The organism is Clostridium sp. (assembly GCF_036646415.1).
Lineage (GTDB): Bacteria > Bacillota > Clostridia > Clostridiales > Clostridiaceae > Clostridium_J.
Genome location: NZ_JAVXMF010000022.1, coordinates 1 through 43,327 on the forward strand (window position 1 = coordinate 1; position 43,327 = coordinate 43,327).

Here is a 43,327-nt window from a genome sequence, read left to right on the forward strand (position 1 = left end):
TTTTTAATGGTTTCATTGTATAAATTTAGTTTAAGACTACTTTTTCAGTGCCCTCATTGCACCCATGCTGGGCGCACATAAAAAAGCATTAGTAAGCTCAATACTAATGCTTTTCCTACATGAATTAATTTCTATACTTATATTGTAAAACAGGTTAATAACAACACTTCAGTCCATATATTTATAGGTTAACTTTCAATTCTCCAAACAACGGTAACCGTAGCTTTCAATTCTAAATTTGCTGGCTCTAAATCAATCTTTGAGCTATCTGCCATGACAAACATCCCACTATTCTTGTAAAGTGGAAATTCACTCCCACTATAATCTATGTTAATCACCTTCCCCAATCTCACTCCTGCCGCTTCTGCCATAACCTTTGCCTTTTCCTTTGCATCGTTTATTGCATATCTCAAAAGAATATCATTAACTTCAGTGTCATCCTTAAGCATATAACGAATTGAGAACTCAGGTGTTGCATCGCAATTAGAAAGTGCATTAAGTACCCTTCCTAGTTTAATACTATTTTGTTCAAACTCAATTTTTAAGTGATTAGTAACTTCATACCCAACAAATACTCTCTTATAGTTATCATTCATATCTTTTACAGTTTCATACTTGGTGTTAACTCTAAAGTCAGCAGTCTTCATGTCTTCCTTCTCAAAACCTACTTCCTTTAAACAATTTCTCAACTGTTCTAGTGCCATACCTGCAGCCTTTATAGCTTCTTCATAAGTAGGTTTTACTGTTATAAGTACCATGTCAACTTGAATTGTGTCTGGTGGTACTGATATATTTCCCTGTCCATTAACCCTTATTAATCTATCATCCATACTATTTCCCCCTTATTCTCACTTAGGTTCTATTTCAAATAGATGTTGGTTATGTATAATCCAATTCCAACAATATACTAAAATATAGCCTTTGCTTATTTAATAGAACTCTATAGTATAAATCTATTAGCTGTACCTTTAAATAATGCCTAATATAAAAATACCCTATAGAATAGATTTTTAAAACTGTCTACTCTATAGGGTATATTTTAGCAAATACTAATGCTTTATATATATGAAGTCTTTACTATCTACATTATAAAATAAGATAAAAATAATACGCCTAATCCATACATAACAGGATGTACTTCCTTACGTTTTCCTTTGCAAAACATTAATATTACATAAGCTATAAATCCAAAGGCTATTCCTTCTCCTATGCTATAGGTTAAAGGCATTAATATCATTATTAAAAAGCTTGGAATTGCATATTCCACTAAATTCCAATCTATTTCAGCCAGGGAACTACATAGTAAAGATCCTACAATTACTAAAGCTGGGGCAGTTACCTGTGAAGTTATTACTGATAATAATGGTGAGAAGAATAATGATACTAAAAACAATCCTGCTACTACCACGCTTGAAAATCCTGTTTTAGCTCCAACAGATATTCCTGATAAAGACTCCATGCAAGATGTAGTGTTTGTTGTTCCAAATACTGCGCCTACACAAGTTGCAACGGAGTCTGCCAGTAGAGCCTTAGAACCATTTTTAACTGAACCATCTTCCCTTAATAATCCCACCTTAGATCCTACTGCAACTAAAGTTCCTGCTGTATCAAAGAAATCCATGAAAAGAAAGGTAAATATAACCATAATCATTTGTGGAGTAAATACATCCTTTAAGTGTTTAATAGCTACTCCTAAGGTTGGTGCAACTGATGGAGGCATTGAAATAACTGCTGTTGGTACATCTACAATTCCAAAGACCATTCCCACAGCAACTGTTGATACTATTCCTAAAAATATTGCTGTCTTTACTCCCCTTGCCATTAATATAGCAATGGCAGCTAGTCCAAATATTGAAAGTAATACTGTTTTATCTGTTAAATTACCCAATGCAACAAAGGTTGCCTCATCTGCCACAACGATTCCTGCATTTTTTAGTCCTATAAACGCTATAAATAAACCTATTCCTGCTGTTACTGCAAATTTCAAATTATTAGGTATGGCTTTTATAACCATCTCTCTTATTCCAGTAACTGAAATTAATACAAAAGCTATACCGGATACTAAAACCCCAGCTAAAGCAACTTCCCAAGGAATGTCCATACCTATGCATACTCCAAAGGCAAAAAAGGCATTAAGACCCATACCTGGAGCTAAAACCATTGGGAATTTAGCTAGTGCACCCATGATGAAGGTTCCTATTGATGATGCCAACGCTGTGGCAACAAACACGCTGCCCTGAGGCATTCCTACTTGTGATAAAACCTCTGGAATAACGAATAAAACGTATGCCATAGTTAAAAATGTGGTTAATCCACCTGCTATCTCTGTTTTAAAATTGGTATTATTATCTTCAAATTGAAAATAATTTGAAATGAATTTCATATGTATATCCTCCTATGTTGTCTTTGTAATTAATACTTATCGCATAGGAAAATAAAATAAATGAGAATAATTCCTTAATTATCGTAGTCAAATCATTTAAGGCGATTTGGTAGAAACTGTTGATCCATATTATCAACTCTATACGATAGTTCAATTACTTATTAAATTATGTTTAATCAAATTAAATATATAATAGTACACATTTAACATTTTGTCCATATTTATTTTTTCAACTGACTTTCTTGAAACAATGTAAATACTCTCTTTTTAAGTAAAGGATGTATCTTATTAGGCGCAATTTCATTAAGGGGTTTCAATACAAAATCCCTCTCCTCCATTCTTGGATGAGGTAATACAATCTCTTCATCCTCAGATATTAAATCATCATAAAAAATCACATCTAGATCAATTATTCTAGGACCCCATCTAATTACTCTTTCTCTTTTCATATCCGCCTCAATAGTTAATAATTTTCTTATTAAATCCTTTGGTGAAAGCAAGGTTGTTACCTTTAACACTCCATTTAAAAACTCTTCTTGATCTGTATATCCCCAAGGCTCTGTTACAATGAATGAAGATATCCTCTCTACATTTATTTCTTTGTAGTTACCAATTTTCTCAATTGCCTCATTAAGATTCTTCTCCTTATTTCCTATGTTACTTCCTATAGCAATAAAAGCTTCATGCCAACCTCTTTCTATTTCAACAGCTGCATAATCTAAATGTCTTCCTATAGGTGCCCAAGGCTTTTTAAGAGTTACCTTAACATTTTCAACTATTGGATAATTAACTAATGTAAACTCTGCAACTTTTTCCGCTGCCATTTCTATTAAATCATAGGACTTTTCTGTAAAGACCTTCTCTATTCCATGACAAAGCTCACCATAATGAACTGATTTATTTAAATCACCTGTTTTTCCTGCTTCTTCAAGGCTTAAAGTTAATTCTAGGTCTAAAATAAACTTTTGACCTAGTGTTTTTTCTTCTGTAAACACACCATGATTTGCAAATATTTCTACGTTCTTTAGATATATTTTATCCATATTACTCTCCTATTTTGCTTTTAATATTTTATCTGTCATTAAGCATACTCTCTTATTTTCTAAAACATCATGAACTCTTATAAATTCACAGCCCTTCATTATTCCAACAACAGTTGTTGCTAATGTTCCTTCAACTCTTGCATTAACAGGCAAATCTAAAGTAAGACCTATCATAGATTTTTTTGAAGTACCTAATAAAACTGGATATCCTAAATTTCTAATTTTTTCTAGATTATTCATTACAATTAAGTTTTCTTCGTAAGTTTTAGCGAAACCTATACCTGGATCTAAGACAATATTTTCTTCTTTAACCCCTGCATCTAGTGCTAAGTTTATACTTTCCACTAAATCCCCTAAAACATCTTCCATTAAATTATTGTAAGGAATATTTTCTCTGTTATGCATTAAAATACATGGAACACCATACTTTGCTGCAACCTTAGCCATAGCCTTGTCCTTCTTAAATCCCCATACATCATTTATAATATCTGCTCCTACCTTTATAGCTTCTTCAGCAGTTCTTGCCTTATATGTATCAATAGAAACTGGAATATGAAATTTCTCTTTTATAGCCTTAATTACAGGTATAACTCTATTAATTTCCTCATCTACCTCAACTGGTTCAGAACTAGGTCTAGTGGATTCTCCTCCAACATCAATTATATCTGCCCCAGCATTAATTAGCTCTTCTGCATGCTTTAGTGCTAATTCAACTCTATCAAATTTCCCACCGTCCGAAAATGAATCAGGAGTTACATTAAGTATTCCCATAACATAAGTTCTTTCACCCATAATAAACTCTTTGTTCCCTATTCTCATTACACACAACCTCCATTTAATAATTAATAATAAAATTCTTTTTCTCTTTGCTCCAGTAACAATCCTTTTCTGAGTTACAATTAAAACAGTTTCTAGAAAGTTTATCACTTTTACAAATTATTTTAGAAAGTTCATCCTGGGCTTCTCCCCTATGATTTTCTATAGCTCTTAAAATAATTTCTACATCTTTCTTTGAGTAATCTGTTTCAGCTAAAATTTCTTTAGATAAAATTACACTTCCCTTATGATGAGGTATTTTCTCTTTATATTCTAAAACTCTTCCTATATCATGTAATAAAGCAGTTCCATATATGATATCCTTTGAGTAATCTAACCCCTCTTCCAATACTTTTATGTAAGCTATTCTTGCAACATCAAGAAAGTGTTCCATATTATGTTTACAAAAAACTCTATCTTCCTCTAAATCCTTCAATATATTTAAATACTCTCTATAAGTTTTGTTATTTAGTATACCATTAACCTTCTCCAAGGATAACACTCCTCTACTGATTAATTAAGGTTAGAACTTCTCTTCTTAGTTCATAATCTTTTTCAAAAACCCCTCTATATGTAGTAGTTAATGTCTTTGTCCCTGGTTTTTTAACGCCTCTCATAGTCATACACATATGCTCTGCCTCTATAAGTACCATGACTCCTTCTGGATGCAAGTATCCCATCATTGAATCTGCAATCTCTGCAGTTAATTTTTCTTGAAGTTGTGGCTTCTTTGCATAAATCTCCACAGTTCTTGCAAGTTTTGAAAGACCAGCTACTCTTCCATTTGGTATATATGCAATGTGTACTTTACCATAGAAAGGTACTAGATGATGTTCACACATTGAGAAAAAGGTTATATCCTTTTCTAAAACTAAATCATTTCTGTCTACTTGAAAAGTCTTAGACAAATGCTCCTCTGCTGTTTTTCCTATACCTGAAAATATTTCCTCATACATTCTTGCAATTCTTTCTGGAGTTTCAAGAAGCCCTTCTCTATTTTGATCCTCGCCTATAGCCTCTAATATAAGCTTAACTCCTTCAATTATCTTCTCTTTATTTACCATTTTTATATTCCTCCACTTTATAAGCTAGCTATCTCTGCCACTTTAACTCTCTAAAGTTACAGAGGTTTTCTAAACTCTAAAATCACCTATAATTACTAACTTTATTATATCATTTAAAAAGTCCTACTCAATACTTTCATTACCCATTTTTACATACAAATTGTGCCACAATACTAATGAATATAGTGTCTATGATTAATTTAAAACTATATTATATATTTTACCACTAAAAATAAGGTAGACCATCATGAAATTGAAGGACTACCTATTTCAATTATTTGTACATTTTGTTGTATTTTCACCACTTTTATTATCTGTCTTTCTTTAGCTCACTTCTATTATAAATACAGAAACTTTAAAAGGATAATTTAAAATTCTGGCAAATTTCTAAAAATCTATTCATATATTCGGATATAAACTTATTTTTATGGTACACCAGACAAATATCACGAGTAGTGTTAATACCTTGAATATCAACTATGTTCAATTTGCCGGACTTTAACTCCTCTGTAATCATAAGATTAGATATTATAGCTAGACCTTGTCCAGCCATTACCGCATTCTTGATAGCCTCAGTATTTGTACAGCTCCACTTCATATTAACGGAAATTTCCTGTTCTTTTAACAATTGTTCAAAAATATTACGGTCACGACTTCCCTGTTCACGAGCAATAACGTCTTGACCCTCTAATTTTTCAATAGAAATTTCTTTTGCTGAAGCAAATGGGTGGTTTGATCCACAGACTAGCACCAGTTCATCTTGGTAAATTGGTATTTTTATTATATCCGAACTCAGTGTTTCTCCCTCTATAATTGCCAAATCCAAGGTGCTGTTTAGTAACATATTCTCAATAATAGTAGTATTGTTAACTATAGCCTTTGCAGAAGCACCAGGGTTCTCCTTCTCAAACTGCTCAATAATAGGGCATAAAAGACAGGTACCAACCGTTACAGTGCCACCAATGCGTAGGCAGACATTCTCACCTGCATTCTTTATGTCAATTTCCATTGCTTTAAACAAATCTACAATATGACGGGCGTATTTCAGAAGTCGCTCGCCATTTTCAGTGATATATAGCTTTTTAGACAGCCTCTCAAACACCTTAATACCGTAGTAACTTTCAATATCACGGATTGCTTGGCTAACGGAAGGCTGGGATATAAATAATTGTTCTGCTGCAAGCCTCATTTTTCCACAATTAGCAACAGTTATAAAAATCTCTAAATGTCGTATGGTCATTATAAATGTCCTCCTAATTTAAGACGTTATTAATAGGAATATAAAATCAAAGGTTTTCCTCTCCTATTTTTATCTTATATCTATCATTATAATTATATAAATTAAAATCTCAATACCATTGCTTTCAATTTAAATACCTATTGGGCAAGTAACTTCTACAGTTCTCTTTAAAGACATAGGCATCCCCCTTTAAATCTATGCTTATTGTAACAAACCATCTTATACGATAAAGTTTTATATAATTAATAATTATGTTTTTGCAACTTTTAATATTCCTATACATAAAAACAAAGCACCAGGAAGCCCTGATGCTTTACTCTCATATAAGTATTATCCTTCTATATGCTCTATTCCCTTTTGTTCAATCTTATAGTTTCCTCTATCAACTTGCTTGTTTATAAAGCCCTTTTTATGTAACCCTTCAAGACAAGATTTTAATGTTCTCATATCTCCCTTGCTAGTATCCCTTAGGTTAACTGCAAGTCTTATTTTTGTCATACTTTGTGGTGATGACTCTCTACATTCATAAAGGTAGTTTAATATATTATCTTTAATTTCTGTTTCATTATACTTCATTGAAATCCTCCTCATAAGTACATTCCTATATGTTATCCCATTATACTATATCCTATGGTAAATACAAAGGCAACATAGTACTAAATTTTTAATAACCTATAGAAAAAAGAACAGCTTTTAAAACTGTTCCTATCTGCTCCTCGTATACCCTGTTTTACAACACTCCATTTGACTGCACACCAAATTATTTGCAATACATAAAATGTTACACAACAATTGGTTATTAATACATAGTATATGATTTATTAATTGACTATTTGTACACTTTAAGTATTCTGAATTTGATTGATTGCTTTGACAATATAAAAGTATTAATATTAAAACTAAAAGCCTTATACCTCTTCTATCAGAATCACACCTATCCGCGATTACATTTTCTTCATTGCAGCAATGTTCTGAATCTGTTTCCCAATCACAATTACCAGTGAACCTTTCCCAATCACAATTTGACATGTGTACCTCATATATTATTACTATATTTTATATACTATGTAATTCATTATATATTGGTCACACTTAAATCCTTATGCAAATAAAAGTTTATTTTTGTACTATATAGTAATCCTCTCTAAGATATATTTCCTACTGTAAACTACTCCATGAATCATTATATTATTGAAATAATTTATGATTTATTATGTATACCAGTTATTTCTTTATAATTAACAACTTTAATCTTCATTTTCATTGACTACGAACATAAGTTCTAGTATGATTGTTAGAGAAGGTATTCATAAGATAAAATAAATTACTATTGGTGTCTTTTATTAATTGTGATAAGTTTCCTATCTTTATATTCATTCTATATATACTAAAAAACATCTAAAATAGAAGGTGATTAAATTGGAATTAAGTGAAAAATTAAGGATATTGAGTGGAGCTGCTAAATATGATGTGTCTTGTTCTTCCTCTGGTTCAAATCGAAAGGCTGTTAAAGGTTCCTTAGGTTCTGCTGCTTCTAGTGGTATCTGCCACTCCTTTACTCCAGATGGAAGATGTATATCCCTACTAAAGATTTTACTTACAAATTATTGTATATACGATTGTGCCTATTGTATTAATAGAAGATCAAATGATGTGGAAAGGGCTGCCTTTACCGTGGATGAAGTAGTAAACTTAACCATGAATTTTTATAGAAGAAATTATATAGAGGGATTATTCTTGAGCTCTGCTGTTATAAAAAATCCAAACCACACCATGGAAATGTTGACCTCTGTTGTTGAAAATCTTAGAACTAAGCACAATTTCCATGGTTATATTCATCTTAAAGCAATTCCTGGAGCTGATGATGCTTTAATCCAAAGAGCAGGTAATCTGGTAGATAGAATGAGTGTAAATCTAGAACTTCCCTCTGATGAATCCCTTAAACTTTTAGCTCCCGAGAAAAATAAAACTGATATATTTTCTCCTATGAAGTCCATAAAAAACAATATTATAGTTAGTAATTCTGAAAGAAGACTTTCTAAAACAGCTCCCATCTTCGTGCCTGGCGGTCAAAGTACTCAGCTAATTGTTGGAGCAACTAAAGAAAGTGACCTTAATATACTAACCCTTAGTGAGAACCTTTATGATAACTTTTCTTTAAAAAGAGTTTATTACTCAGCTTATGTACCTGTGAATAGTGGAAAGAATCTTCCCGACCTTAAATCCCCACCAACTTTACGGGAACATAGACTTTACCAAGGAGATTGGCTCCTTCGTGTCTATGGATTTAGGTCTGAGGAGTTGCTTAATGACAAAAGCCCTAATTTTGATATTAACTTTGATCCAAAAACCAATTGGGCTTTAAATAATATTAATCTCTTCCCTGTGGAGATTAATATAGCTCCCTATGAAACCTTGATTAGAATACCTGGCATTGGAGTTCAAGGAGCAAAAAAAATCATGAGTGCAAGAAAAGTTAGCTTTCTAGATTTTAATGACTTAAAAAAGCTAGGGGTAGTTTTAAAGAGAGCTCAGTATTTTGTAGTGTGTAAAGGAAAGTATTATGGTTCTGTAGATTTAGATGAAGATAAAGTAAGATCAGCCCTAAAGCCTAAAATTGATTTAAACTATCTTGATGATGGCAATGAGCAGCTTAGCTTCTTTGATTCCCTAAATCTTAATAAATCTCTAGACTTATTCCCAACTTCACCTAATAAAAAACTTTTACTCAGTGCTTCTAAGGATGATTTTAACTCTTTAGATAAAACCCTATTATTAAATGATAAAGGTACCTCTTTTACTGGGGAATTGTAAAAATCAATCTATTGAAATGCCTTGTTATTTTATTTGAAGAAGCAAGTTCCTACAACAAATCAAAAAAATTAGGATTCTTACTTAGGAGGATGTAACCATGAAAGAATATTTATATGATGGGTCTTTTGAAGGACTTTTAACTACTATTTTTTATTGCTATGGTTCTAAGGAAGATACTATAATCACAAAGATATCCAATTATATACCTAGCTTAATTACCCAAGTTAAAGAAATAACAACTGAAGAGGATAAATTCAATAGGGTGTATTATAGCATAAAAGATAAACTGAGCCATAGCACCTTAAGAAATGTATACTATATTTATTTAAGTGACTTATATAACTGTGAGGATTTAATCCTTAAATATATAAAACTCTGCTATAAGTATGGTGATGACATAAACCTAGCCAAAAATAATGACTTAATCATTCTAGTGGATAAATATTGTAGAAGGGTGTCACTAGAAGGTCATAGGTTCACAGGCTTTGTAAGATTTAAGGAAATTGCACCCTTTACTTTCTATGGCGCTATAGAGCCTGACCATAACATCCTACCTGTAATATCTTCACATTTTACTATGAGATTTTCTGACCAAAACTTTATAATCCATGATATTAAAAGAGAGTTAGCTATTATCTACAACAAAAGTGAAAGTGTTATATCTCCCCTTTCTAAGGAACAAGGAGAAGCCCTTGAAACCTCTTCTATAGATGATAACTTTGAAGATTTATGGAAACAATTTTATGAATCAGTTAATATTAAGGAAAGAGAAAACCCCAAACTAAGAAATAGAATGATGCCTACTAGATACTGGAAACATTTAACTGAAATAAAGTAGGTTTTAAAGTTAATGCTATGTTCTAAGTGAGTGTTGATAAGAACTTCAACAGTTTATTAGAACATAGCATTTAAGATTACACTTATCTCTTATTTATTAAATCCAAGAATTCCTTCTCCATAAGTGTTTTTATTCCTAACTCTTCAGCCTTAGCAAGTTTACTTTTTCCAGGCTCGGTACCCACAATAATCATATCCGTCTTCTTACTTACACTACTAGCTATAACTGCACCATAATGTATAGCCATCTCCATCATTTCACATCTACTTCTTGACATATCTCCTGTAAATACTAACTTTTTACTTTCAAATATGTTCTCTATTATATTACCTTTTGCAGCCTCTAATCTTAATTTTTCCTCTGCACGTTTTTCCTTATCTACCTCATAGTTTCTTGTTTTTCTAATATTACTACTAGAAGTTGCTCCTAAAGCACTCCACTTTTCGGGTTTTACAACCTTTAACAATTCTAATAAGTCCAGTACATCTTGCATTGCTGTATGGGTTTGATCTCCCTTTATATCATAGTATTTTAGAAGTTCTACTAGCTTATAACTATCAAGCTTAACCTTTGATTTAATAGTATTCATGCTGCAATAAAATTTCGTGCTATCATCCACCCAATTCCAATATACTAAAAATTTTTTATCGAAACTAGCATTATGTGCAACTAGTGGGTATTTATATTTAGCTATTAGCTCCTTAAACTGGTTCTTTAATTCAGCATTCTCTTCTATAGCTTCGAGTCCAGATCCATATCCACTCTTATATTTTTCTTTATTATTAATAATAGCTAAATGTAAGCTGTCTACAACTTTATAATCTTCCACAACCACAGCTGCTACTTCCCTTATTCCATCTTGAGCCATGAAGCTATGTGGAGTTTCTATATCAATTATAATAAAATTTTCTTTCTTATCTGTTTTTTTATGCTGCTTCTTAGATTCCTTATTTGCCTTAGGTAAGGTTATTTCAGTAGTTTCTTCACTGTGATCTAAATATCTTGAAAAACTCTTGTTTTGCATATCTAATAAATAATCTGGGTGTATGCTATGCAGTTCTCCATTTATATGTAAAATTATTTCATTGTCATCAACAAATCCAACTACATCACATTCTATATGCTTGTCTATGTAATTCCCTTTATAATATAGTGTTTTTATTTCAACTGCTTTTGAAGATATTAGCTTCCATTCCCTTAACTTTTCTAATTTGTATTCTATTGACTGGAATGTTATCCATTCTCTTTTAGGACTTATCATATTTATGCCTCCATGCTGACTTTATTAAATTTTAGTAGTAGATTAATTGTATTTTATTAAAACTTATTTTATTTTATCATACTTATACCTTAAGTTCATCCTATTACCCATATGCAATTATTGTTTATGTTACCCTTACCTTTATATTTAACTCCCTCATTATTCTCTCTCCATCTAATTTCAATAAACAGAAACTATATTCCAGTGATTTAGAAATAGCTTTAACTTCTCAAGATTTTAGCTAGTTTATTATTAAATCTAATATATAAAAAAATTATGATCACCCATAAACTGAGCGGTCATAATTAATATTTTTATATGATTTAAATAACTGAAAATATATTGCTAATATTTACTTCTATGACTAATCATTATTTCATTCAATATTTCACTAGTACTTTGTGGTGTATATGTAATAGCATTAGCACCTGCTGCTATAGTTTCACGTATGCTTTCTGTGGTAGGTCCTCCCGTTGCTATGATTGGAACTTGTGGGTATTTCATTCTTATAGTTCTCACAATATTTGCTGTTTCTTTTCCGCCAGATACATTTAGTATTGTAGCACCTGATTCTATTCTTCCATCTATATCATCATGTTTTGAAACAACTGTAACTACTATTGGCAAATCTATTGTTTTTCTCATACCTTTAATTACTTCATTTGCTATAGATGCATTAACTACAACTCCCATAGCACCTTTAAATTCAGCATCCAAAGCTAAATTAATAACTCTTTTTCCTGTAGTAATCGAACCTCCAACACCACAAAATACTGGAATGTCAGATGCTAATAATAAAGCTTCAGTTATTCTTGGTTGAGGAGTGAATGGATATACTGCAATAACTGCATCAGCATTAGTATTTCTTATTACTGCTACATCTGTTGTAAATACTAATGATTTAATCCTTTTCCCAAAAATAATAATTCCACTGGCATCCCTAATAACTTTAGGTAATTCGATCATATGACTTCTTAATAGGCCTTTAAATTCTGGCACATACTTTTCCATAAGACTTCTCCTTCTAATTTACACACTATTCTCTTTGTACCATTTAAATTACTTATTCCAATAATATATTTATTAACCTATACTTATAGGGTTTTATCCTGTTTCCTATATAAAAAGCATTAAAATGATTACTAGAATAACTTCTAAAATTAGATTAAAATTTCTTTTAATTGCTTATTTCCTATTAGGATGCACTTTATTATTCAAACAATACATATGATATTAAATCATATAATTTATGTTTTTTCAACAACTTATTTTTCCCTTCAATCATATATATTAAACAACATATTTTACTCCTAATACCTACCTTTATTTTGCACATACAAATCGCTTATAAATTACATGTAAATTTTGAAATTATTTCAAAGTCTTATGCCTATAATTTCTACTAAATAAACTTTTCTGATTTTAACTATTCAGTTTAAGTTCTAATTCTTGCCTTTCATGTTATTGAAATAAAATATTGCTAGCTGTGTTCGATCTCTAAGTCTTAGTTTTTCTAAAATAACACTTACATAATTTCTAATAGTACCTTCACTTAGAAACAAATTTGATGCTATTTCCTTATTTGAAAGCCCCTGAGAAACTAGTGTAATTATTTCGATTTCCTTACCTATTAAATCATATTTTGATAAATCCTTCTTATCCCTGTTCATACTTAGTATTGTTGGTATCTTTGATACAATTTCCTCACCAAAAACACTTTGTCCAAGTTTTACTGCCTTCAAAGCTGGAACAATTCCTTCAAAATGTTGTTTTAGAATATATCCCTTGGCTCCAATTTTTAGTGCAGTTATTATATACTCATCATCCTCAAATGTAGTAAGAAATAATATTTTCCCTTCTTTATGAGATTTCAAAATTTCCTTTGCCGCTTCCATTCCTGTGATTCCACCCATACGAATATCCATAAGTATTATGTCTGGCTTATATTCATCATAAAGCTTTATTGCCTCTTCCCCACTATATCCTAGTGCCAACACCTTTATATCGCTAGACATCTCTATTATAGTTTTAAGGGATGTTGCAATAAGTTTATCATCATCTATAATAATTATTTTCATATCTATAATCCCTACCTTTACCTAAAAATTATTATCTTTATATAAGTTAATGTAGTATTAATATATTTTATTTCAGCATTTTTTGTAAATAGAACCTTCAATGATTAAATAAACCACATTCGCTGGAATAAGTTTCACTTAAGATTTACAACGTGTTTAATATTGGCAAGACTGATTCCTTATCATCACTTCATAAAAGATATAAATATTTTAAATCCATTACTATTATTGAAATTTACAATTCCATTTAAACTATCTACACGATTTCGAATATTTTCAAGACCCATTCCATTATCTATGCTCATACTTTTCTTTGTTCCGTTGTCCATAATAATTACCTGATATAACTTAGGATGCTCATACAGACTAATAGATAGTGCTGTTGCATTTGAATGCTTTATCACATTTGATAGTGCCTCTTTAACAATGGCAATAATAGAATACTTAACCTTTATATCAAGATTTGAAGAAAACTCATAGTTTAGTGTTCCTTGGCAAAAGGTAAATTCCTGAATTAGATTTGAAAGTTGCATATATAAATCAATTGAGTCTTCATGAATGTTGTGAATACTGCTTCTAATAGAGTTCATTCCTTCATCTAAAGTGGTTTTAATATTTCCAAGTAACTCTTTTGTAGTTTCCTCTTTGGTCAACGCCATGGTTGCTCCAATTTGCAAAATTGAACTCGTTAAAAGATGGCCTACACTATCGTGAATTTCACGGGCAATCCGATTTCTTTCATCTAATGTAGCTAAACTAACCTCAGAATCCTGTTTATCTACTAGCTCTTTAATCTTTTCCTCAAGAACCATGGAAAGCTCTGTTAAGTCATCCCTCTTCTTTATAAAATCACTATGTAGCCTTTCATATTGAATCGCTTTAAACTTTAATATGATTCCCACAATAATTAAAGCAGCAATAATAAGACTTATTTCAAGGGAATATAAACTTACATTTATTACATAGGGAATTAAAGTTATAGTCCCTATGTATTTGTTTTTTGAAAAGCTTATATCATATATTATAACTGGTATCATAATGAGAAACTCAGGATAAAATACGCAAATTATACAGTATATCAAAAAAGCAGTGACGTTTAGCTTATCTCTATTAAAATACTCTAGAAAGCTAGTCATTGCCACTGCTATTAAAGTAGGTATAATAGCTTTCTCAATAGAATTATTTGTTAAAACCATAGTTGTAGATCCTACTAGGAGTATAACTTTATTTAAAATATTATTCATTTATATCTCCTTTCATCTAATATTATAGATATATACTATCATAAGTGATACTCCAATTCTATGAATTAATCAGTGTAATTTACGCCTTGGAATGCAGAGATGAAGTTTCATAAATTTCTAGCTATGTTAAAACGAAAATACATTGATATTTAATGAATAAATTATAACCTGACAAATGTCATATTTAAGTTATGACATCTAACACTTACATATGAGAAATTCTTCCACTATAATATAAATATAGAATAAAAAAAAAGAGAGGTATTATCATGGTTGTTAAAATAGAGAACTTAGTAAAAAGATATGGAGATTTAATCGCTATAGATCATCTAAATTTAAATATTAAGCAAGGAGAAATATTTGGGCTTCTAGGTCCTAATGGCTCTGGAAAAACTACCACAATAAATTGCATGTTATCATTACTTAAATATGATAAAGGAACCATTGAAATTTTTGGACAAGAAATGACACCTACAACCTACAATGTTAAAAAGGACATTGGTATAGTAATGCAAAATGTAGCTGTTTTCGATGACCTTACAGTATATGAAAATGTTGATTATTTCTGTGGTTTATATATAACAAATAAAAGTAAGAGAAGGGCCCTTGTAGAAGAAGCAATAGACTTTGTTGGACTTTCCGATTATAAAAAGTTTACACCAAAGAAATTAAGTGGTGGACTTCTTAGAAGATTAAATATAGCTTGTGGAATTGCTCATAAACCAAAGTTAATTATTCTTGATGAACCAACAGTTGCTGTAGACCCACAAAGTAGAAACCACATTTTAGAAGGAATTAAAAAATTAAACCAAGAAGGATCAACTATTATTTACACATCTCACTATATGGAAGAGATTGAGCAGCTTTGTACTTCAATAGCTATCATGGACAATGGTAAAATTATTGCAAGGGGTACTAAAGAAGAACTTAAATCTATGATTTCTCTTGGTGAAAAAATAGTTGTTGAAGCCTACAACTTAAGTAATACTCACCTTGAAAGTATTAAATCATTTCCTAATGTGACTGACATAGACTATAAGGAAAATCTGCTAACTGTTAGAACAAAAAGTGGACATAGCAGTCTTGGAGAAGTTATTAACTATGTGGGAGAAAATAAAATAAGCTATGGAAAGATTTATTCAGAGCTACCTACTTTAAACGACGTATTTTTGGAAATTACCGGTAAGAAGCTTAGAGATTAGTAAAGGAGGAGTATAGTATGTTTTGGCATATTTTCAAATATCAATTAAAGTGTAAGTTTAAGGATAAAGAAGGTTTCTTTTGGTCTTTAATGTTTCCAATAATCCTTGCCACATTTTTTTATCTAGCCTTCACAAATGTTCTTTCTGGAGAATCATTTGAAAAAGTTAATATTGCTCTTGTAAACACTAGTAATATGACTGAAGAATTTAGTACAGCAATAAATGAAAGTGACCTATTTATTATAAAGAACACAGAAAAATCTAAGGCAGAAGACCTACTTGCAAAGGGTGAAATTTCAGGTTATATAACCTTTGGAAATAAAATTGATATAACCGTTACAAAATCTGGTATCAATGAATCAATAATTAAAACTTTTGTGGATAGCTTCAGTGAAAAAAATGCTACTATCACAAATATAATGAGTAAAAATCCAAATTTAATCACTGGTGATTTTATAGAAAACATGGAAATCTATAAGGACTATACTAAAGATGAGGACATAGGCACCTCAACAAATGCAGTTGTAATTTTCTTCTATGCTCTCCTCTCAATGACTTGTCTTCTTAGCGCTAATCTAGGTTGCACCGACGTTATAAATATACAGGCAAATCAATCACAAAGAGCAGCTAGAATCAACGTGGCACCAGCAAATAAAATAAAAGTTTTTTTAGCTACAATAAGTGCCAGCCTATTACTTCATTTTACAAACACACTATTAGTTATATTGTATATATCTCAGATATTAAAGGTTGACTTTGGTAATTCACTTGGATTTGTAATTCTACTTTGCTTTGTCAGCTGCTTTACAGGCCTTACCCTTGGTACTATGATAAGTTCTCTTGTAAATAAAAAGGCAAGTACTAAAGATGCTATTTTAAATGGAATCATAATGATTGGATGCTTTTTCTCTGGAATGATGTCCACTGATGTTAAATACATCATACAAAGTAAGTTTCCTATTATGGCATATATAAATCCAGCAAACCTAATTACAGATGGATTCTATTCCCTATATTATTATGATACCTTTAATAGATATTTTATAAATTTAAGTATATTAGCTTTCTTGGGAGTTACATTTGGAATTATTACCTATGTTGTATTAAGGAGGCAAAAATATGCAAGTATTTAAACAGTATTTTAAGATTGTACGAAAAAGTGCCCTTGCATCATTATTAATTTATGTAGCAATCTTTACAGTTATAACGGTACTATTCTCAAATATGGGTGGAGCTGCAATGGAGCCTTCCTTTGAAACTTCAAAATGTAGGGTAGTAGTTATAAATAAGGATACTTCACCCCTTTCTCAAAACCTCGAAAAATACATTGGAGAAAATTCAAAACTTGTAGAAATACAAACTGACGAGGAAGGAATAAAGGACGCTTTATTCTTTAGGCAAGCAGAAGTTATTATAACTATTCCAGAAGGTTTTGGAAATATGTTTATAACGGAAACCCCTCTTAATTTAAAAACTCAAAATATTCCTGATTCCTCAAGTGGAATCTTTGTAAAAAATATGGTAAATAACTATCTAACTACCTCAAAGTTGTATTCGGATAGTATGCAATATACAAACTGGGAAGAAATTAATAACCTTGTTAATGATGATTTATCTATTAATACCAAAGTTAACCTAACCGGTGAAGGTAAAAATAATTATAAAAGTAAAATTAATTATTATTTTAATTATCTTTCATATGCTTTAATTAGTATATTAATACTTGGAATTTCAATAACTTCAAATATATTTAATTCTTCAGATATTAAAAGAATAAACCTATGCTCACCTATAAAACCAAATAGATTTAGCATGCAAATATTTCTTGGGAATATCTCATTATCTCTTATAACTTGGGCCTTGTTCATTGCTCTCTCAATAATAATGTATAAAGGAGATATGTTTACTGTAAGTGGATTACTTTATAGCATAAATTCCCTAGTATTTACTATAACGTGCTTATCTCTAAGTTTTTTAATAGGAAACTTAGCATCTAAAACTTCAATAAAGCCAATTTCAAACTGTGTTGCCCTTGGTGGTTGTTTTCTTGGTGGTGCCTTTGTTCCTCAAAGTCTACTCAGTGAAACCGTAAAAAATATTGCAATAGTAAATCCAGTTTATTGGTTTATAAAAGTAAATGACAAAATTGGTACTTTATCAGTTTTCAACAAGGAAACTATAGCTCCAATATTATTTGAGATGATCATTTTACTAGCCTTTGCTGCAGCCTTTCTAGGTATAGCACTAGTGGTTATTAAGCAAAAGAGAACTAAATACTAATTAAATATAAGCAACAGATAAAAAGACCTAAGATTCATCTAATATATCTTAGGTCTTTTTCATATCTTTTATGTAAATTTATTACATAATCTGAAAACATATGGTAAAATATAGTTATAAATTTAACATAACCTAATAAATTAATAGTTATACCTACTTTCCGTAGTAAATTTATAAAAGGAGTGATCTAATGAAGCTATTTAAAAAGAAAGTCGGTCTTGGTTCTCTATCCTTTCTCTTGCTCTTAGTAAGTATTGTCTTTATATTTTCATATATTTACTTTTCTATAGGTGGTGAAATTTTAGGATTCCTTGGCTTAGGCCCTTGGGTAGAATGGGATATCCGTAGCCCTTACACTATGCTTTACTCATTAATATTTACAATTCCGGCAATTCTTCTAGGTTATAAATATAATAATCACTTTGGTGCCAAAGCTGGAAAATCAATATCCATTGCTATAACTTCGGTAATTCTTGTATTCACACTAGGTTATGAAGTAGGTTTTCAATTTATTATAAGTTAGAATTTTCATTTTATGTCTATAGCTGAAAATAAGAGGTGTATTACATAGATACCTCTTTTGATTAATATAATACTCTAGTCAAGATAAACTATATTTAGTTATAACTTATTTAAAAACGCTATATAAATAATAGTAGATATATTATTGCACTTGGAGGTTACTTTATGCCTAATAAAATCAAACTCCTTATTCTTCTCGGTGGCCTAGCTATCCTAATACTATTATTATCTAGGTGTTCAAACAATGATGGCAATTACACGGCGACTAGATCTAAATCTCATAATTCTAAGACTTCTATGGAAATGTCCTATGATAACTTTAATGGATATAAATATAAAATCCTTAAGCTTAAAAAAGGAGATAAATTAACCTTAAACATTAAACTAAATAATGACAGTGGAGATCTAACTGTATCACTAATTGATAAATCTGATAAAGAACTCTACAAGACTGGAAGCCTTGAGAATTCAGTATCTCAAACTATACTAATACCTAAGAGTGGAAAATATAAAATACAAGTTCAAGGGGACCATAGCGGAGGCTTTAAAATAAGCTGGGATGTAATTAAGTAGATTTATTAAATATAGCCTACACAAAATATTAGATAATATATAATTTGTGTAGGCTTATTTAAATCAATTTATACCTTTACAAAACTATGTTAAAATAATTTTATGGAGGTGTATATATGAATACTGACACAGGTAAAAAATTAGCTTTAAAAAGACATGAATTTATGGAAAATTTCCTTAGTGAGTTTTATAAAGAATGGGATTGTAATTTAAAATAATTCCTTATACTATATTGATGTATCAGATTCAGTATAATACTGGGGTTGTGAATCACCCCAGTAGGTTCATCCAATATAATCAGTTAATACTCTATATAAAACTCTTGATTAATTCATAGTTTTTCCCCTAATTTCTTTAGCATAACCATTTATATTTTTATTATTTAATGTATTAACAATAAGGAATCCTCCAATAAAAAACACCAATGGATACAACACATTTACTGTAAATAGCACATTATCTTTTAGTTTTACTTTGCAAAATATCATAGCTACAAAAACAATAATGTAGACTATAATAAAACCCATATTATTTTTTAAAGATTCTTTTCCTGTTAATTCAAAAGATTTACTCGTTACATACCAATAAATCCCGTATGCACCAACTAATGCACCTAGAGTTGATAATATAAATCCTATATTTATACTTATATGTAATGATTTTTTAGTAAATATATCATTAATTACTGATGAAGAAAGTATTTCTAGTATAAATAATATGCCAGCACCCACAATGAATATGAACAAATTTTCTAAAATTATCTCATACTTAGTTTTTTTTCGCCCATTTTTTATTAACTTATCACAAAATGACTTATAATCTTCTCCTATGCTCTCCTTAAAATCTTCTAATCTAAGTTGTGACTCCAAAGCCATCCCTATAAGATCTTTACGGATAGCTTCAATATCATACTCATTTAGATTTGATGAGTGCAAATATACCACCATATCTGTAAGTACAACATTGTTATCATCCGATAATTGTTTCTCTGCTGTATTATTTTCTTTCCTAATTCTATTTAATGCATTCATTTATTTCTCCTCCAAAATTAAAAATATTATCATCTGCCGTCAATGTTTAATCCATTCAAAATTTATATTGAAATGAAAATAACTATTCTCCTTGAAGATTTAAAATACTATTAACTGTCCTTGATACAGTTTTCCAATATTCTTCAAAGGATTTCAGTGTTTCTTCTCCATCATCCGTAATAGTATAATACTTTCTGCTTGGACCTAATGGTGAAGCTTTAAATTCAGATGAAATTAACTTCTTTTTTTCAAGACGTATTAATAGTGGATAAATTGTTCCCTCTTTAACATCTTTAAATCCATACTCAGTTAATTTTTCCATGATTTCATAACCATAGGTTACCTCTAAACTTATAATTTTAAGAATACATCCTTCTAAAGTTCCACGCATAAGTTGTGATTTATCAACCATCTTTTCACCTACCTTGTTCTACATAGTACTATAACTACATAGTAACACATAGTAGCTATATTCGTCTAGATTTTTGTACAAAGTTATTCTTTTAACTTTTATTTGTGATAAAATATGTATGTTAAGGATTACATAGATTTTACTTAGGAGTTATTTATATTGAGAACGTTTAATTGAGCAAACCTTCTATTAATAAATAAGTAAAATCTCTATTTAAAAATATAATAAGTAGAAATTCAAAAGTGAGGTTACTATAATGAAGAATATGCTGATTAGAGAAATTGAACTAAGAGACTTTAAGCACATATATTTGTTAAATAAAGAACTTGGATATGAATATGAACTTGAAAATGTATCAGGAAGAATTAAACATATCTTAGAAAATACAAAGGATATTATTTTAGTAGCAGAGTATAATGATGAAGTCATTGGATATATCCATGGAACCCCTTATGAATCTCTTCGCTTCGATTCTCTTATAAACCTTTTAGGATTTGTTGTTAAAGAAAGGTATAGAAATAATGGTGTTGGCAATATACTTATAGAGAGCTTAGAATCACAGATAAAGAAAAAAGGATTTTCTGGAATCAGATTATTATCTGGGTACAATAGAGTTAACGCTCATAGATTCTATGAGAATCATGGTTACACTAATAACAAGGTGCAAAAAAAATTCATTAAGATTTTCTAACAATCTTAAAAGAGGTGTTTATTATAAGAGTAAAAACCCAGAGAAACTTATGGCTTTTAGGTAGTATATGCTTTGTATTTTCCTTTGCTTATTACTACCGAGAAGGTTCTTCCCTTTGTTGGTATCAACTATTTATTGCATTACTTTTTTATATAAATGGGTATATATGCAATGGAAAACTAAAGAATGAAAGACAAAAAAATAAGAAAAATCCCTATAGCTAATATGAAAATATACAGAATAAATAGTTGTGTTAAACTATTTATTCCGTATGTTTTATTTCTTAATAGATTTAATATATTCTTATTAATATCACCTTTAACATATCCTAGGTAACAATTCCCCTTGAGCCATTCTCAAGATTTTCCTTGCTCCTAAATAAGTCTTAAGATAAAGATTATTTTTATTGCCTTCAATGACTTCACCAATTATAACTGCATTCTTTCCAAGCTGATTTGATTTCATAGCCTTTAGTACCTTAGGTGCATCTTTATCACTAACTATACAAATTAGCTTTCCTTCATTTGCTACATAGAGGGGATCAAAGCCTAGAATTTCACAAAAACTTCTAACTTCCTCATTTACGGGTATGTGTTCTTCCCATATCTCCATAGTTTTTTCACTTAAATTTACTAGCTCCTTTAAAGTGTTTGCAAGTCCTCCTCTTGTGGGGTCTCTCATTATCCTAACTTCACTGCTACAGTTCATTATTTCCTTAGTTAATTCATTTAAAGATGCACAGTCACTTTTGATATTTGATTCTACTTCTAGATTTTCTCTTTCATTGATGATACACATACCATGTTCTCCAATAGTTCCGCTTAGTATTATTTTATCTCCTACCCTTATATTGCTTCCCTTTAATATATAGCTATCTTCACCAATTACCCCTATACCTGTGGTATTTATATATACTTTATGTCCTCGTCCTCTTTCTACTACCTTAGTGTCTCCAGCGATAATTTTTACCCCAGACTTCTTAGCTTCACTTCCCATGGATTCTGCTATCCTTTCCAGATTTTCTATTTCAAAGCCCTCTTCAATAATAAATCCAGCTGTGATATATAATGGGGTTGCACCGCTTACTGCTAAGTCATTGACAGTGCCACAGATACTTAACTTACCTATATCTCCACCGCTGAAAAATATAGGGTCCACCACAAAACTATCTGTAGTTACTGCAATGTTCCCCTTAATCTCCTTTAATATGGCTGAATCATTTTGTTCTAATAACTCTTCATTATGAAAGTGCTTTAAAAACACATTTTCTATCAATTTAAAGCTTTCTTCTCCCCCGCTACCGTGGGCCAATGTTACAATGTCCATAACCCCTCCTTGTATGTTAGATTTAATAATATGCTATATATAACTATCATCCCCTAAAATTTCATTTCATATCACACTGAAAATATCATACAATGACGTTGATAAAATTTTTGACCTACATGCTACTATACACTATTCCGCAAGTGCCCTCCTGTGACACCATACATGGCCCTATTGGATTACTTGGAGTACAACTTCTCCCAAAGAGTTTACAATTCTTTGGTGATTTAATTCCCTTTAATATGTCACCGCATATGCATTCTTTATTTTCACTTTCAGCTTTAGTTTTTATAGAAAATCTAACCTTAGCATCGAAGAATCTATATTCATCTTTAAGTTCATACCCTGTATTCTTCAAGGTCCCAAGACCTCTCCAAACACTATCTGAGGTGATAAATACTTCCTCCAATAGATTTTGTGCTTTACCATTTCCACCACTTTTCACAAAGCCTTTATAAAGATTCTTACATCCATACTCCTTACTTTCCTTCATGTCGATAATTGAAAGTATCCCTGCTAATATATCTATTCCTTTAAATCCACATACAGCCATAGGTATTTTATACCCCCTTGATAAATTATCAAAAACATCATTGCCAATTATTGTTGCCACGTGGCCTGGACATATAAACCCATCTATATTAATGGACTCATCTAAAACTAAGGCTACCATGGTGTTTGGCATAGTTTTTAAGGAATGTAAAACAGAAAAATTATTTATGTTATTCTCCCTTGCTTCTTTTAATGTTAAAGCTATTATAGGGGCTGTAGTTTCAAATCCTATAGCTAAAAATATAACTTCTCTAATTGGATTATTCATAGCTATCTTCAAGGCATCTAATGGTGAATAAACCATCCTAATATCTCTGCCTCTAGCTTTCTCTTCTCTTAAAGATGTTTTACTACCTGGAATTTTAATCATATCTCCAAATGTGGCAATTATTATGTTTTCATTTTTGCTCAGACTTATTGCATCATCTATATAACTTTGTGCAGTTACACATACAGGACAACCAGGCCCTGATAATATTCTTATATTGGGAGGCAACATCTTATCTATACCATGGTTATAAATACTTCTAGTATGGGTGCCACAAACCTCCATTATACTTATTTCCATTGTCCCCCGGTTCTCTATAGATTTTAATAAGTTCATAGCCAATTCAATCTGGTTCGAATCTTTACTTTCTTTATAATACATTACCTATAGCTCCTCTATTAAACTCTTAAATATATTCAAGGTTTCCAATGCTTCCTGCTCCTCTATCTTTTCTATGGCACACCCTGCATGAATTAGAACATAATCTCCAATCTTTAAATCCTCTATTAAACTTGTATTCACACGCTTCTTTATTCTTCCAAACTCCACTAAAGAATCCTTACCGCAGATTTCTACGACCTTTCCTGGAATTGCTACACACATATATTTTTACTCCTTACACAATTCATTGGCAATAATTACTTGTCCTATTGATAATCCCCCATCATTACAGGGTATAAGCTTATGAGTTATTACATTAAATCCACTTTGCTCCAGTCTTTTCTTTATTCCTACTAGGAGTATTGGATTTTGAAACACTCCACCACTTAAAGCAACTGTGTTTATATTATACGCTTCTCTTAATTTTAAGGAAATCTCATGGGAAAACTCTATTATAGTATTATGGAATTTAAAAGCTATTTCACCTTTACTAATTGAGTTTTCTAAGTCCTTTAAAATCTCCATGACTATTTTGTTTGTGTTTACAACATATGGTGAACTTTCACACTGGATTTCATAGGAATAACTTTTCTTTAAAACACTAAAAGAATCTGTAAAATCCTCTGATAGATTTTGTAAATATAAAGCTGCTTCTCCTTCATAGGATATATCTTCATCAAATCCTAAAATACTAGCCACTCCATCAAATAATCTTCCCATACTAGAGGACAGAGGCGAATTAAATTTCTTTTCAATCATATTAACTATAATATTGACAACCCTACCCTTAAAGCACTTTCCCAAAACACAATCCATGGAAGATTTTTTCAACTGCGTATTATCTACTAGTGAATCTTCCTTTAGAGCTTTATATAGAAGTGATATCCCCATTTTCCAAGGAGATTTTACAGCTCCATCTCCACCTGGCATAGGAATATAGTTAATATGTGCACCCCTGACAAATTCTTTGTTATCACATATTAAAAATTCTCCACCCCACAGGTTTCCATCCTCACCATAACCTATTCCATCAAAGGCTATTCCGATCACCTTATGCCTTACCTTATTTTCAGCCATACAACTTACTATATGGCTGTGATGATGGTATACCCCTATGGTTTTCCCCTTCTGTTCTTCTAAATATTTATTACACCAATAGTTTGGATGCATATCATGAGCCACTATACTTGGCTCTATTTTGTAGATTCTCTTCATATACTCAAGATTTTTTTCAAATCTATGATAATTTTCAACGCTTTCCATATCTCCAATATAAGGACTTGTAAAAATCTCCTTCCCATTACTTAAAGAAAAAGTGTTTTTAAACTGTGAACCTAGAGCCAAAATGTTATTTCTATGAATATGGTTTTCATCCAAAGAATTTCTACAATCTAAAGCTTCACTATTATACAAAGAGTTTCCATCATTTAAATTATACTTGTTATAAGACGGAGCATATCCTCTCCCTCCTCTTATAAGCCTTTCCTCATTTAAAACTACGCTAGTTACAGAGTCATCTATTGGCATATTGATTTCTCTATTATGAACTAAAAAGTAATCTGCAACATTTTTAAGTTTGTCTATTGCCTCTGAATCCTTATAGATTATAGGTATCTCACTTAGGTTTCCACTGGTAAAAACTATAACCTGCAATTCTTCATCAAAAAGTAAATAATGAAGAGGTGTATAAGGTAAAAGAACTCCTAATCTTTTATTATTAAAAGAAATATTGTAAGGAAGGTTATTATTATTCTTTTTCTTTAAAATCACTATAGGTTTTTTATTTCCTGTTAAAATCTCCTTCTCTATTTCACTTATCTCACAATACTTAAAAACTATCTCCACATCCTTCATCATTAAAGCTAAAGCCTTACTTTTGCGGGATTTTCTTTTCCTTAGCTTCTCTATAGCACTTCCATCCTCTCCATTGCAAATAAGATTAAATCCACCTATTCCCTTCACCCCTATTATTTTTCCTTCTCTTAAAAATTGCTTAACCTGCTCTATCTCATTGACACCTTGAATTACTTCTTTATCACTATTTAAAAGAGTTAGTTTAGGACCACACTTTGAGCAGCAGGTGGGCTCTGCATGAAATCTTCTATTTAAAGGATTTTCATACTCAGCTCTACAATCCTCACACATTACAAAAGGCTCCATAGTGGTATATTTCCTATCATATGGAGTAGCTTTTATAATTGAAAATCGAGGACCACAGTTTGTACAATTTGTAAAAGGATAAAGGTATCTACTAGGATTATCTCTATCCCACAACTCCGCTTCACACTCCTCACAAGTAGCTATATCTGGAGAAATTAAGGTAATTCCATCTTCTTCATCACTACTTTCAATTATAGAAAACTTGTCGAAATTACCTAATGATTTTCTTTTTTTGCTCATGTGTTGTTTAATATCACTTAATTGTAATGGCTTCTCTTCTCCTTTTATCTTTTCAACATAACTTAGCTGTGGAAACTTTTCATTAACTATGACTTCCTCAATATAACTTATCTTAGGGGCTTTTTCCTTAATGTCTATTAAAAAGTTATCTATATTTTCAGTATCACCTTGAACCTCTATAACCACTCCTTTAGTGGTATTTTTAACCCAACCTTTTAGCTTATTATCCAAAGCTATTCTATAAACAAAGGGTCTAAATCCGACACCTTGAACCTTACCTTTTACTATGATTTCTTTTCTATACAATTTATCTTCTTCACTAACCAGGATATCTACATGTCTTCTATCCACACTATCTTCTTCTTTCTAACTATAATACTTAGGCATATTCAAAAAAATAATTAGTCAGTGTATCTTAGTGTATTTTATTTCATATGCCTTATTTATTTTAACTCTTGGTTAATTCCACTATTCTTATAATTTCCTTAAACACCTCTTCAGTTATATTAAAAAAGTTATCCTCCAGAGTCCTTGATAATTCTAGAGAATAATCTACTTTTTCTATTTCTATTCCAATTAAATATCCCCGTATTTCCCTAAACTCTCTTCTTAAAATCTTTAATAGGCTATCACTATGAATATCTCTACTATAATCTATAAAAGAATCACACTGATCTAATGTAAAGGTAGAAACATGACCTGGTTCTATACTAAAATAAGTACTATCAACTATGATAACTATATCATCCTTCTCAATCTGATCTAAACAATATATATTATTAGTTTCACCTATTATAACCTGTACATTTCCACTGTAATTCTCAATATTTCCCTTTATTGCTTCCATAACCTTTACCCCTATACCATCATCACAAAGAAGAATGTTTCCTATGCCAAAAACCTTTATCATACTATATTTATAGTCATAGGCTCATGCCTATCGCTGGTAATATGAGCAGCGCAATTTAGGCAAGGATCAAAACTTCTTACTATTCTTCCTATTTCAACGGGATGGGCAATATCAGCGATTTCAGTTCCTACTAAAGCTTCCTCCACCGGTCCTCTCACACCAGTATCATCTGTAGGTGATAAGTTCCACGCGGATGGTGGTATTAATGTATAATTAGCCACTACTTTATTATCTATAGAAAGCCAATGACCAAGAGATCCCCTTTCCGCTTCAATTAACCCAACACCATTTGCTACTTTTGGTATCTCCCATTGTTCTTGATAGGCTTTTCCTAGCTTCAATAGATCAATTAACCCTTTTATGGATTCACAAATTTTCTTAGCTTCTAAGGACTTAGCTAGAATTCTATCCATTGCCGATATACCACCCTTATAATAACCATTTAAGGTCATTCTAGCTAAAGCTCCTACTTCCATTGCATAGCCCTTATACCTGGCAGCATTAATCCAACTATATGCTCCTTCTTTATAGGGATTAGGAGTAGTATTATCATCAATGCCTGGAATGATTGTGTTAGTATTTCCTTCTGCCCAAGTTCTTGCAATATTTTCAGTTATGTTATTAACCTGAAAATCTTCTCTCACACCATTCAGCATTACTCCAGATGAGAAGGAGTTAATTGGTGGAGCATAATCATTGTATAATTCATAGCACATTAGATTCTTATTTCCACTACCAATTTTAAAATAATCCTCATAGGCCTTTGATATAATGTAAACATCTTGTATTAATTTTTCCTCAATAAAACTCTTTATTACATTTATGCTATATTTTATGCCTTCTATTTGTTGTACATCAATGTTAGTTGTAGTTCCTCCTACAAATATTCCATGACAATGGGGTATCTTTCCTGCAATTTCTGCTATAGCCCTATGAGCTTCTCTACTATACTTTACAGCCCCTAAGTAATCTTCATTTATCCTATCTGTATCAGATGCTGATAATCTATAGTCAGCATCCTTATTACTTTCTGTTTTATACAATGGATTTAAATGAATTATATTCACATAGTCAGGAAACACAAAAAAATATATTTGCCTTAAATAATTCTGTATAAATTCAAAGCCATTAGCAATATCTCTAACTATCTTTCCATTGTAATCAGGTATAACCTGCATTGCATTCTCTAGCGCTAGAGTTGCAGCCATAGTATGATGGGTTGAACAAATTCCACATACTCTTGGTGCAAGACTTATGATATCTAGTGGTGATCTCCCCTTAAACATTTTTTCAAAGCCTCTAAACTGGCTTCCACTACTCTTAGCATTAACAATCTTATTATTTGTAACTTCAACTTCAATACTTAAAAGGCCACTTACCCTTGTTATAGGATCAATTATTATTTTTGCCATAATTAAAAACCTCCATATTTTACAAAAGGTTCTGTTCCATCTGGAAATTTAGGTCCTGCACATCCTATACAAGTTGTATTATTTCCAATTGGCCAGTTATCACTACCATTCCACCTGCTTATAGGGCAGTAAGCGTAGGTGATTGGCCCTCTACAACCTAATGCAAACATACACTCTTCATCTCCAAATTTCTGTGCAAATATCCCTGCATCAAAGAATCTTCTTCTAGGACAATTATCATGGATTAACTCCCCATAGTATGCCTTTGGTCTTCCCTCATTATCTATTTCAGGAGCTCCATAAGAAGTAAGGTATCCTAGAATGCCCATAGTCCAAACTGGATTTGCTGGACATCCTGGTATTCTAATAACATCATTCCTTTTTAAGAATTCTGAAATACTAACTGCCTCTGATAAATTAGGTTTTGCAGCAGTAGGTCCTCCATAACATGCACATGTTCCAACAGAAATAATATATTTTGCATTTTTAGCTATAGTTTCTATAGCCTCCATGGCAGTTATTTTTCTTCCATTATAAGTAGCAACTGTAGTATAAAGTCCATTGTCCTTCAATGGCACTGCCCCACATACTAGAAATATATATTCAGTATTTAAAGTTTCTAATATTCTTTCATAGCTCGTTTCCCCTTCATCTCCACTTATGCTTCCAAGAAACATCAAGTTAACAAATTCTCTAAGTAAATATATAACATCTGGTTCCTGTGCATTTAATAGTGAAATAACCTCACCAAAGCATCCGGATACCTCTAACCATATAGCATTTATTCTACTCTTTTTTCCTAACTTCACATCTTCAATTGCCCCTTTAGCAAGGTTCACTGCAAATTCTTCTCTGTTTTCCTTAAAATTACATTTGTGTTTACAGCTATTACAACTGTTTCTAGAGGTGTTCAACTCTATACTTTCTTTTTTCCTCATAATACCTCCTATAGATTATTACTAATAATGTATTCATAAGTTTTAATGTTTATTACTGCCACTACTATCATTGTCTGCCTCAATACTTACGTAAACTTTAAAAGAAAGCAACAAACTATAAAACAAGTATTATGTTGTCGCTTTCTTAAAATATAAATAAAAACTTCTTGCCAGTAAATAATTCTACTTATTACATTCTAAAAGTTCCACATGATTATTAAATGTGTTTTTAAGCTTTGTTATATGCATATTAATTATTTCTGGTAAACTCATTCCATTCATATTCTTACTTACAGCTGTATTGAAACAAGGTACGTTATCTATATGTGCCTGAATTATCGTAGTACATATTAATTCATATACCTGTAACACTTGTTCTAAAGATAGATTTTCTGCTACCTTTACCATATTTTTAAACATAGCCTCTGTTTCCATAGCCATTTCCTTAGTCTTCATATCAAGAATTGGTTGACTTATTTTTGGAGTTTTAATCATATTCATTTCTTCACAATTAAATGCATTTTTATGGAAATTATAGGTTTCTTTAAATTTATTAATATGACTTTCTAATACTTGGTCTAAGTTCATTCCATTAATAGACTTATCTTTTATTACACTGAAGCAAGGAATATTGTTTACATGTCCCACTAAAATATCCTTATACTGATTTATATGCATATCTAAAATCTGTTCTGCAGTCAAAAACTTTGCAAAGTCTCTCATCTTTAAGAATTTATACTCTATTTGCTTTTTAATATTGTCCTTTATCATTTCTAGCTGCTCCGGAGAAACTGCCTTTACATCATCTTCAGTGGACTCTGGCGCCTCCCTAAAATTTTCATAATAACGTCTTAGATTTATCCCCTGAGCTATAACACACTCTTCTGTTGACCTGATATAAAAATCTTCTCCCTGTAAATCTATTATTCCTAGTTCCTCTATACCTACAAACCTTACAGGCACCATATATTGATTTTTATCTATTGAAATATTCATGTTTATCCCCTTTTTAAAAAACTATCACTATATAATATTATTATAATTAGCTTTTGTGCAAAATATATTTATTACTAAAAATTAATTATAATTTAATTTGATAAATACACTAAAAAATTAAGAACATAATTTAATATTAAATTATGTTCTTAATAATATTTTCAATTATGACAATTATTATTAAGGACATAATCTTAAAATTACTATATAATAAAAAAGCTTAAGGTTATAAACTATCTCAGTTTATAACCTTAAGCTTTATATTTTTGTTATTACTTTAAACTTGTTATGCTCTAAATCTTCTGTAAGGGTTATAATTCTCATATTTTATTTAATCTTCTCTAAGAATTTATATGATCCTTCATTCTGCACTTGTTCAAGTAGATTATTATAAAGTTCTTTTAACTCTTCTGGTGTAGTCATACCTATTTTGTCTATTTCATCGGTATGTTCTCTAAAGTACAATTTTGTACTTATATATTTACCATGAACGCTATCTAATGCATAAAGTATCTCTTTCTCATTTAGATCTATTTTCATCTTATCACCTCTAAAGAACATATTCTATATAAGTCTTATTTTCCCTTCAAAATATGAAAATGTATCTATAAATTTAATTTTACTTGGTGATACCCTTTCACCTAATAATCTCTTCACTTTTATGAAATAGATTTTAAAGCCTTTTCTAAATCATTTATTATATCCTCAACATTTTCAAGTCCAACAGCTATTCTTATTAATCCATCACTAATTCCAGCTGCTTCTCTTTCTTCTTTAGTGTATGGTGAATGTGTCATTGATGCTGGATGTTGAATTAAAGTTTCAGCATCTCCAAGACTTACAGCTATCTTGCAAAGTTCTGTACTATTTAGAACTTTCTTACCTTCTTCAACGCCACCTTTTACTTCAAAAGCAATTACAGCTCCTGGTAAAGACATTTGTTTTTTTGCTAATTCATATTGTGGAAAACTTTCTAACCCTGGATAGTACACTTTCTTTACTGCACTATGACTTTCTAAAAATTTTGCCACTTTCATAGCATTTTCACAGTGTTTTTCCACTCTTATTTCTAAAGTTTTCATACCTCTTATAATTAGAAATGCATCAAAAGGACTTAAGCATGCTCCTGTCATATCCTTTAATCCAAATAATCTTACATTTTTTATATATTCAGCGCTTCCAACTACAAAACCAGCAATTACATCTCCATGACCGTTTAAAAATTTTGTTCCAGAATGAATTACTACATCTGCTCCAAACTCTAGTGGTCTTTGAATGTATGGAGTACAAAAAGTATTATCAACCATTACTATACATTCTTTATTCTCATGGGCTATTTTACTTATAGATTCTATATCTGCAACGTCAAGATTTGGATTTGCTGGTGTTTCTAAATAAACCACCTTAGTATTTTCTCTCATAGCCTGTCTTACTTCTTCAAGGTTAGTGGTATCTACAAATGTTACTTCAACACCATATTTAGTTATTCCATGGTTTAAATAAGCATAAGTACATCCATAAAGAGTTTTAGCTGCTACTACATGATCTCCGGCTTTTAATACTGTCCAAAAGGCAGATGCAACAGCTCCAATACCTGAAGCAGTAGAAATTGCCGCCTCAGCACCTTCTAACATTGCTAATTTATCTTCTAATTGAGTATTAGTTGGATTCCCAAGTCTTGAATATATATATCCTCCCTCTTCAAGGGCAAATCTTCTACCACCTTGCTCTGCCGAATCAAAAGTAAAAGTTGCTGTTTGATGAATAGGGGTAGCTAGTGCCCCATATTGATCCTTTACATGTCCACCATGAATTGCTCTAGTTGCAAAACCCATTGTTTTTAAATTGTTTCCCATTAATCTATTCCTCCCCTAGGTATAATGTTTTTATAAAAATATAAAGCAACTTCCATGCCAAAATAAAAACACTATACTTTGGCAGTATAACTAGATTTATACCATTTATATTATATCCGTGTAAAGTAATATTTACTTATTTATATTTTATGTAAAAATATCTTTACACATGTAAAGTAATTTTTACATATGTAAAGATTATAAACCTTTTACACTCATATATTATATTTCTTAATTTTATTCATTATTGTAGTATGAGAAACTCTGAGTATATTTGCAGCTTTTCTATAGCTTTTGTAATTACTTATAACTTTTTCAATAGTTTCTTTTTCACATTGCTCTATTATATCCTTTAATGGTAACTGTAAATATTCATTTGAATTATCTTTTGCAATATTTTCAGGGATAAAACTATGAATATTATTTCTAAAATCAATTAAAAGCTCATCAACGGTTAATAACTCCCCTTTACACAAATTCATTGCCCTTTCTATAACATTTTGTAGTTCTCTAACATTTCCAGGCCAATGATACTTCATTAACTGACTAATAAATTCAACATCAGCTCCCTTTATGTTTTTATTTAACTTACAATTTAATTTATCTATAAAGAATTGTACCAATAGTGGAATATCCTCTAATCTTTCATTTAAGGTTGGAATATACATTGGAATCACATTTAATCTATAGTATAAATCTTCTCTAAATGCTTTATTCCTAATCATATCCTCAAGATTTTTATTAGTTGCCGCTATAATTCTCACATCTATATCTTCTTCTTTGTTGCTCCCTATTTTTCTAATTTTTCCTTCTTGTAATACTCTCAAGAGCTTTGCTTGAATAAACATTGGAATTTCTGCGATTTCATCTAAGAATAAAGTACCTCCACTAGCTTCTTTAATAATTCCTTCTTTACCACCTATCATTGCACCTGTGAAGCTTCCTTTCTCATATCCAAATAATTCACTTTCTAGTAATGTCTCTGGTAACGCAGCACAGTTAATGGCTACAAAACTCTTTTTTTTCCTAGGGCTTTCATCGTGAATAGCCTTTGCAAAAATCTCCTTACCCGTACCACTCTCACCTCTTAAAAGTACAGTTGAATTACTCTTTGCAATGGTTAAAGTCATGTCCTTAACTTTTCCTATAGCCTCACTTCCCCCAATTATATTCTTAAATGATCCCCCCTCTATATTTGAAATTACATTTGCAAGCTTTCTAGCCTTATTAATGTCTTTTATTGACGCTACTGCACCTATAGTTTCACCACCATCATTTTTAATGATTCTACCAGTAGTAATATAATCAATTTTCTTTCCGTTGTTTTGAAAATTAAACTCTATATTATCATACTCTCTACTCTGTTTAATTAAATTTATTATAGGTGCCTCTTCCCCAATTAATCCCCTTATGTCTGTATGAATTATTTCGTCCTTGTTATAATTGAATAATTTTTCACAGTATTTATTAAATATATGTATATTAAAGTTTTTATCAAAAGATATAATCCCTTCATCCACTGAATCTATAACAGCATATAAATTTTTTTCATTCTGCTCATAATATAACAATTCCACTTCTTTAACTGAAATTACATCTCTAATGTTACAAATTTCTTTCATTAAATTTATCTTTATGTTTTCTTCTAGGGTTTCAACCTTTACACATACTTTTTGAAAAAACACTTCCATAGAAATTAAGTTAATTTTTCTATTATAAATTTTCTCTAATATCTCTACAGTTATTCCTAATCTATCTCTCGTAATTATCTCAAATCTAATCATATTAATTCCCCCTTCTGAAAAACTCTAACAATTCTACTTATCCGAACTTAACAATTCTCTTAAATCTCCTATGATCTGAATCTTCCCCCTTGAACCCTTTATATATCCTCTCCTTTCAAGGTCCTTGAGCTTCCTACTAACTACCTCTCTAGCTGAATCTATTTCAAGGGCTAGTTCACTATGAGTTCCATATACTATATTTGACTTTTTACTTATAAGTAGCTTAATTAGCCTATGTTCTATTGATTCATGGGACCTTGATTCTTTATTTTCAATAACGCCTTTAAACTTTATATATAAATCTTTGTACATTTCCTCCAAGAAATTTTTATCCTTCAAAAAGTATTCTTTAACTATCTGTGGTGGAATTATTGCTACACACGAGTCTTGCATTGCTCTTCCTACTATATTTAGTGATTGACAACGAAGATAACAACTTAAAGCTTCATGACATATGTCTCCTCTTCCAATATTATAAAGATTAGTCTCATTTCCATCTTTATTTATTCTATGAATCTTTATACTTCCTTTTATTACAAGGATGAACCCCTCACAACATCCTTGTGGATTTTTAAGATACTCATTTGCAAAAATTTCTTTGAACATAACACTTTTTTTTACCACGCCATCATTATCATTATCTATATTTCTTAATATTGGATAGGCATCATATAGTTCTTCTATCTTCTTATTAAATAACTTTATATTTTCTTTTAAATTTCCCACCGTGCTTCCTCCTATTAACCCTAAACTATTGCTCTTTTATCAATGACCTGCTTATAGAAAAACTCTCATTAAACTCCTGCTATTTATATGAAAAATTCTTATTTACTTTTTTTGTAAAATTATTCTATGATAAATCTACTTATGTGACTTAGTCACCTACTTACTCTTATTATATGCATATAATAAAATTATATCAATAATACAATTTGGAGGAATGAAATGACAGATAAAAAAATCCTTAGAAAAAAAGCCTATGTAGATAAAAATCACTGTGTAGCTTGTGGTGTGTGTGAAAAGAAATGTCCAGTAGGTGCTATAACTATTGAAAATGGTGTTTTTGCTAATGTTGACTTAGATAAATGTGTTGGATGCGGTAAATGTGCAAAAGCTTGCCCTGCATCTGTAATTGAAATGGGAGGAATTATTAATGAAAAATAAAAAATCCCTTTGGGAATATATGTGGATTCTATCTTCCATGTATCTACTTTTAGGACTTTTTAATATACTTTTTGCTTGGCTTGGTATGCTTTGCTTTATTATACCACTAGTAATATCTTTAACTAAAGGTAATAAAAGCTATTGTAATAAATATTGTGGCAGAGGTCAGCTTTTAGAGCTCTTAGGTTATAATCTTAAACTTTCAAGAAATAAGCCCATACCTAAATTTTTAAAAACTAAATACTTTAGATATGGCTTTTTAATCTTCTTTTTAACCATGTTTTTTAATATGGGATTTAATACTTATTTAGTGTTTAAAGGAACTTCAAATCTAAAACAAGTATTAACAATACTTTGGTCTTTTAAGCTTCCATGGAATTTTGTAGAATTCTCTTATGTATCTCCTTGGATTACCCAGTTTGCCTTTGGATTCTTTAGTTTAATGGTAACTTCAACTCTTCTTGGAATTATAACCATGTTTGCTTATAAACCACGTTCATGGTGTGTTTACTGTCCAATGGGCACAATGACTCAAGGTATTTGCATTATAAAAAACAAAAATAGTATTTCACAATAAATTAAGAAGGAAGTAGACAACTTTTATTAAAGTGCTTACTTCCTTTTATTTATATTTGTTTATTATTTTCAGTACTTGATATTAAATCTTCATTCTCAGGTTTCTTCTTTGGGTCACCTAAATTGTTTTGATCTTTATGAAGTCTTTGTCTTCTTTCTCCTTTTTGCATTGGATTACAAGCACCCTCTTTATTGGTCATATTTAACACATCCTTTCATATTAGTAGTTTGTGCTTTTTAAAAAATTTTATGTGTTTAATGTATTCATATTACCTTGAATTAGTTTATTAATACTCTTTATAAGAAATATATTTTTTTCATAACTTACCATATATGTTTATCTTTTTATAAAGTTATTATAAGATATTTTTTATTTTTGTTTCTATGCGACTTTCCTATTATGTCCAAATCCGCTTATAGCTAAGGTTTCATCAATAACTAACACTAATAATAATATTGGACATACCATTATCCATAGTAGAAATATAATGTTATATAAATTATTTATTACATATATTTGGAAATATTGCACTCCAACAAAGGTTAATACAGTCCAATATAGTGAAAATCTCAAACAAATTATTCCTTGAAAATTATATTTTAGCTCCGAATAATCCCAATAATCTTTATCAAAATAATTCCTCATAACTACACCTGTTATATATTCAACCATTGTTGGAACTATAATGCATATTGGAATTAAAATATATGTATTATAATTAATCATACTTGAGAATACTACTAAAAGTGACATAGCTATTGCATACATGGGCTTAAAGGGTCCATTTAAAAATCCCGTTCTTTGAAAGTGTCTTCTTTTAAAATAGCTATAAGCATTTTCAATTATCCAACCTATAAAACCATATAGAAAGAAGTTAAATAAAAAATATGATAAAAAGTGTAATAAAGAATCTATATTATCCATAAATATGCCTCCTTTTCATAATAGTTTTACCTACATTTATGGATTTATTCTAAAATAAATCTTAATTTCATCTCATTATTATTTTGTTATACAGCCCCTTCTATTTCACACTCTGTTTTTACTGAATGTTGAAATTTCCATAAATATTGATTTAAATCATAAACTTATTTGAAAACGGATATGTCATTTCACAAAAAACAAAAGAACTGGCTTAAAATTTTTATCTTAAGCCAATTCCTAATATATTTCACATTATTTTTATCTATGTAACCCTCTTAGATTAATCTACCTATTTTTTTAAGTAATTTAAGACAATTCTGTATAGTATCTTCGCCTTCATCTAATTTGGGATTAAACTCTACAAAGTCCATAGATTTTACTAGTTTAGTTTCAAATATACTAGTAAGTAGTTTTTCAGCACCCTCAATATTAATTCCATCTGGTACTGGTGTTCCTGTTCCCTTTATAAAACTAGGGTCCACAGAATCTATATCAAAACTTAGATGTATGTTTTTTATTTTTCTTTCTTCTAAAGCCTTTCTAAGTTCTTCGCATACTCTTTCTACGCCTATTTCTTTTACCTTATCCATAGTCCAAACTTTTAGATTTAAATCCTTTATTAGTTGAAGTTCACCTTCATCTAAATCCCTTGCACCTATGATAAATACATTTTCCTTCTTAACCTTAACACCATTAAAGTATAAATTTGTTAAAGAATCATCTCCCACTCCCATAGATGCTGCTAGTGGCATTCCATGAACATTTCCAGTTGGGCTTGTTTCAAAAGTGTTTATATCTCCATGGGCATCGATCCATATAACTGCTAAATCTTCTGGGTAATATTTTGCTACACCTGCAATACTTCCAGTTGCTAGAGCATGATCCCCACCTATAACCATAGGAAATCCACCTGTACATAGAGCTCCATAAACCTTATGAGCTAAATTTTCAGTTACCTCTATAATTTCATTAATATATTTAGCATTAACTCCAGCTTCAAATGGCTGTTTTTCTAGGGTGTTATCTACATATAGATTACCTAAATCATAAACCTTATTTTTCTCATTTTCCAGTAAAGCTTTCATGCCATGTTCCCTCAAAATATTCGGACCATTTTCAACTCCAACTCTATCACAACCATAATAAAGTGGTACCCCTATTAAGTTTATATCCATATACATTACCCTCCATTAAACTGCTTAAATATTGTTAAATCAGTTTTTCTTTAATAAAATTTTACCTATATATCTTTTATGTCCAATTTTCTGTAAAAAAACCTCGAAGAACATAGAAATTTATCAGCAAGTAATACTTTATTCCAAAACCAATTAAATTTCAATACAAAAATAAAATTTATGTATTAAATATTTATAAATATACAAATTTACAGTAAAATAAATTTATATAAGTAAATAATTTCAATATTTATGTATACTTCAACCCTTTCCAAAAGTGTGTTCATATACTTTAACAATTTAATATATATAGCAAAACTACTTATGATTACTTTTTCGTATATTAATTTCAATAGAAGTAATGAAAGCTTCTCTATTATCACCTTTGTTTTTACATTAATTTCCTAGGAAATTATATATTTGTTTAATATAGATATTATTTAAAATACCTAAGTCTATATCCATTCATAGCAGTATAACCTAGTTTCTCTACTAATTTATAATTTGCCACCGCTCCTACTGCTGCTCCAATAACAGGAACAATCTGTAATAGTTTAGCTAAATCTATATAGTCCCTGTATTCTTGCTGAAATGTTCTCCAATCAAAGTCTTCTTGGTTTTTAGGTAAAGTTTTTAAGTATTCATCCCAATTATTTAGAATATTAAATATCTCTATTCTTCTTTTATCACTACAAAAGGCAATTTGAAAAAGATAAAGTATATATAATCTCTCCGTGTAATTCTTAGTATCATATCCATATATGCTAGCCATCTCAAATAAAAGCTTTATCTTCAAGCTTATAAGTATAGGAAAGTCAGCAAGCCCAGAAACAAAACCGCCTGCTCCTGTGGCTGCACCACTTATAGTTCCAGCTTTTCTATAAAAATGAATCTTTTCCTTTGCCAAAATTTCTTTATCTAATAAAGGCACATAAAATAGAGGTTCAATGGTTGTATATTCAGAGCCTAAAATAACTACCTTTACCATATTTTTTATAACCTCTGTAACCACATTATGAAATTTTTCTGGAATAAAGCTGTTTATCTTGTCCTGTGCCTTTTTAGAAATATTATTACCTATTCCTGGTTTCTTTGTCATCTTCTTTTCCCATTGATTTAATTCATCGTAAGCTATACTTTCATATGTATCCATAATATCACCCTATCTCATATATATATATTAATTGTATCACAATTAAATATTTTTATTCTCCTTAAAATTCATATACAATAAAAATTTACACCTTACTATGAAATATTATATCTATTCCACAATAAGGTGTCATTCCATCATTTTTTCTTTTTCAATTCATTCTTGTTTTGCTTTTTCCCCTTGTTATTCTTGTCTTTACCTGAATTTTTACTTGTCTTAGCCTTATCATTTTTATTATCTTTACCTTTAGCCATATTAAGGCCTCCTAAATTAATAATTATTATACTAAAATATATTAATTAAGAACCAAAAATATACATAAATTTAACTAATCTCAAATCAAAACTATTTATTTATATTCATATACTTTAAAAATATGAATTAAGGGTCTACCTCAAAATTTTCATTTGAAATAAACCCCTAATCTTCTAACTACATAAATAGTATTTTTTTACTAAGTTAACAACTTCTTTAGCTTGTTTTGCTTGTGCTTTTGGTACCTTGAAAGATATTGGTGCACTATAAAATGATCCTGAACTTGCCATTACACTATTTCCATCCACACCAATTTTAACGTCAACATCTAAGTCAAAGTTTCCAGATGTTTCAAAGCATACACTCTTGATATTCTTTTTAGGAAAGAACTTAACCTCAACTTTTTTTCCGGTTACGCCTTGTACATCTACTAAGTATATTCCTAAGTTAGTTAATATTATAGAATCCCTAATAAATTGGTAAGACATTATTACCTCTTCACCATCTAAAATAAAATCCTGAACATGTTTTAAATCTGCCCCAACAGAAGCATTTCCAACTAATTTATCATATAATCCCACAATCCCATTCCTCCTAAAATTAATTTTATATTATAATTTTAATATTTATTTAAATTATATACCAAATATTACTATAATGTCTAGTATAAGGTTATTTTTTATATAATCCATTTTGTTGTTTTAATGTATACTACATTGTATGATCTATTAATGATGTTTTTATAATTGGTGTTCCATTTTCATCCTCACCGTCAACTATTCCATAAATCTTTACTGCCTCTCCTTCTGATAGGTTAAGAGTTTCAAAATTCAATTTACCCATTTCCCAAACAATTAAATAATTGCTTTTCTCCTCCCCTTCTTCTTGTGAAAGGATGAAGGTTGGGTTGCCATACTTTAACCCCGCAGTATCTATAGAAGAAATTGTACCAAGAGCAAATACCTTCTCGCCATCCCATTCTCCCGCAGTCATCTTTTTACATTCAATCTGTATGGCAGTATCTCTTATATCTATATTGACTTGATTAGAATCTTCTACTTGAACACTATCACCAGAATTATTATCCATGGTCTTATCTGACTTCCCACATCCAACCATAGTTATAATCACTCCTACACATAGCAATGTTATTAAGCTTCTTTTCATACTATCCCTCTTTCATTATTTTATATCTGTATTTCTATATATAATCTCTTTAAAAACAATTATACCATATTATGTAATTTTATGTAATGCTAAAAACTCTTTTGAGAATTTTTTAACATCCTTCAATGGTCTAAATTAATAATGTTAGATAATTCTATACATAAAAATAAGATAACAAGGTTTTATGAACCTTGCTATCCTTTTCCAAATTCTTATTTTATCTTTAATTTTTTATTTTATATGGTTCTAACACTTTTAGTATATCTTCACCATTATATATTCTAGAACCAAGCTCTGAGCATACTTTAGTGGTTAGATATCGGTCTGATGGAGATATCAAATATTGAGTATAACCTGAGAATTTAGTTCCACTACCAACTGCAATTACTATTTCAAATTTATTATATTCAGCATATGGTCTTTTAGAGTTTATAGTACAACATCTAATAGCATCAGCTAAAATGTTTGCTGCTCCCATATCAACCTCATTTTCATATTGAATTATACATTTTACCATTTCTTCTTTCTCCTCATTAGGCTCATTAATTTCCACATCTACACCTGTAATTCCATATACTAAAGCATTTGCAAACATCTCTTTATTAGCATTGTAAAAATCCACATCAGATTTTGTATCCACAAAAAAATTCTCTAATAGTAACGCCTTCATAGTTGTACCATTAATTACAGCTAGATCATTACCATTTTTAATTGCTCCATCAACACCTTGATGTGTATTAGTACCATCATGAGTTTTACCACCATGATTTAAAATATATTGCAAATATCTTTGAGCCTCAACAAGTTTACTTCCATTGTAGGTATAAACTTCAGCTCCTTTACCACCACCAGCATTGTTGTGGTTGCTAATAAATACATCCGCTCCCCAGTTATTTGCTCTAGAACATCGCCATGATAAAGATTGTTGCACTGTCAAATTTCCAGTAGGTCTTGTCGCTAATACCTCATGACCTAAACTTCTTAGCTTAGTCACAGCCATGGCTGTCATTTCATCACTACAAATTTCCTCATTTGCATACTTGTTAGCACCACGATCTTGTCCACATCCATGGCATTGATCTATATATATTTTCACTATTTTCACCACGCCTTCTTATTTCTAATAATAAGGACTGCTTATTTACATAATTAACCAGCCCATCTAAGCAACATTGCAACTATTGAAACAATAAATACTACTAATTTTTTAATATTTCCTTTAATTACCTTGTCACTAGTCTATCCATTATTAATATATGCAATTAATAAGTTTATATATAATTAAAAATAATAAAAGTCTATGTATAAAAAAAATAGACACAACATGTTTAGTGTTATGTCTATAACAAAATGAGGATACTTTTTAGTACTCTCATTTTTAGATCTAGTTTAATTTATTTTATCTAAGAAGTTATATCCACCCTGTGCTTGCGCTTGCTCCAGTATACTATCATATAGTTTTCCAAATTCCTCTGGCGTTGTCATGCCTATAGTTTCTTCCTCTGATTTAGCATTGTTAAAATATATTTTAGTATTCATGTATTTTTCTCTTAATGCTTCTAGTATATTTATAGTATGTTTGTCATCAATTTTAAAATCCATTTTTTCACCTCCCACACGAATATATATTCGTCGTGCAAGTGTTAAACTCCTTTTAATTATATAAAAATAAAGTTAAATACTAGAACATATAATTAATCCCTACCCTTTAATTTTATTAGTTTATAAATATTGTATTCTTTACCCTCTATTTTTCTAACGGTATCTTTACTCAACAACGATAAATACCACCACTCACTTATTGATTGTATAAAATACTTATATTTTGTCAATATTTCCTATGAGGTGATGACATGGATTATACGAAATTTTTAAGAAGTGCATTAGTTAATATTGCTGCGACTTGTGGTATCGGACTATTTACGGGGATTATAATTGCTATCTCCTATATAGCTCAATAATTTTACATTGTGAGTTACATAATAAAAATGTATTTTATGCTGAACTATATAAAATTCAATTTAACATCTACATTGCAAAACACCTCCTAAGTTATCCTCAGAGGTGTTTTTCATTATTTATACTAGTACAAAAACTTCCTAAACTAACTTTTGGGCAAATATATTATCTAAATCTAATTTACTTACCTTCTTTTGAATTTCTTGTGAATCTAACAGGTATAAACCAGTATCCTGCATTCTCTTAAAGTATTCCGCTCCCGCAAAAGTGTACCTATTCCTTCTTCCTTCTGTGGTTTGAACTCTTTCGTTCGCATAAGCTATAAGGTCTCCTATAGCTAGATTTCTTGGAAGTGTTAAAAGTGGCATGCCTAGTTGATTTCTAACCGCATTATGTCCTGCTAGAGAACCCGTTACCATGGCTTCTGTGTGTCCTACAAACAGTCCACTCTTTTCCCCAGCACAAAATAAATTATCTAGTCCTAGTACTTTCATTTGATTACTTCTTGGAGCAACTGATAGATATCTAATAGAGTTTCCTTTACCACCTGCATATGGATCTACAAATTTTGCATCCTCAAGACCCTGAATTTTTCTAAGCTTATCTAGGGGATAATAAGAAGTCATGAGCTTTGCATG

The 43,327-nt window shown here is 30.4% G+C and carries 46 protein-coding genes and 1 riboswitch; of the genes, 10 read left to right on the forward strand and 36 right to left on the reverse strand.

What is annotated here, in order from left to right:
- Positions 1 to 188 precede the first annotated feature (188 nt).
- The 9 genes from RSD37_RS13100 to RSD37_RS13140 form a co-directional block, all read right to left on the reverse strand.
- Positions 189 to 830 (reverse strand): SIMPL domain-containing protein, encoded by a 642-nt coding sequence (locus tag RSD37_RS13100; RefSeq protein WP_346947192.1) that lies wholly within the window; start codon positions 828 to 830, stop codon positions 189 to 191.
- Positions 831 to 1,081: 251 nt separating this feature from the next.
- Entirely contained in the window at positions 1,082 to 2,383 is a 1,302-nt protein-coding gene (locus tag RSD37_RS13105; protein WP_346947193.1) for an NCS2 family permease, read from the reverse strand.
- A gap of 64 nt (positions 2,384 to 2,447) precedes the next feature.
- A riboswitch (purine riboswitch) is annotated at positions 2,448 to 2,549 on the reverse strand.
- A gap of 55 nt (positions 2,550 to 2,604) precedes the next feature.
- Positions 2,605 to 3,426, reverse strand: a complete 822-nt coding sequence (folK, locus tag RSD37_RS13110) for a 2-amino-4-hydroxy-6-hydroxymethyldihydropteridine diphosphokinase (protein WP_346947194.1) — start codon at positions 3,424 to 3,426, stop codon at positions 2,605 to 2,607.
- A 9-nt stretch (positions 3,427 to 3,435) separates the two neighbouring features.
- Positions 3,436 to 4,245 carry a dihydropteroate synthase gene (folP, locus tag RSD37_RS13115; protein WP_346947195.1) on the reverse strand — a complete coding sequence of 270 codons (810 nt, stop codon included), beginning with the start codon at positions 4,243 to 4,245 and terminating at the stop codon, positions 3,436 to 3,438.
- Between the two features lie 16 nt (positions 4,246 to 4,261).
- Complete coding sequence (locus RSD37_RS13120) at positions 4,262 to 4,735, reverse strand: HD domain-containing protein (protein WP_346947196.1); 474 nt, start codon at positions 4,733 to 4,735, stop codon at positions 4,262 to 4,264.
- 13 nt (positions 4,736 to 4,748) lie between these two features.
- The gene (folE, locus tag RSD37_RS13125) at positions 4,749 to 5,306 is read right to left on the reverse strand and encodes a GTP cyclohydrolase I FolE (RefSeq protein ID WP_346947197.1); all 558 of its coding nucleotides are present in this window, start codon (positions 5,304 to 5,306) and stop codon (positions 4,749 to 4,751) included.
- Positions 5,307 to 5,661: 355 nt separating this feature from the next.
- Positions 5,662 to 6,546, reverse strand: coding sequence for a LysR family transcriptional regulator (locus tag RSD37_RS13130; RefSeq protein WP_346947198.1), 885 nt, complete (start codon positions 6,544 to 6,546; stop codon positions 5,662 to 5,664).
- A gap of 330 nt (positions 6,547 to 6,876) precedes the next feature.
- A complete protein-coding gene (locus tag RSD37_RS13135) occupies positions 6,877 to 7,122 on the reverse strand; it encodes a hypothetical protein (RefSeq protein ID WP_346947199.1) in 246 nt (81 codons plus the stop codon).
- 129 nt (positions 7,123 to 7,251) lie between these two features.
- A complete protein-coding gene (locus tag RSD37_RS13140; protein ID WP_346947200.1) occupies positions 7,252 to 7,575 on the reverse strand; it encodes a hypothetical protein in 324 nt (107 codons plus the stop codon).
- A gap of 390 nt (positions 7,576 to 7,965) precedes the next feature.
- Between RSD37_RS13140 and RSD37_RS13145 the strand changes: the two genes are divergently transcribed.
- Together RSD37_RS13145 and RSD37_RS13150 are read left to right on the forward strand one after the other, a co-directional pair.
- The gene (locus RSD37_RS13145) at positions 7,966 to 9,360 is read left to right on the forward strand and encodes a putative DNA modification/repair radical SAM protein (RefSeq protein ID WP_346947201.1); all 1,395 of its coding nucleotides are present in this window, start codon (positions 7,966 to 7,968) and stop codon (positions 9,358 to 9,360) included.
- A gap of 97 nt (positions 9,361 to 9,457) precedes the next feature.
- Positions 9,458 to 10,198: a TIGR03915 family putative DNA repair protein gene (locus tag RSD37_RS13150; protein WP_346947202.1), complete on the forward strand. Its 741-nt coding sequence runs from the start codon at positions 9,458 to 9,460 to the stop codon at positions 10,196 to 10,198.
- Positions 10,199 to 10,280: 82 nt separating this feature from the next.
- On the opposite strand, the gene RSD37_RS13155 is transcribed toward RSD37_RS13150, so the two are convergent.
- From RSD37_RS13155 to RSD37_RS13170, 4 genes are all read right to left on the reverse strand, one after another.
- Entirely contained in the window at positions 10,281 to 11,459 is a 1,179-nt protein-coding gene (locus tag RSD37_RS13155; RefSeq protein ID WP_346947203.1) for a BRCT domain-containing protein, read from the reverse strand.
- A 345-nt stretch (positions 11,460 to 11,804) separates the two neighbouring features.
- The gene (locus tag RSD37_RS13160; protein ID WP_346947204.1) at positions 11,805 to 12,470 is read right to left on the reverse strand and encodes a hydrolase; all 666 of its coding nucleotides are present in this window, start codon (positions 12,468 to 12,470) and stop codon (positions 11,805 to 11,807) included.
- A 431-nt stretch (positions 12,471 to 12,901) separates the two neighbouring features.
- On the reverse strand, positions 12,902 to 13,537 hold the full coding sequence (locus RSD37_RS13165) for a response regulator transcription factor (RefSeq protein WP_346947205.1): 636 nt from the start codon (positions 13,535 to 13,537) through the stop codon (positions 12,902 to 12,904).
- A 185-nt stretch (positions 13,538 to 13,722) separates the two neighbouring features.
- Positions 13,723 to 14,781, reverse strand: coding sequence for a histidine kinase (locus RSD37_RS13170; protein ID WP_346947206.1), 1,059 nt, complete (start codon positions 14,779 to 14,781; stop codon positions 13,723 to 13,725).
- Between the two features lie 269 nt (positions 14,782 to 15,050).
- Here RSD37_RS13170 and RSD37_RS13175 point away from each other — a divergent pair, with 269 nt between their 5' ends.
- The 5 genes from RSD37_RS13175 to RSD37_RS13195 all read left to right on the forward strand — a co-directional run bounded on the left by RSD37_RS13175 (position 15,051) and on the right by RSD37_RS13195 (position 19,358).
- Positions 15,051 to 15,983: an ABC transporter ATP-binding protein gene (locus tag RSD37_RS13175; RefSeq protein WP_346947207.1), complete on the forward strand. Its 933-nt coding sequence runs from the start codon at positions 15,051 to 15,053 to the stop codon at positions 15,981 to 15,983.
- A gap of 17 nt (positions 15,984 to 16,000) precedes the next feature.
- Positions 16,001 to 17,116: an ABC transporter permease gene (locus RSD37_RS13180; RefSeq protein ID WP_346947208.1), complete on the forward strand. Its 1,116-nt coding sequence runs from the start codon at positions 16,001 to 16,003 to the stop codon at positions 17,114 to 17,116.
- A complete protein-coding gene (locus tag RSD37_RS13185) occupies positions 17,103 to 18,263 on the forward strand; it encodes an ABC transporter permease (protein ID WP_346947209.1) in 1,161 nt (386 codons plus the stop codon). The genes RSD37_RS13180 and RSD37_RS13185 overlap by 14 nt, the downstream gene beginning before the upstream one ends.
- A gap of 190 nt (positions 18,264 to 18,453) precedes the next feature.
- Positions 18,454 to 18,786 (forward strand): hypothetical protein, encoded by a 333-nt coding sequence (locus RSD37_RS13190; protein ID WP_346947210.1) that lies wholly within the window; start codon positions 18,454 to 18,456, stop codon positions 18,784 to 18,786.
- A gap of 164 nt (positions 18,787 to 18,950) precedes the next feature.
- Positions 18,951 to 19,358 carry a hypothetical protein gene (locus RSD37_RS13195; protein WP_346947211.1) on the forward strand — a complete coding sequence of 136 codons (408 nt, stop codon included), beginning with the start codon at positions 18,951 to 18,953 and terminating at the stop codon, positions 19,356 to 19,358.
- Positions 19,359 to 19,684: 326 nt separating this feature from the next.
- Here RSD37_RS13195 and RSD37_RS13200 read toward each other — a convergent pair whose 3' ends face one another.
- Together RSD37_RS13200 and RSD37_RS13205 are read right to left on the reverse strand one after the other, a co-directional pair.
- Entirely contained in the window at positions 19,685 to 20,389 is a 705-nt protein-coding gene (locus tag RSD37_RS13200; RefSeq protein WP_346947212.1) for a hypothetical protein, read from the reverse strand.
- 82 nt (positions 20,390 to 20,471) lie between these two features.
- Positions 20,472 to 20,801 (reverse strand): PadR family transcriptional regulator, encoded by a 330-nt coding sequence (locus tag RSD37_RS13205; RefSeq protein WP_346947213.1) that lies wholly within the window; start codon positions 20,799 to 20,801, stop codon positions 20,472 to 20,474.
- A 256-nt stretch (positions 20,802 to 21,057) separates the two neighbouring features.
- Here RSD37_RS13205 and RSD37_RS13210 point away from each other — a divergent pair, with 256 nt between their 5' ends.
- Positions 21,058 to 21,492, forward strand: a complete 435-nt coding sequence (locus tag RSD37_RS13210) for a GNAT family N-acetyltransferase (protein ID WP_346947214.1) — start codon at positions 21,058 to 21,060, stop codon at positions 21,490 to 21,492.
- 318 nt (positions 21,493 to 21,810) lie between these two features.
- On the opposite strand, the gene hypE is transcribed toward RSD37_RS13210, so the two are convergent.
- The 12 genes from hypE to RSD37_RS13270 form a co-directional block, all read right to left on the reverse strand.
- Positions 21,811 to 22,818 carry a hydrogenase expression/formation protein HypE gene (gene hypE / locus RSD37_RS13215; protein WP_346947215.1) on the reverse strand — a complete coding sequence of 336 codons (1,008 nt, stop codon included), beginning with the start codon at positions 22,816 to 22,818 and terminating at the stop codon, positions 21,811 to 21,813.
- Between the two features lie 115 nt (positions 22,819 to 22,933).
- The gene (gene hypD, locus RSD37_RS13220) at positions 22,934 to 24,019 is read right to left on the reverse strand and encodes a hydrogenase formation protein HypD (protein WP_346947216.1); all 1,086 of its coding nucleotides are present in this window, start codon (positions 24,017 to 24,019) and stop codon (positions 22,934 to 22,936) included.
- Between the two features lie 3 nt (positions 24,020 to 24,022).
- On the reverse strand, positions 24,023 to 24,241 hold the full coding sequence (locus RSD37_RS13225) for a HypC/HybG/HupF family hydrogenase formation chaperone (protein WP_346947217.1): 219 nt from the start codon (positions 24,239 to 24,241) through the stop codon (positions 24,023 to 24,025).
- Between the two features lie 6 nt (positions 24,242 to 24,247).
- The gene (gene hypF / locus RSD37_RS13230) at positions 24,248 to 26,770 is read right to left on the reverse strand and encodes a carbamoyltransferase HypF (protein WP_346947218.1); all 2,523 of its coding nucleotides are present in this window, start codon (positions 26,768 to 26,770) and stop codon (positions 24,248 to 24,250) included.
- Between the two features lie 97 nt (positions 26,771 to 26,867).
- The gene (locus RSD37_RS13235) at positions 26,868 to 27,329 is read right to left on the reverse strand and encodes a hydrogenase maturation protease (protein WP_346947219.1); all 462 of its coding nucleotides are present in this window, start codon (positions 27,327 to 27,329) and stop codon (positions 26,868 to 26,870) included.
- Positions 27,326 to 28,741, reverse strand: a complete 1,416-nt coding sequence (locus RSD37_RS13240; RefSeq protein ID WP_346947220.1) for a nickel-dependent hydrogenase large subunit — start codon at positions 28,739 to 28,741, stop codon at positions 27,326 to 27,328. Before RSD37_RS13240 ends, RSD37_RS13235 begins: the two co-directional genes overlap by 4 nt.
- 2 nt (positions 28,742 to 28,743) lie before the next feature.
- Entirely contained in the window at positions 28,744 to 29,679 is a 936-nt protein-coding gene (locus RSD37_RS13245; protein WP_346947221.1) for a hydrogenase small subunit, read from the reverse strand.
- 183 nt (positions 29,680 to 29,862) lie between these two features.
- Positions 29,863 to 30,675 (reverse strand): hypothetical protein, encoded by an 813-nt coding sequence (locus tag RSD37_RS13250; protein WP_346947222.1) that lies wholly within the window; start codon positions 30,673 to 30,675, stop codon positions 29,863 to 29,865.
- 327 nt (positions 30,676 to 31,002) lie between these two features.
- Complete coding sequence (locus RSD37_RS13255; protein WP_346947223.1) at positions 31,003 to 31,215, reverse strand: hypothetical protein; 213 nt, start codon at positions 31,213 to 31,215, stop codon at positions 31,003 to 31,005.
- Between the two features lie 119 nt (positions 31,216 to 31,334).
- Positions 31,335 to 32,531: a methionine gamma-lyase gene (megL, locus tag RSD37_RS13260; RefSeq protein WP_346947224.1), complete on the reverse strand. Its 1,197-nt coding sequence runs from the start codon at positions 32,529 to 32,531 to the stop codon at positions 31,335 to 31,337.
- A 215-nt stretch (positions 32,532 to 32,746) separates the two neighbouring features.
- Entirely contained in the window at positions 32,747 to 34,315 is a 1,569-nt protein-coding gene (locus RSD37_RS13265; RefSeq protein ID WP_346947225.1) for a sigma 54-interacting transcriptional regulator, read from the reverse strand.
- 33 nt (positions 34,316 to 34,348) lie between these two features.
- Positions 34,349 to 35,041: a Crp/Fnr family transcriptional regulator gene (locus RSD37_RS13270; protein WP_346947226.1), complete on the reverse strand. Its 693-nt coding sequence runs from the start codon at positions 35,039 to 35,041 to the stop codon at positions 34,349 to 34,351.
- A gap of 219 nt (positions 35,042 to 35,260) precedes the next feature.
- Between RSD37_RS13270 and RSD37_RS13275 the strand changes: the two genes are divergently transcribed.
- Entirely contained in the window at positions 35,261 to 35,479 is a 219-nt protein-coding gene (locus RSD37_RS13275; protein WP_346947227.1) for a 4Fe-4S binding protein, read from the forward strand.
- On the forward strand, positions 35,469 to 36,056 hold the full coding sequence (locus RSD37_RS13280; RefSeq protein WP_346947228.1) for a 4Fe-4S binding protein: 588 nt from the start codon (positions 35,469 to 35,471) through the stop codon (positions 36,054 to 36,056). Before RSD37_RS13275 ends, RSD37_RS13280 begins: the two co-directional genes overlap by 11 nt.
- Before the next feature lie 49 nt (positions 36,057 to 36,105).
- Here the strand turns inward: RSD37_RS13280 and RSD37_RS13285 are convergent, their stop codons facing one another.
- The 9 genes from RSD37_RS13285 to RSD37_RS13325 all read right to left on the reverse strand — a co-directional run.
- Positions 36,106 to 36,255, reverse strand: coding sequence for a clostri-philic family protein (locus RSD37_RS13285; protein WP_346947229.1), 150 nt, complete (start codon positions 36,253 to 36,255; stop codon positions 36,106 to 36,108).
- 182 nt (positions 36,256 to 36,437) lie between these two features.
- Positions 36,438 to 36,980: a putative ABC transporter permease gene (locus RSD37_RS13290; protein ID WP_346947230.1), complete on the reverse strand. Its 543-nt coding sequence runs from the start codon at positions 36,978 to 36,980 to the stop codon at positions 36,438 to 36,440.
- Between the two features lie 275 nt (positions 36,981 to 37,255).
- Positions 37,256 to 38,155 (reverse strand): arginase, encoded by a 900-nt coding sequence (rocF, locus tag RSD37_RS13295; RefSeq protein WP_346947231.1) that lies wholly within the window; start codon positions 38,153 to 38,155, stop codon positions 37,256 to 37,258.
- 436 nt (positions 38,156 to 38,591) lie between these two features.
- Positions 38,592 to 39,308 carry an EcsC family protein gene (locus RSD37_RS13300; protein WP_346947232.1) on the reverse strand — a complete coding sequence of 239 codons (717 nt, stop codon included), beginning with the start codon at positions 39,306 to 39,308 and terminating at the stop codon, positions 38,592 to 38,594.
- Between the two features lie 428 nt (positions 39,309 to 39,736).
- The gene (locus tag RSD37_RS13305) at positions 39,737 to 40,144 is read right to left on the reverse strand and encodes a PH domain-containing protein (protein WP_346947233.1); all 408 of its coding nucleotides are present in this window, start codon (positions 40,142 to 40,144) and stop codon (positions 39,737 to 39,739) included.
- 130 nt (positions 40,145 to 40,274) lie between these two features.
- Entirely contained in the window at positions 40,275 to 40,730 is a 456-nt protein-coding gene (locus RSD37_RS13310; protein WP_346947234.1) for a hypothetical protein, read from the reverse strand.
- A 223-nt stretch (positions 40,731 to 40,953) separates the two neighbouring features.
- Entirely contained in the window at positions 40,954 to 41,835 is an 882-nt protein-coding gene (locus RSD37_RS13315) for an N-acetylmuramoyl-L-alanine amidase (RefSeq protein ID WP_346947235.1), read from the reverse strand.
- 284 nt (positions 41,836 to 42,119) lie between these two features.
- Positions 42,120 to 42,332, reverse strand: coding sequence for a hypothetical protein (locus RSD37_RS13320; RefSeq protein ID WP_346947236.1), 213 nt, complete (start codon positions 42,330 to 42,332; stop codon positions 42,120 to 42,122).
- A 497-nt stretch (positions 42,333 to 42,829) separates the two neighbouring features.
- Positions 42,830 to 43,327, reverse strand: a 498-nt coding sequence (locus tag RSD37_RS13325; RefSeq protein ID WP_346947237.1) for an FAD-dependent oxidoreductase, incomplete at its 5' end; no start/stop codon positions are given.

Coding starts and splice junctions, on each gene's coding strand:
- RSD37_RS13100 (WP_346947192.1), bottom strand. CDS start 830: ATGGATGATAGATTAATAAGGGTTAATGGACAGGGAAATATATCAGTA.
- RSD37_RS13105 (WP_346947193.1), bottom strand. CDS start 2,383: ATGAAATTCATTTCAAATTATTTTCAATTTGAAGATAATAATACCAAT.
- folK (WP_346947194.1), bottom strand. CDS start 3,426: ATGGATAAAATATATCTAAAGAACGTAGAAATATTTGCAAATCATGGT.
- folP (WP_346947195.1), bottom strand. CDS start 4,245: ATGAGAATAGGGAACAAAGAGTTTATTATGGGTGAAAGAACTTATGTT.
- folE (WP_346947197.1), bottom strand. CDS start 5,306: ATGGTAAATAAAGAGAAGATAATTGAAGGAGTTAAGCTTATATTAGAG.
- RSD37_RS13130 (WP_346947198.1), bottom strand. CDS start 6,546: ATGACCATACGACATTTAGAGATTTTTATAACTGTTGCTAATTGTGGA.
- RSD37_RS13135 (WP_346947199.1), bottom strand. CDS start 7,122: ATGAAGTATAATGAAACAGAAATTAAAGATAATATATTAAACTACCTT.
- RSD37_RS13140 (WP_346947200.1), bottom strand. CDS start 7,575: ATGTCAAATTGTGATTGGGAAAGGTTCACTGGTAATTGTGATTGGGAA.
- RSD37_RS13150 (WP_346947202.1), top strand. CDS start 9,458: ATGAAAGAATATTTATATGATGGGTCTTTTGAAGGACTTTTAACTACT.
- RSD37_RS13155 (WP_346947203.1), bottom strand. CDS start 11,459: ATGATAAGTCCTAAAAGAGAATGGATAACATTCCAGTCAATAGAATAC.
- RSD37_RS13160 (WP_346947204.1), bottom strand. CDS start 12,470: ATGGAAAAGTATGTGCCAGAATTTAAAGGCCTATTAAGAAGTCATATG.
- RSD37_RS13165 (WP_346947205.1), bottom strand. CDS start 13,537: ATGAAAATAATTATTATAGATGATGATAAACTTATTGCAACATCCCTT.
- RSD37_RS13170 (WP_346947206.1), bottom strand. CDS start 14,781: ATGAATAATATTTTAAATAAAGTTATACTCCTAGTAGGATCTACAACT.
- RSD37_RS13175 (WP_346947207.1), top strand. CDS start 15,051: ATGGTTGTTAAAATAGAGAACTTAGTAAAAAGATATGGAGATTTAATC.
- RSD37_RS13180 (WP_346947208.1), top strand. CDS start 16,001: ATGTTTTGGCATATTTTCAAATATCAATTAAAGTGTAAGTTTAAGGAT.
- RSD37_RS13185 (WP_346947209.1), top strand. CDS start 17,103: ATGCAAGTATTTAAACAGTATTTTAAGATTGTACGAAAAAGTGCCCTT.
- RSD37_RS13190 (WP_346947210.1), top strand. CDS start 18,454: ATGAAGCTATTTAAAAAGAAAGTCGGTCTTGGTTCTCTATCCTTTCTC.
- RSD37_RS13195 (WP_346947211.1), top strand. CDS start 18,951: ATGCCTAATAAAATCAAACTCCTTATTCTTCTCGGTGGCCTAGCTATC.
- RSD37_RS13200 (WP_346947212.1), bottom strand. CDS start 20,389: ATGAATGCATTAAATAGAATTAGGAAAGAAAATAATACAGCAGAGAAA.
- RSD37_RS13205 (WP_346947213.1), bottom strand. CDS start 20,801: ATGGTTGATAAATCACAACTTATGCGTGGAACTTTAGAAGGATGTATT.
- RSD37_RS13210 (WP_346947214.1), top strand. CDS start 21,058: ATGAAGAATATGCTGATTAGAGAAATTGAACTAAGAGACTTTAAGCAC.
- hypE (WP_346947215.1), bottom strand. CDS start 22,818: ATGGACATTGTAACATTGGCCCACGGTAGCGGGGGAGAAGAAAGCTTT.
- hypD (WP_346947216.1), bottom strand. CDS start 24,019: ATGTATTATAAAGAAAGTAAAGATTCGAACCAGATTGAATTGGCTATG.
- RSD37_RS13225 (WP_346947217.1), bottom strand. CDS start 24,241: ATGTGTGTAGCAATTCCAGGAAAGGTCGTAGAAATCTGCGGTAAGGAT.
- RSD37_RS13235 (WP_346947219.1), bottom strand. CDS start 27,329: ATGATAAAGGTTTTTGGCATAGGAAACATTCTTCTTTGTGATGATGGT.
- RSD37_RS13240 (WP_346947220.1), bottom strand. CDS start 28,741: ATGGCAAAAATAATAATTGATCCTATAACAAGGGTAAGTGGCCTTTTA.
- RSD37_RS13245 (WP_346947221.1), bottom strand. CDS start 29,679: ATGAGGAAAAAAGAAAGTATAGAGTTGAACACCTCTAGAAACAGTTGT.
- RSD37_RS13250 (WP_346947222.1), bottom strand. CDS start 30,675: ATGAATATTTCAATAGATAAAAATCAATATATGGTGCCTGTAAGGTTT.
- RSD37_RS13255 (WP_346947223.1), bottom strand. CDS start 31,215: ATGAAAATAGATCTAAATGAGAAAGAGATACTTTATGCATTAGATAGC.
- megL (WP_346947224.1), bottom strand. CDS start 32,531: ATGGGAAACAATTTAAAAACAATGGGTTTTGCAACTAGAGCAATTCAT.
- RSD37_RS13265 (WP_346947225.1), bottom strand. CDS start 34,315: ATGATTAGATTTGAGATAATTACGAGAGATAGATTAGGAATAACTGTA.
- RSD37_RS13275 (WP_346947227.1), top strand. CDS start 35,261: ATGACAGATAAAAAAATCCTTAGAAAAAAAGCCTATGTAGATAAAAAT.
- RSD37_RS13280 (WP_346947228.1), top strand. CDS start 35,469: ATGAAAAATAAAAAATCCCTTTGGGAATATATGTGGATTCTATCTTCC.
- RSD37_RS13285 (WP_346947229.1), bottom strand. CDS start 36,255: ATGACCAATAAAGAGGGTGCTTGTAATCCAATGCAAAAAGGAGAAAGA.
- RSD37_RS13290 (WP_346947230.1), bottom strand. CDS start 36,980: ATGGATAATATAGATTCTTTATTACACTTTTTATCATATTTTTTATTT.
- rocF (WP_346947231.1), bottom strand. CDS start 38,155: ATGGATATAAACTTAATAGGGGTACCACTTTATTATGGTTGTGATAGA.
- RSD37_RS13300 (WP_346947232.1), bottom strand. CDS start 39,308: ATGGATACATATGAAAGTATAGCTTACGATGAATTAAATCAATGGGAA.
- RSD37_RS13310 (WP_346947234.1), bottom strand. CDS start 40,730: ATGAAAAGAAGCTTAATAACATTGCTATGTGTAGGAGTGATTATAACT.
- RSD37_RS13320 (WP_346947236.1), bottom strand. CDS start 42,332: ATGGATTTTAAAATTGATGACAAACATACTATAAATATACTAGAAGCA.